This is a genomic window from Glycomyces niveus, from assembly GCF_017592475.1.
In the GTDB taxonomy this organism is placed as follows: Bacteria; Actinomycetota; Actinomycetes; order Mycobacteriales; family Micromonosporaceae; genus Glycomyces; species Glycomyces niveus.
The window spans coordinates 168,189-225,859 of record NZ_JAGFNP010000008.1; the positions used below are offsets into that span (position 1 = coordinate 168,189).

Annotated in this window: 38 protein-coding genes (2 of these 38 cut by a window edge); 22 read left to right on the forward strand and 16 right to left on the reverse strand. The window is 70.6% G+C overall.

What is annotated here, in order from left to right; genetic code table 11:
- The 7 genes from pulA to mqnB all read right to left on the reverse strand — a co-directional run.
- Window positions 1-2,213, reverse strand: partial view of a pullulanase-type alpha-1,6-glucosidase gene (gene pulA, locus J5V16_RS15615; RefSeq protein WP_208497363.1) — the 5' end (the start) only. The gene continues 3,448 nt to the left of window position 1, outside the view; only the first 2,213 of its 5,661 coding nucleotides appear in the window; the start codon lies at window positions 2,211-2,213; the stop codon falls past the left edge of the window.
- A 166-nt stretch (window positions 2,214-2,379) separates the two neighbouring features.
- Window positions 2,380-2,601, reverse strand: coding sequence for a hypothetical protein (locus J5V16_RS15620; RefSeq protein ID WP_208497364.1), 222 nt, complete (start codon window positions 2,599-2,601; stop codon window positions 2,380-2,382).
- Between the two features lie 10 nt (window positions 2,602-2,611).
- Window positions 2,612-2,785, reverse strand: coding sequence for a membrane protein insertion efficiency factor YidD (yidD, locus tag J5V16_RS25760; RefSeq protein WP_408612464.1), 174 nt, complete (start codon window positions 2,783-2,785; stop codon window positions 2,612-2,614).
- 785 nt (window positions 2,786-3,570) lie between these two features.
- Window positions 3,571-4,464 carry an ATP-dependent sacrificial sulfur transferase LarE gene (gene larE, locus J5V16_RS15630; RefSeq protein WP_307792985.1) on the reverse strand — a complete coding sequence of 298 codons (894 nt, stop codon included), beginning with the start codon at window positions 4,462-4,464 and terminating at the stop codon, window positions 3,571-3,573.
- A 264-nt stretch (window positions 4,465-4,728) separates the two neighbouring features.
- Window positions 4,729-5,127 (reverse strand): cold-shock protein, encoded by a 399-nt coding sequence (locus tag J5V16_RS25765; protein ID WP_208497366.1) that lies wholly within the window; start codon window positions 5,125-5,127, stop codon window positions 4,729-4,731.
- A 114-nt stretch (window positions 5,128-5,241) separates the two neighbouring features.
- The gene (locus J5V16_RS15640) at window positions 5,242-6,108 is read right to left on the reverse strand and encodes a 1,4-dihydroxy-6-naphthoate synthase (protein WP_243901285.1); all 867 of its coding nucleotides are present in this window, start codon (window positions 6,106-6,108) and stop codon (window positions 5,242-5,244) included.
- A 2-nt stretch (window positions 6,109-6,110) separates the two neighbouring features.
- Entirely contained in the window at window positions 6,111-6,725 is a 615-nt protein-coding gene (gene mqnB / locus J5V16_RS15645; protein WP_208497367.1) for a futalosine hydrolase, read from the reverse strand.
- A gap of 195 nt (window positions 6,726-6,920) precedes the next feature.
- Between mqnB and J5V16_RS15650 the strand changes: the two genes are divergently transcribed.
- A complete protein-coding gene (locus tag J5V16_RS15650; protein ID WP_208497368.1) occupies window positions 6,921-7,700 on the forward strand; it encodes a DUF3027 domain-containing protein in 780 nt (259 codons plus the stop codon).
- Window positions 7,701-7,755: 55 nt separating this feature from the next.
- On the opposite strand, the gene J5V16_RS24530 is transcribed toward J5V16_RS15650, so the two are convergent.
- A complete protein-coding gene (locus J5V16_RS24530; protein ID WP_208497369.1) occupies window positions 7,756-8,091 on the reverse strand; it encodes a DUF2530 domain-containing protein in 336 nt (111 codons plus the stop codon).
- A 222-nt stretch (window positions 8,092-8,313) separates the two neighbouring features.
- Between J5V16_RS24530 and sepH the strand changes: the two genes are divergently transcribed.
- The 7 genes from sepH to dacB (J5V16_RS15690) all read left to right on the forward strand — a co-directional run bounded on the left by sepH (window position 8,314) and on the right by dacB (J5V16_RS15690) (window position 19,568).
- Window positions 8,314-9,333, forward strand: a complete 1,020-nt coding sequence (sepH, locus tag J5V16_RS15660) for a septation protein SepH (protein ID WP_208497370.1) — start codon at window positions 8,314-8,316, stop codon at window positions 9,331-9,333.
- A 273-nt stretch (window positions 9,334-9,606) separates the two neighbouring features.
- Window positions 9,607-10,911 carry an MFS transporter gene (locus tag J5V16_RS15665; protein WP_243901287.1) on the forward strand — a complete coding sequence of 435 codons (1,305 nt, stop codon included), beginning with the start codon at window positions 9,607-9,609 and terminating at the stop codon, window positions 10,909-10,911.
- Window positions 10,912-11,242: 331 nt separating this feature from the next.
- The gene (gene thpR, locus J5V16_RS15670; RefSeq protein ID WP_208497371.1) at window positions 11,243-11,902 is read left to right on the forward strand and encodes an RNA 2',3'-cyclic phosphodiesterase; all 660 of its coding nucleotides are present in this window, start codon (window positions 11,243-11,245) and stop codon (window positions 11,900-11,902) included.
- Window positions 11,903-11,975: 73 nt separating this feature from the next.
- Complete coding sequence (locus J5V16_RS15675; protein ID WP_208497372.1) at window positions 11,976-13,901, forward strand: outer membrane protein assembly factor BamB family protein; 1,926 nt, start codon at window positions 11,976-11,978, stop codon at window positions 13,899-13,901.
- Between the two features lie 281 nt (window positions 13,902-14,182).
- A complete protein-coding gene (glmS, locus tag J5V16_RS15680; RefSeq protein WP_208497373.1) occupies window positions 14,183-16,051 on the forward strand; it encodes a glutamine--fructose-6-phosphate transaminase (isomerizing) in 1,869 nt (622 codons plus the stop codon).
- A 173-nt stretch (window positions 16,052-16,224) separates the two neighbouring features.
- On the forward strand, window positions 16,225-17,793 hold the full coding sequence (gene dacB / locus J5V16_RS15685) for a D-alanyl-D-alanine carboxypeptidase/D-alanyl-D-alanine endopeptidase (protein ID WP_208497374.1): 1,569 nt from the start codon (window positions 16,225-16,227) through the stop codon (window positions 17,791-17,793).
- A 167-nt stretch (window positions 17,794-17,960) separates the two neighbouring features.
- Window positions 17,961-19,568: a D-alanyl-D-alanine carboxypeptidase/D-alanyl-D-alanine endopeptidase gene (gene dacB / locus J5V16_RS15690; protein WP_208497375.1), complete on the forward strand. Its 1,608-nt coding sequence runs from the start codon at window positions 17,961-17,963 to the stop codon at window positions 19,566-19,568.
- Window positions 19,569-19,620: 52 nt separating this feature from the next.
- Here dacB (J5V16_RS15690) and J5V16_RS15695 read toward each other — a convergent pair whose 3' ends face one another.
- The gene (locus J5V16_RS15695) at window positions 19,621-20,790 is read right to left on the reverse strand and encodes a DUF418 domain-containing protein (RefSeq protein WP_208497376.1); all 1,170 of its coding nucleotides are present in this window, start codon (window positions 20,788-20,790) and stop codon (window positions 19,621-19,623) included.
- A gap of 79 nt (window positions 20,791-20,869) precedes the next feature.
- Between J5V16_RS15695 and J5V16_RS15700 the strand changes: the two genes are divergently transcribed.
- The 3 genes from J5V16_RS15700 to J5V16_RS15710 all read left to right on the forward strand — a co-directional run bounded on the left by J5V16_RS15700 (window position 20,870) and on the right by J5V16_RS15710 (window position 23,440).
- Window positions 20,870-21,466 carry a TetR/AcrR family transcriptional regulator gene (locus J5V16_RS15700; protein ID WP_208497377.1) on the forward strand — a complete coding sequence of 199 codons (597 nt, stop codon included), beginning with the start codon at window positions 20,870-20,872 and terminating at the stop codon, window positions 21,464-21,466.
- Window positions 21,467-21,567: 101 nt separating this feature from the next.
- Entirely contained in the window at window positions 21,568-21,939 is a 372-nt protein-coding gene (locus tag J5V16_RS15705; protein ID WP_208497378.1) for a holo-ACP synthase, read from the forward strand.
- A gap of 28 nt (window positions 21,940-21,967) precedes the next feature.
- A complete protein-coding gene (locus tag J5V16_RS15710) occupies window positions 21,968-23,440 on the forward strand; it encodes an NAD(P)H-hydrate dehydratase (protein WP_208497379.1) in 1,473 nt (490 codons plus the stop codon).
- Window positions 23,441-23,532: 92 nt separating this feature from the next.
- Here the strand turns inward: J5V16_RS15710 and J5V16_RS15715 are convergent, their stop codons facing one another.
- Entirely contained in the window at window positions 23,533-24,039 is a 507-nt protein-coding gene (locus J5V16_RS15715) for a cysteine dioxygenase (protein WP_208497380.1), read from the reverse strand.
- A gap of 329 nt (window positions 24,040-24,368) precedes the next feature.
- Between J5V16_RS15715 and J5V16_RS25540 the strand changes: the two genes are divergently transcribed.
- Window positions 24,369-25,325: a C40 family peptidase gene (locus J5V16_RS25540; RefSeq protein ID WP_208497381.1), complete on the forward strand. Its 957-nt coding sequence runs from the start codon at window positions 24,369-24,371 to the stop codon at window positions 25,323-25,325.
- 73 nt (window positions 25,326-25,398) lie between these two features.
- Here J5V16_RS25540 and J5V16_RS15725 read toward each other — a convergent pair whose 3' ends face one another.
- Window positions 25,399-27,459 (reverse strand): SpoIIE family protein phosphatase, encoded by a 2,061-nt coding sequence (locus tag J5V16_RS15725; protein WP_208497382.1) that lies wholly within the window; start codon window positions 27,457-27,459, stop codon window positions 25,399-25,401.
- A 464-nt stretch (window positions 27,460-27,923) separates the two neighbouring features.
- Here J5V16_RS15725 and J5V16_RS15730 point away from each other — a divergent pair, with 464 nt between their 5' ends.
- From J5V16_RS15730 to J5V16_RS15755, 6 genes are all read left to right on the forward strand, one after another.
- A complete protein-coding gene (locus tag J5V16_RS15730) occupies window positions 27,924-32,378 on the forward strand; it encodes a HAMP domain-containing protein (protein ID WP_208497383.1) in 4,455 nt (1,484 codons plus the stop codon).
- Window positions 32,375-32,929, forward strand: a complete 555-nt coding sequence (locus J5V16_RS15735; protein ID WP_208497384.1) for a response regulator — start codon at window positions 32,375-32,377, stop codon at window positions 32,927-32,929. Before J5V16_RS15730 ends, J5V16_RS15735 begins: the two co-directional genes overlap by 4 nt.
- 201 nt (window positions 32,930-33,130) lie before the next feature.
- The gene (locus J5V16_RS15740; protein WP_307792986.1) at window positions 33,131-33,574 is read left to right on the forward strand and encodes an STAS domain-containing protein; all 444 of its coding nucleotides are present in this window, start codon (window positions 33,131-33,133) and stop codon (window positions 33,572-33,574) included.
- Window positions 33,571-34,923, forward strand: a complete 1,353-nt coding sequence (locus tag J5V16_RS15745) for a PrsW family intramembrane metalloprotease (protein WP_208497385.1) — start codon at window positions 33,571-33,573, stop codon at window positions 34,921-34,923. Before J5V16_RS15740 ends, J5V16_RS15745 begins: the two co-directional genes overlap by 4 nt.
- 472 nt (window positions 34,924-35,395) lie before the next feature.
- Window positions 35,396-35,902 (forward strand): tRNA adenosine deaminase-associated protein, encoded by a 507-nt coding sequence (locus tag J5V16_RS15750; RefSeq protein ID WP_205328125.1) that lies wholly within the window; start codon window positions 35,396-35,398, stop codon window positions 35,900-35,902.
- A gap of 11 nt (window positions 35,903-35,913) precedes the next feature.
- A complete protein-coding gene (locus tag J5V16_RS15755) occupies window positions 35,914-36,456 on the forward strand; it encodes a nucleoside deaminase (RefSeq protein ID WP_243901289.1) in 543 nt (180 codons plus the stop codon).
- 265 nt (window positions 36,457-36,721) lie between these two features.
- On the opposite strand, the gene J5V16_RS15760 is transcribed toward J5V16_RS15755, so the two are convergent.
- Complete coding sequence (locus J5V16_RS15760; protein ID WP_208497386.1) at window positions 36,722-38,869, reverse strand: (Fe-S)-binding protein; 2,148 nt, start codon at window positions 38,867-38,869, stop codon at window positions 36,722-36,724.
- 226 nt (window positions 38,870-39,095) lie between these two features.
- Here J5V16_RS15760 and J5V16_RS15765 point away from each other — a divergent pair, with 226 nt between their 5' ends.
- The 4 genes from J5V16_RS15765 (at window position 39,096) to J5V16_RS15780 (ending at window position 53,502) form a co-directional block, all read left to right on the forward strand.
- Window positions 39,096-42,122, forward strand: a complete 3,027-nt coding sequence (locus tag J5V16_RS15765; protein WP_208497387.1) for an FG-GAP repeat domain-containing protein — start codon at window positions 39,096-39,098, stop codon at window positions 42,120-42,122.
- Window positions 42,123-42,286: 164 nt separating this feature from the next.
- Window positions 42,287-45,922: an FG-GAP repeat domain-containing protein gene (locus tag J5V16_RS15770; protein ID WP_208497388.1), complete on the forward strand. Its 3,636-nt coding sequence runs from the start codon at window positions 42,287-42,289 to the stop codon at window positions 45,920-45,922.
- A 206-nt stretch (window positions 45,923-46,128) separates the two neighbouring features.
- Window positions 46,129-49,743 (forward strand): FG-GAP repeat domain-containing protein, encoded by a 3,615-nt coding sequence (locus J5V16_RS15775; protein WP_208497389.1) that lies wholly within the window; start codon window positions 46,129-46,131, stop codon window positions 49,741-49,743.
- Window positions 49,744-49,923: 180 nt separating this feature from the next.
- Window positions 49,924-53,502 carry an FG-GAP repeat domain-containing protein gene (locus tag J5V16_RS15780; RefSeq protein ID WP_208497390.1) on the forward strand — a complete coding sequence of 1,193 codons (3,579 nt, stop codon included), beginning with the start codon at window positions 49,924-49,926 and terminating at the stop codon, window positions 53,500-53,502.
- A gap of 56 nt (window positions 53,503-53,558) precedes the next feature.
- On the opposite strand, the gene J5V16_RS15785 is transcribed toward J5V16_RS15780, so the two are convergent.
- The 4 genes in view from J5V16_RS15785 to J5V16_RS15800 are tightly spaced (at most 32 nt apart) and all read right to left on the reverse strand, a layout consistent with a single transcriptional unit that may run on beyond the window.
- Complete coding sequence (locus J5V16_RS15785) at window positions 53,559-54,632, reverse strand: LacI family DNA-binding transcriptional regulator (protein ID WP_208497391.1); 1,074 nt, start codon at window positions 54,630-54,632, stop codon at window positions 53,559-53,561.
- 32 nt (window positions 54,633-54,664) lie between these two features.
- Window positions 54,665-56,086 (reverse strand): GH1 family beta-glucosidase, encoded by a 1,422-nt coding sequence (locus J5V16_RS15790; RefSeq protein ID WP_208497392.1) that lies wholly within the window; start codon window positions 56,084-56,086, stop codon window positions 54,665-54,667.
- Complete coding sequence (locus tag J5V16_RS24540) at window positions 56,086-57,012, reverse strand: carbohydrate ABC transporter permease (protein WP_208497393.1); 927 nt, start codon at window positions 57,010-57,012, stop codon at window positions 56,086-56,088. The genes J5V16_RS15790 and J5V16_RS24540 overlap by 1 nt, the downstream gene beginning before the upstream one ends.
- Window positions 57,009-57,671 carry the 3' portion of a carbohydrate ABC transporter permease gene (locus tag J5V16_RS15800; RefSeq protein WP_208497394.1) on the reverse strand. It continues 273 nt past the right edge of the window, so only the last 663 of its 936 coding nucleotides appear in the window; its start codon lies beyond the right edge, outside the window; its stop codon occupies window positions 57,009-57,011. Before J5V16_RS15800 ends, J5V16_RS24540 begins: the two co-directional genes overlap by 4 nt.

Sequence of the window (57,671 nt, forward strand, 5' to 3'; positions counted from 1 at the left end):
GACTCGGGCCAGGTGGTCTGCGAGGACTCGGCGATGTCGCCCCACGCGTACAGGCCCCACTTGGCGGCGTCGCCGTCGTAGTGGACGTTGGCCCAGTCGAGGGACCCGCCGGCCTGGTCGGGCGTGGCGACCGTGGTGGTCGCGAGCGCGGAGGCGGTACGGCCCTGCCGGTCGGCGACGACGGCCTTGAACTCGACGCTCTTGCCGCCAGCGAGGCCGTCGAGGTCGTAGGCGATGCGGTGGTCCGGGCCGGGCGAGGTGCCGACGTAGGTCCAGTCGCCGCCGTCGACGGAGGCGGCGAACGCGACGCGGGCGAGCGGGTCGCCCGTGACCTCGGCGTCGACGTACGCGGTGGTCGCGGACTCGGCGTCCACGGCGAGGCTCACGCCGGGTGCGTCCCCGCCGTCGATCGCGTTGTCGGCCTTGAAGACCACAGCCGAAAGCGGCGGCACGGTGATCGAAGCGCCGCCACTCGAAGCCTCGATCGAGCCCTCCCCGTAGATCGGCGTGAACGAGTCGGAGTACGTCTCCATGCTCACCGTCTGCGCAGAAGTCGAGTTCGAGACCGCGACCAGGTACTCGACCCCCTCGGCGGACCCGATGCGCGAGAACGCGAACACGCCGTTCTCGGAGGCGCGGGTCACCTGGACGCCGTCGGCGAGCGCCGGGTGCTGTTCGCGCAGCTGCGAGAGCTCGGCGATGGCCTGGTAGACCGGGTGCGAGGTGTCGTAGTTGTCGACCGCGTGGGTGGCGTCGGTGCCGATCAGCTCGTCGTCGAGGTACTCGCCGACCTGGGACGCGAACATGGTCTGGCGCGAGTAGTCGTCCCCGCCGGAGCCGGTGAAGCCCTGCTCGTCGCCGTAGTAGACGACCGGCTGGCCGCGCGTGAGGAACATGAGCTGCTGCGCGAGGACGGCCCGGTCGGTCCAGGTGGACTCATCGGCCGTCTCGACGATGGTGCGGCCGACGCGGCCGATGTCGTGGTTCGACACGAACGTGGGCATCGCGAGCGCGTCGGTCCCGTCCGCGGTGAACAGCGGGTCGGAGGCGTACACGTTCGCAAGGCCGTCGGCCCCGGAGGTGCCGGACGCGAAGCCGGTGGCCGCGCCGTGGAACCCGAAGTCGAGCACCGCGTCGAGGCCGCCTTGGCGCACGTACGGGCTCGTCACGGTCGGGTCGCCGGAGTACACCTCGCCGAACGCGAAGAAGTCGACGCCCTTCGCGGCGGCGGCCTCCTCGATCCCTGCAAGAAATTGCGGCCAGAATTCCAGGTTCACGTGCTTCACGGTGTCGAGGCGGAACCCGTCGACGCCGGACTCGGCGATCCAGTCCGAGTAGACGTCGATCCAGCCGTCCACGACCTCGGGGCGCTCGGTCCACAGGTCGTCCAGGCCCGAGAAGTCGCCGTACGTGGAGGACTCGCCGGCGTAGGTCGAGTCGCCGCGGTTGTGGTACATGGTCGGGTCGTTCAGCCACTCGGGCGACTTCAGGTCGGCCTCGTGGTCCTCGAGCACCGGCGTGTAAGCCGACGAGTCGGCGTTGACCTCGGGGAACTCGTCGGATGCGGCGTAGTTCGCGTCCTCGAACGGACGACCCTCGGCGTCCGAGTACGGCGAGCCCTCTTTCTCCACGTACGTGTTCGCGCCCTCGGCGTACTCGACGGCGTCGGCGGTGTGGTTGACGACGACGTCGAGGTAGATCTCGATCCCGCGCTCGTGCGCGGCGTCGATGAGGCTCTGGAGCTGGGCGTCGTCGCCGAGGTGCGGGTCGACGGCGGTGAAGTCGGTGCCCCAGTAACCGTGGTAGCCGGCGCCGCTCCAGTTCGCGGTGACCTGCACGGGCTGGTTGACGACGACCGGGGTCAGCCAGATCGCGGTCGTGCCGAGCCCCTCGATGTAGTCGAGCCGCTGCTCGACGCCGGCGAGGTCGCCGCCCTGGTAGAACATGCGTTTCGTGGGGTCGTAGCCGGTGGCGAGCGCATCGCCTTGCAGCCCACCGGTGTTGTTGGAGGCGTCGCCGTCCGCGAAGCGGTCGGTCATGACGAAGTAGAACTGCTCGGCCTCGTCGGCGGAGGTCGTGGCGAGGGCGGCCAGCTGGGCATCGGTCGGCTCGTCGCTCCACGAGCCGTCGTCGCCCGGGGGCGGGTTGGTGCAGGCGGTCAGTGCCAGGGCGGAACCCAGCACTCCCGCCGCTATGCGGGCGGTACGCGGCATTGCGCTTCTTCCTCCGGGGTTGGACGGGGGACGGGGCGCGCGCCGCGGCGTGACGAGTGCACGACGAGACGCACACCCCGTGTGCGCAAGAACATACCACCTATGAAATTTTCTTACAACGTCTTGGTAATCCGTTGCGGACGTGCTTCGCGGTCGCGCGAAACGCCTAGTGGCGCTCGTCCTCCAGGACGCGCGTCGCCACCGGGCCGGTGTACTCGTAGTGGATGCCGCTCGCCGGCAGCGGGAACGACGACGTGCCGAACGGCGAGGACGCCCCGATGTGCCCGGAGGTGAACTCACCGACCTCCAGGTGACCGGGCTTCACGGCGCGGCTGCGGATCTTGACCGCGTTGTTGTCGGACGGGCTGGCGATGTTCGAGTCACTCATGCGCCGGATTCTAGCGGTCGCCCCTCGAACCGGGCACCGGATCACGCGTGCCTCGAGTCACCCCCGGACGGCACCGCAGCACCCGCCCGAGCGCCAGCCGGCCGCCCGTCCACAGCCCGTACCGCGACACCGCCCGGTACCCGAAACCCGAACAGCTCGGCACGAAACGGCACTGCACCCGCATCCGCGGCGACAACCACCGCCGGTATCCCGCGATCAGCCGCAACCCCAACCGCCGCGCCCCCGGCCGGTGCCGCTCTTCCGCCGCGGCCAGCCGCTCCGGCGTCAACCGCCCGAACCCCAACAGCGCCAGCGCGAACGAATGAAACGGTCCCGGATCGGTCGCCCCGCCGCACGCCGCAGCGCACGCGTTGCACGGCCCGCCCGGATCACAGGACGCGGCCAGCGGTGCGCCGCAACCGGCCGAACACCCCGGCTGGTAGGCGCTGGCGCAGCCCGAAACCTCCACAGGACCGTTCTACACGCCGAACCGCGCCCGCTCCCGGAGCTCGGGGGATCAACGCGGATCGGGCCGCTTCCAGATGTCGATTGGGGATGGTTAACGGCGCTCCGCCGCAAAAGGACGCACACCGCATGTTATGAGGGGAACACCCCTGTATCAGGGAATTGCCAGGGACGGTTCAGGGCGCGCTCAGACTCATGTCCCACGGTTGGGGCCTCGGGGAATGAGGGGTTCCCGAGGGGTTATGGAACCCGGTGAGACGGGTCTTCGGACTCATCCTCCACTGACGATCGCCGCTGGCCCGTCTCACCGGGCACTCTCCATCCCGAGCAATCCTCTTGTCTCGCTTGCTGTCGCACCTTGATGTCAGGGTTGTCGACGGGGGGCCATCGCGCGGAACATTTCCGGAATATCCTGATATTCCCTGCGTGCCATCGCCTTCATCAGCGCCGACGTCCGGCCGTTCCCCGCGCAGCGCCCGGGGCAATTCGTTCAGCGATCCGCTTTCAGCGGTACCGCTCGGGGTTCGGCAGCAGCTCGTTCATCGCCCCGGACCTGAAGCCCTGCTCGTCCAGGCGCACTTCGGCGAAGCCCTCGACGGCCGCGAGCACCTCGGGCCGTCCGGCCACGGCCGCCACCAGTTCGGCGTCGATCTCGACCTTGGCGGTGTCGCCGCCCATGTCCCGTACCCGCAGGTTCCGCACCGGGATCGACGCGCGCGCGAGCGCGCGCCGCAGCGCCTCCTCGGCGTCGGCGACGCGTTCGAGCCCGCCCGCGGTGACCTCCACGCCGTAGGCGATGCGGCTCGCGAGGCAGGCCGCGGCCGGCTTGTCCCAAGTGAGCAGGCCCCACGCCTGCGAGGCGGCGCGGATCTCGGACTTGCTGAGCCCGGCGTCGGCCAGCGGCGTGAGCGCCCCCGCGTTCGCGGCGGCGCGGATGCCGGGCCGGAAGCCGGCGCGGAGGTCGTCGGCGTTGGTGCCGGTCGCGATCGCGGCGATGCCGCGCTCGGCGGCGAGCGGCGCGACGACGCTCATCAGCTCGGTCTTGCAGAAGAAGCAGCGGTCCCCGGCGTTGGCGCGGTAGCCCTCGCGCGCGAGCTCGTCGGTGGCCGGGGCGTGGTGGGCGACCCCGAGCCGGGCCGCGAACCCGCGGGCGCGCTCGAGTTCGATGCGCGGCAAGGAGGGCGAGACGGCGGTCGCGGCCTCGACGCGCTCCGGCCCGAGCGCCCGCACGGCGGCCGCGAGGAGGAACGCGGAGTCGGCGCCGCCGGAGAACGCCACCATGAGCGACGGCAGCGCGGCGAGCCGCTCGAGCAGCGCCTCCACCGGCTCGCCGCCGGTGGGTGCGGGGGACGCGGCGGAGTCGGTCGTCTGGGGAGTCGCCTGGGCCTGGGAGGTCACCTCACAGAGCCTATCCCGCCGCGCGAGGGGGACCGTTTTCTGCGGGCATTCCGGATATGTCCCTCCCGATGGGCCCCCGTCAACAACCCTGACAGCAAGGTGCGACACCAAGCGGCTCAAGAGGAACGCTCGGATTCCGACGCGACGGTCGCCGCCGGGCGATGGTGCACCGGAGTGTGCGATCCGGCGGAGGACCGGCGTCTCGTGCCCGGTGCCCGTCGCGAACGTCGGGCGGCCGCGAGGGGCGCCCGGGAGCCGCTTCCGCTACTCGAGGTCGCCGGCGACGGCGCGGAGCATTTCGGCGATCTTCGCGCCGGTCTTGCGGTCCGGGCGGCGGCCGCGGGAGAGCGGCGGCATGATCTGCTGCTCGAGGACGCCGATCATGTCCTGCAGCAGGCTGTTCAGCTCCTCCGGCGAGCGCTTCGGCGTCTCGGCCGCGGGGGCCGCGCCGGCCTGCGGGGCGGCCACGACGTGCAGGCCCATCGCCTGGACACCGCGGCGCGTGTCGATGATGCTGTACTCGACCTTGGTGCCCTTGGCGAGTTCTTCGACGCCTTCGGGCAGCGCGTCGCGGTGCACGAACACGTCCTTGCCGCCGTCATCGCGGGAGACGAATCCGAATCCCTTCTCGGCGTCGAACCATTTCACTCGACCACTGGGCACCGCTGAACCTCGAACTTCTCGTCTGGAGGGAACTGATGAGTCCGTCAAGCCTAGCCTGACACGAACCGGACGGAATGGAACGCTCGGGTGACGGGGCGACTACCCCGGCCCGCTTTACGGGAGCGGGATCTCGAGCTTCGGGACCAGCCCGAGCTCGGCCGCGCCGCCCAGCAGCCGCTCGACCGCCGCGCGCCCTTCGACGCCGAGGTCCCGCGAGAACTTGTTCACGTACAGGTCGATGTGCATGCGGCACACCTCGTCCGACATCTCCTGCGCGTGCTCGGCCACATAGGCGCGGCTCGCCTCAGGGTCCGCCCACGCGTAATCGAGCGAGGCCCGGATCGCGGCGGTGATCGCGTCGGTGTCGAGATGGGACTTCGCGACGATCGCGCCGAGCGGGATCGGGCAGCCGGTGCTGCCCTCCCACCATTCGCCGAGGTCGACCAGGGACCGCAGCCCGTACTCGCGGTAGGTGAACCGGGCCTCGTGGATGACGAGCCCGGCGTCGAAGCGGCCGCCCTGCACTGCGGGCATGATCTGGTCGAACGGCACGACCTCCCATGCCACCTCGGGCGAGCCGAGGTCGCGCAGCCACAGGTTGAAGAGCATGAACGCGGTGCTGCGGTCCGACGGCACGGCGACGCGCTTCCCGGCCAGGTCGCCGACCGCGGCCCCGTCACCGGTGAGCACGAGCGGGCCGCAGCCGCGGCCGAGCGCGCCGCCCGCGGGCAGCAGCCGCCACTCGTCCCCGAGGTACGGCAGGGCCGCGTAGGAGACCTTCGCGACGTCGAACTCGCCTCGCGCGCAAGCGGTGTTGGTGACGTCGATGTCGGCGAAGGTCAGGCGCGTCGCCGGTCCGTCGACGAGGCCCGAGGTCCACGCGTGGTAGATGAAGGTGTCGTTGGGGCACGGCGAGTGCGCCAGGTGCAGCGCGCCGGCCGGATCCTGGTCGAGGTCGAACGGGGTCCCGAGTGCCGCCATGCCTACAGCTCCCGGATGCCGGTGGTGAGCGTCTTCAGGGCGGAGCTCCAGTCCCAGTTCTCGACGTCGCGGTCGCCGATGTAGTTGGAGACGGCGCGGATCTCGGCGAACGGCAGCCCGGCCTGCTGGGCGGCCGTGGCGACGCCGAAGCCCTCCATGGCCTCCCCGATCGCGTCGGGGTAGCGGTGGGCGAGGTTCGCGGCGAGGCCGTCGGAACCGGTGATCGAGGCGAGGGTGAGGATCTCGCCGCGCACGCCCTCGACGGCGACGGTGAGGACGGTGTTGCACCCGATCCGGTTGGTGCCGAAGCCGATCTCGTCGATCGGCTGGAACCGCCAGGGGAGGGCGACGCCGAGCTCGGCGGCGACGGAGTCGGTGGCGATGAGGAGGTCGCCGATGCGGGCCTTGCCGCGGAACGCGCCGCAGATGCCGGCGTTGACGACGACGTCGTAGGCGCGGCCCATGTGGCTGTTCTCGGCGATGGTCCGGGCGGTGGCGGCCGCGGCGGCGGCCGGGCCGACGCCGCAGACGAGGACGTCCAGCTCGTGGCGGAGTGAGCGCCCGGCCTCCACGGCCTGGGCTTCCTCGGGGACCGCGCACACGACGAGTATTCGCATGGCCTCAAAGCTACCGGGCGCGCGCAGGAGGCGGGCGGCGCCGGACCCGTGGCGAACGCCTCGCCCACCGCACCGCCGCGACCGAGGGGGGTACGGCAATTCCGTGCCGTCCAGCAGCGGAGTGTGGTGTATTCCGCTCCCCACCGGGTGCACCGTCCGCAGGGTGCGGGCCCGAGCTGACCTATGCTTGAAAGCGTGCCTGACACCTCTGCCGCCGCCGCCAAGACCCGCAGCCGCAAACCGCGCCTGGACCGGGTCCTCGCCGACGCCCTCGACCTGGCCCGCGAGGCCGCGGAGGAGGCCGGGGAGGGGATCGGCGAGCACCTGGGCGTGGAGGCCGAGACCGAGCGGGTCGTCACCCACTACTTCGAGTGCACCCTGCCCGGGTACCGCGGCTGGCGCTGGGCCGTCGTGCTCACCCGCGCGCCCCGCGCCCGCGTCGCCACCGTCTCCGAGTCCGCGCTCCTGCCCGGCCCGGACGCGCTGCGCTCTCCGACCTGGGTCCCGTGGGCCGACCGCCTCCAGGGCGGCGAGGTCGGCACCGGCGAAGTCCTCCCCACCGAGGACGACGACGACCGCCTCATGCCCGCCTACCAGCTCTCCGACGACGACGCCGTCGAGGACATCACCTTCGAGCTCGGCCTCGGCCGCGAGCGCGTGATGAACCGCGAGGGCCGCGCCGAGACCGCGCAGCGCTGGTATGAAGGCGACCGCGGCCCCCACGCGCCCATCGCCGAGGCCGCCCCGGCGCCCGCGCGCTGCGGCACCTGCGGGTTCTTCCTGCCGCTGGCCGGCTCGATGCGCCTGGCCTTCGGCGCCTGCGCGAACCTGTACTCCTCCGAGGACGCCCGCGTCGTCTCCGCCGACCACGGCTGCGGCGCCCACTCGCAGATCAGCGAGTTCGTCGACACGACCCCGCAGGGTGTCGAGAAGTCCGAGGTCATCTACGACGACGAGGGTTCCGAGCTCCTCTAACCGGCGGGGACGCGAAACGGCCCGGCCGCTCGGCGTCCGGGCGTCACTCCACTGCTTACTGCTGCTCCGGCTCCCGCTTGGAGCGGCGGAAGTGCCTGCGGTCGGCCACCGCCATCCCGGCGGTGCCGAGGAGGCCGATGACCACGCCGGTGAGGGCGCAGGCGCCCCACCATTCGCGGCCCGCGTCGGCGAGGTCCTCGCGGAAGATCTGCGTCAACACCAGCGCGACCGCCCACAGTAGAGTGCCGATCGCGGCGATCGGGGCCATCCGCATCTTCACCGCTTCGGGGGCGGGGAGGTCCGGGGTCCGCTTGACCCGCTGGTACGCCTCGCGAGGGGACGCCGACGAGCCGGACGACGCCGGAGGCTGGGAAGTTCCGTCGGTGGGCACGCTGCCAATGTACGCTGCGTCAGTGCCTGCGACAATCGGTCACGCTGACATGAAGCGCCGTCGCGTCGGCGCGGGCGGACCGAAGCCGCCGCCGGACGGCTTGCGGCGAAGGCGATCCGTTATCGGCACCCCGCCGGTTGTGGTCCGCCGGTAGGGTTGGGCGTACGCTCGGATGAGCTGGCGATGCGGCGCTGACAGACGACACGCGAGGGGTGGAAAGGCATGAGGCCGGTACGGTTCGTAGCCCTCTCAGAGGACGGTCATGCGCTGGTGCTCGCCGACGAACTCGGGAGGCTCCTCGCCCTGCCTATCGACGAGCGCGTCGCCGCCGTCGTCGACGTCCCCGAGAGCGGCGACGCCCTCCGGGCCAAAGTAGAGGGTGCGTCGAGCCGGCCCGAGGTGAACCGCCGCCCGGCGCCGCAGCGCCCCGCCGCCGTCAGCCTCTCCCCCCGTGACATCCAGACCCGCATCCGCGCCGGTGAGAGCGCCGAGGACATCGCCGCTTCGGCACAGGTCGCGGTCGACCGGGTCCTGCGCTACGCCGGGCCGGTGCTCCAGGAGCGCGCGATGCTCGCCCAGGCCGCCCGCCGTTCGCGGCTGGCGACGTCCGAGCGCGGCGAGCGCATGTCCAATGTGGTCGATGTGAAGCTCGGGACGCACGGGGTGGACCCCGAGGCGGTCTCGTGGGACGCGTGGCGCACCGAGGACGGCTCGTGGCTCGTGCAGGCGTCGTGGTCGTCGGGCAAGACGACCGCGCGGGCGCGGTGGAAGCTCGACCGGGCCCGCCAGACGGTGACGCCGGACGACGAGATGGCGCAGTTCCTCTCGACGCCGCTGCCGCAGCAGGTGGCCGGTCACCAGGAGGCGGTCTCGGAGCTCGGGGTGCGCCCGGGCGACCCGGTGCGGCCTTCGCGCGACCCGATGCACGGCCTGCGCGACGACGACGCCGCCTCGCACCCGGACCCGCTCCGGCGCGACCGCCTGCGCGAGGTGCTCGAGCGCCCGCTCGACGACATGTCCGGGCGCGGCAAGCGGACCTCGCAGCTGGGCCTGCCGGGCACGTCCGCCCCGGAGCAGCGCGAGACGCCGGAGGTGCCGTCGCTCGCGGTGCTGCGCCCCGGCAAGCGCTCGGCCGCCGAGGACGACATGAACACGCCGCCCCTCGCCGCGGCCGGCTCCAAGCCGCGCAACCAGCTCCCGGGCTGGGACGACGTCCTCTTCGGATCCGCTGACAACAAGTAGCCCGCGCGCCTGCGCGCGCGCAGAACATGAGCACGGCCCGCGTTCGGTTCGAACGCGGGCCGTTGTCGTACCCCTGTGGGACGCTGTCCTTTTTCGCTGGTAGTGGTGAGGGTGGGACTGGGCGGGTACCCGGGGCCACCCGTACGCCTCAGGGCGGGCCGTCGCGGCCCGCCCTTTTCGTGCCGCGGCCGCGCGCCTCCGCCGCGCCCGGGTTGCGAGAAGTCGGTCACGGTTACTGGCTTGCCGACCGGTAAGTAGTTATCGTTGCATGCAATGTCCCCGGTCATCATCAGCCAGCTGCACCGCACCTTCCGCGCGCTCGCCTACCCCGGCTTCCGCATCTACGCAGGAGGGCAGCTGCTCGGCACCCTCGCGTTCTGGCTCCAGACCACCGCCGTCAGCTGGCTCGTCCTCGAGCTCTCCGGCAACTCCGGCACCGCCCTCGGTTGGACCCTCGCCCTCCAGTTCGGCCCCTATCTCCTCTTCGGCCTCCAAGGCGGCAAGATCGCCGACGGCTTCGACAAGCGCCGCGTCCTGCTCCTGTGCTCCCTCGGCTCCGCCGCCGTCACCGCCGGGCTCGCCGCCGTCGTCCTCACCGGCCACATCGAACTGTGGATGGTCTACGTCGGCATGTTCGCCTTCGGCTCCGTGTCCGTCGTCGAAGGCCCCGCCCGCCAGGCCTTCTTCTCCGAGCTCGTCGACCGCGAAGCCCTCCCCAACGCCGTCGGCCTCGGCAGCGCCATCTTCAACATGAGCCGCATCGCCGGCCCCGCGCTCGCCGGGCTCCTCATCGCGGTCACCTCCACCGGCGCCGTCATCGCGGTATGCGCGGTGATCTTCCTCGGCCCCGCCCTCTCCTGCGCGGTCCTGCTGCGCCGCAGCCTCACCAACCCCGTCCGCCGCGACACCGCCGCCGGCGGCATCCGCGACGCCCTGCGCTACACCGCCGCCCGTCCCGACATCATCGCCGTCCTCCTCTGCTCGCTCCTCGTCTCCGGCTTCACCTTCAACTTCGCGCTCACCCTCTCGATGCTCGCCCGCACCGAGTTCGAGACCGGCGCCGACTCCTACGGCCTCCTGCTCACCTCGCTCGCCGTCGGCGCGCTCGCCGGGGCGCTCGCCTCCGGCCGCCGCTCCACCCGCCCCAGCCTGAACACGATGCTCGCGTCCTCCGCCCTCCTCGGAGTCGGCACGCTGCTCGTGGGCTTCGCGCCCTCCCTGTGGTCGGCCATGGTCCTCCTCGCCCCCACCGGATTCGCCATGGTCTTCTACGCCCAGGCCGCCAACCAGCGCGTGCAGATGGGCGTCCGCGCCGACTTCCGCGGCCGCGTCCTCAGCCTCTACATGCTGGTCTTCCTCGGCTCTACCGCCGTGTTCGCGCCGATCGTCGGCGTCTTCATGGAGGTCTACGGCGCCCGCGCCGGCCTGTGGCTCGGCGGCCTCGTCGGGATCGCGACGCCCGCCGCGCTCGCCCTCGCCAAGCGCGCCCAGCTCAAGCGCCGCGCCGCGCTGACGATCGCGGCCCTCGACGGCCCGCAGACCGAGGCGGCCATGACTGGCGCGCGTGCCCTACCCTGAAACGGACGAAGACGTACCGAGACGCCGCCGAGTATTCATTCACTGTTATCCGGCGATTCCCACTTCTTGAAAGACGTCGCCCGCGCCGCGCACGGCTTGTCCGAGAGATCCCGCGATACCCGTAACCTCCTGCGCCTCCACCGCATCAGGCGTGAACAGAAGTGTTACTCCGACGAAATTACTGTCCCGTCCCATGGGATTTCACTGAATGAGCCGTGTGGCATCCTGCGAGGATGGATCACATCGTGACAGCCCCGACCACGCCGCGACGACACACCTCTCGCCGCAGCGCGTGTCACTGACCCCGAGTAGAGCCCCTGGAGGGAATCCAGTGAGTGCCTCCGCCACCGCGGTCCCGCAGGCCGCGACCCACGTGCGCACCGAGCGCCTGTTCGCCGCGCTCCCGCTGCCGGACAATGCCGTCGCCGACCTCGCCGAAGTCGTCGCCGACCTCAACATCGCCCGCCGCGGCGCCCCCAGCCGCCCTGGCGCGACCGGCCGCCGCACCCCCTCAACGCGGCTCGTCCGCTCCGAGAACTGGCACCTGACCCTCTCCTTCCTCGGCGAGGTCCCCGCCGAACGCTGCGCCGAGACCGCCGAGGTCATCGCCGCCGCCGCGCGCGAGTCCGCGCCGATGCGGCTGTGCGTCTCCGGCGGCGGCCGGTTCGGCCGCGGCCGCTACTCGGTCGTCTACGCCGGGCTCGACGGCGACGTCGCCGCCCTCGTCGACCTCGTGCACCGCGTCCGCGCCGGGCTCATCGCCGGCGGCCTGCCGGTCGACCAGAAGCAGTACCGCCCGCACGTGACCCTCGCCCGCCCCGGCGACCGCGTCACCAACCAGCAGGCCGCCCAGGACCTGCTGACCCTGCGCCGCTACTACGGTCCGAGCTGGACGGCGAACGAGGTCGTCCTCTACCGCTCCGACTTCGGCAAGGGACCGGTCGGCGCGCAGCCGCTCTACACCCCGGTGGCCGTCGCGCCCCTCGGCTGAGGCCCAAGAGAAAACGCCTCGCGATCTGCGCGAAAGCACTGCTACACGCAGCGGTGACCGGTAGAAAGAGGGCATGTCCCACAGCGCCTCCGGCACCGGCCGTTCGACTCTCGCGTCCTCCGCGACCCAGGGCAGCACCAAGGGGTCCGGGCGCCCGCTCGCGCGGGTGTTCCTGCGCGCTTCCGGGATCAGCGCGCTGGTCTGCTGGGCGGTGCTGCTGGTGTGGGCCTCGTTCGGCACCGGCGCGAGCTCCGGGTCCTCCGGCGTCTACATGATCATCGGGACGGTCGGGTCGGTCCTGCTCGTCGCCGTCGTCATCGCCACCGCCGCCACCCACGCCGGGCTGCGCACGATCATCGTGGCGCTCCTCACGGCCGTGTTCGCGGCCGCGGCCGGCTGGATCGTCTACTCGTCGATGCCCGAGGCCGGGCCGGGGCAGTTCATCACGCACCGGGCGGGCGTCGCCGCGCTCGCGTACGTGTTCGGCGTGGTCGGCGGCGGGCTCCTGGCGCTCTCGGAGTTCGTCGTGGAAGGCTACGCGGGCGGGCGCGCTCCGGCCCCGAAGCAGCTGCGCCGCAAGGTGGCCGTGCTCGCCACCGCGATCATCGTCATCCTCGCCGCGGCGCTCGCGCCGGCGATGCAGCGCTGGGCCGAGCTCGCGAACCAGGACGTGCTCGTGGGCGACGCCGCCGCGACCGGCAGCGCCACCGACCCGGGCCTGGACGGCCTCGCCGACCTCGCCGGCGAAGGGCGGTTCACCGACACGCCGTACGGGCTCCTGCGCACCGACCACCCGGCCGACCCGACCCCGCAGGCGGTCACCATGCTCGACCCCGCCACGGGCGCCGCGACCTGGTACCACCGCCGCTGGAACTGGCTCGCCTCCCAGCCGCCGGTGCTGTCGCAGGCGCAGGACCTCGTGGCGCTCACCGGTCCGCGCGCGGACAACAACGGCGACTTCCAGACCCGCGTCCTCAGCGCCCGCGACGGGTCCGTGGTCGGCACGGCCGACTTCGACGGCTCCCCGGGCGTCCTGCTCGCGCTCGCCGACGACCGGCTGCTGTTCACGAAGGACCGGAGCGAGACGTTCAGCGTGTACGACTTCGGCGGCGGCCTGGCGTGGGAGGCCGCGCTGCCCGACGGGTGCGAGGGGACGGCCGCGCAGCTGGCCGCGGGGCGCGCGCTCGTGCTCGCCGACTGCATGCCCGCGCCCGACCGGTCCGTGGCCCGCGACCTCGTGCTCGCGTTCGACCTCGACGACGGCACGGCCGCATGGCACCAGGAGATCGACAGGAGCGCCGTGGTTCTCCCCGAATCGTTCCTGGTCACCGAGGACACGATTGTGATCGACAGCCGCATCGAGCACCGCGTGACGGACGGGCCGTTCTCGGCGCGCCGCTTCGAGCACCAGCTCATCGCGTACTCGATCGCCGACGGCGTCGAGCATTTCCGGGTGCCCGACCAGGTCTTCGGCTCGACGAACTCGTCGGCGTGCGGCGGGACCCTGTACCTGTCGCAGCCGACGGTCGCGGACGCGTCGGGCGTGGCCGCGGGCGGCGAGGCGAAGGCACAGGCCCCCGCCAGCGAGCGGCGCACGGTGCAGATCATCGAGTGCTACAGCGCGAAGGACCGCGAGGGCTCGTGGCTCGGCGCGATGGCGTACGACGCGGACACCGGCGAGCGGCTGTACCGCAAGGCGGTGCGGCTGGGCTTCACGCCGCTGGACCCGGAGGTCGCGCGCGGCTGGGCGACGGTGCTGCCGGACAACCGGGCGATGCTCGCGGCCGACCTCTCGCTCGACCAGAACCGGCCGGACTGCCGCCTGTACGAGGTCGCGGAGGGGCGGGCCAGCGAGGTCGAGTTCGCGACCGAGCGGGACGACGGCACGTCGATCCCGGCGAACTGGTGCCACGACGCGCAGCTCAGCCCCGTCGGTACGGGCGCGGCCGTCAGCTATGTGGACGAGGACGGGACCCGCGGCATCGTGGTCGTGGAATGAACGGCTCGGGCATGGGCGCCCTCCATGAGGACGGTCATGTGAGCGCGGTCATGCGAGGGCGGCTCGCGACGTCCGCACTGCGGCGGTCGCGAGAGCGGTTCGCGACCCGCGCCATGCGGGTTTCGCGAGCCGAGTTCACGATCCTTGCCGCCGCGAACTGGGCGAACGCCCGGTGTCGCAGCGGTGAACGGGTCGCGAACGCCGATAATGATCAAATAGCGTGATCAGTCCTCGGTCATCCGAGCATGAGTGATGCGCGAAACTGGGGTAGGGTGCTTCGCATGTGTGGAATCGTTGGATACGTCGGGGCGCGCAGCGTCGTCGACGTCGTGATCGACGGCCTGCGCCGTCTCGAGTACCGCGGCTACGACTCGGCGGGCGTCGCCCTCGTCTACAACCCGGAGGCGGCCGACTCGTACCTGGAGTTCGACAAGAAGGCCGGGAAGCTCGCCAATCTCGAGGCGGTCCTCGCCGAGCAGGACCGCGAGCTCGAGGCCTCGTGCGGCATCGGGCACACCCGCTGGGCGACGCACGGCGTCCCCTCCGACCGCAACGCCCACCCCCACCTCTCCGCGGACGGGCGCATCGCGCTCATCCACAACGGCATCATCGAGAACTTCGGGCAGCTGCGCGCCGAGCTCGAGGCCGCCGGAGTCGAGTTCCTCTCCGACACCGACACCGAGGTGGCCGCCCACCTCCTCGGCCGCGAGTACGCCGTCGACGGCGACCTCACCGAGGCCATGACCCGCGTCTGCACGCGCCTCGAAGGCGCCTTCACGCTCCTGGCCGTGGCCGCCGACGACCCCGACACCGTGGTCGGCGCCCGCCGCAACTCTCCGCTCGTGGTCGGCCTCGGCGACGGCGAGTACTTCCTGGCCTCCGACGTGGCGGCGTTCATCGCCTATACGACCGAGGCGATCGAGCTCGGCCAGGACCAGATCGTCACCATCAACCGCGAACGGGGCATCACCGTGCGCGGCTTCGACGGGCAGCCGTCCGAGGGCAAGCCGTACTCCGTGGACTGGGACATCGCCGCCGCCGAGAAGGGCGGCTTCGACACGTTCATGGCCAAGGAGATCCACGAGCAACCGCAGGCGGTCGCCGACACGCTGCGCGGGCGCATCGACGAGACCGGGCAGATCGTGCTCGACGAGGTCCGCATGTCCGACCAGGACTTCCGCGACATCGACAAGGTCTTCATCGTCGCGTGCGGCACCTCGTACCACGCCGGGCTCGTCACCAAGTACGCCATCGAGCACTGGACGCGCATCCCGTGCGAGGTCGAGCTCGCCAGCGAGTTCCGCTACCGCGACCCGGTGCTCGACCGCTCTACGCTCGTCGTCGTCATCTCCCAGTCGGGCGAGACCATGGACACGCTCATGGCGCTGCGCCACGCGAAGGACCAGAAGGCCCGCGTCCTCGCCATCTCCAACACCGTCGGGTCGACGATCCCGCGCGAGTCCGACGCGGTGCTGTACACGCGCGCCGGGATCGAGGTCGCGGTCGCGTCCACGAAGGCGTTCCTGACCCAGCTCGCCGCCTGCTACCTGGTGGGCCTGCACCTGGCGCAGGTGCGCGGCATCAAGTACGCCGACGAGGTCTCGGCGATCCTCGACGAGCTCGTGGCCTCGCCCGGGAAGATCGCGAAGGTCATCGAGAACCTCGAGCCGGTGCGCGAGATGGCCCGCGGCAGCGTCGGCAAGGACCGCGTCCTGTTCATCGGCCGCCACGTCGGCTACCCGGTCGCCCTCGAAGGCGCGCTGAAGCTCAAGGAGCTCGCGTACCTGCACGCCGAGGGCTTCGCCGCGGGCGAGCTCAAGCACGGCCCGATCTCGCTGATCGAGGACGGCACGCCGGTCGTCGCGATCGTGCCGAGCCCGCGCGGCCGCTCGCTCCTGCACGACAAGATCATCTCCAACATCCAGGAGGTGAAGGCGCGCGGCGCGAAGGTCATCGCGATCTGCGAGGAGGGCGACGCGATCACCGCCTCGCACGCGGACTTCGTGATCGAGACGCCCGCGACCCCGACCCTGCTGGCGCCGCTGCTGACCACGGTGCCGCTGCAGGAGTTCGCGATCGAGCTCGCGACCGCGATGGGCCGCGACATCGACCAGCCGCGGAACCTGGCCAAGTCCGTCACGGTGGAGTAGCGACCCGGCTGTGATCTGACCGAACGGCCGATACGGGCGGCCCCGCGCGCGGACATCAGCCGCGCGCGGACGCCCGTACCGGCCGTTTTCGTTGCCCTCGGAAACGGTCATTTTCCGCACATCGGCAGAAGGACTGCCAGGTGCGGTCGAAGGACGCGTCCTACGCTCCGCGAGTGAAGACACGCACCCTCATTTCGGGCGCCGTGGCGGTCACCGCCGCGGGCGCCATCACCATCGCCGCCACCGCCGTCGCGCAGGCGCAGGAGACCGGCGACGAAGCGCTCGCCGCCGCGATCGACGCGATCCTCGCCGACCCCGCCCTCACCGACTCCCAGGCCGGCGTCCTCGTCAGGGACGCGAACACCGGCGAAGTCCTCTACGACCGCAACGGGAACCAGCGCGGCCTGCCCGGCTCGAACCAGAAGCTCACCACCATGGCCGCCGCGCTCGCCACCCTCGGCGAGGACTTCAGGTTCACGACCGAGCTCCTGGGCGACCGGCCCGTGGACGGCGTCGTCGCCGGGGACCTTTACTTGCGCGGCTCGGGCGACCCGACCATGCTCGAAGCCGACTACGACGCGCTCGCCGCCGACCTCGCCGCCCTCGGCGTGTCCACTGTCGAGGGCGACCTGGTCCTCGACGACACCGCCTTCGACGACGTCCGCCACGCCGAAGAGGTCGCCTGGGGCGACCTGCAGTTCGCCCCGGGCGCGGAGGTCTCCGCGCTCACGATCGGCTCCGGCCCCGACCGCTGGTCGGGGACCGCGCGCCTGTACATGACGGGCGGCGCCGCCGAAGGCGACCCGGTCGATATCCGGATGGTCCCCGAGAACGGCTACGTGACCGTGGTCAACGAGGCGGTCACCGGCGCCGAGACCGACCTGACCGTCAAGCGCGACGAGCACGCCAACACGATCCGCGTCTCGGGCACCGTCGAAGCCGGCGTCACCCCCGACTACTACAGCCGCTCCGTGATCGACCCGACCGCGCTCGTCGCGGACGTCTTCGCGGACTCCTTGGCCGACAACGGCATCGATCTGAACGGGGAGGTGCGCCTCCACGAGGCGACCCCGCAGGGCGCGGGCGACCGGCTCGCCGACCACGAGTCGGCGACGCTCCTGGAGCTCACGCCCGAGCTGCTGAAGCCCTCGAACAACGCCTGGGCCGATGCGCTCATGAAGACCATCGCCCTGCACGACACCGGCCTGGGAACCTTCGCGGACGGCGAGGACGGCATCCACGCCGCGATCGCCGAGTACGGGGTGGACACCGCCACGCTGCGCCAGGCGGACGGCTCGGGCATGTCCCGCTTCGACCAGGCCACGCCCGAGGCCATCACCGACCTGCTCATCGGCGTCAAGCAGGAGCCCTGGTACGACACCTGGTACGACGGGCTCCCCATCGCCTGCACCGACGGGACCCTCGTCAGCCGCATGTGCGGGACCCCCGCCGCGGGGAACGTGCACGCCAAGACCGGGACCCAGACCTCGATCTCGGCCCTGTCCGGGTACGTCACCGACGCCGACGGCCGCGAACTGGTCTTCAGCATCATCATCAACGACCATCTCGTCGACTCGGTGAAGTACATCGAGAACCAGATCGCCGTCGCGATCGCGAGCCACAGCGCAGACGCCACCGAGGCCGAGATCTCGCGGTCCGCGCAGGCCGAAGCGGCGGCCGAGGACGATGCGGCGCTCCCGGGCGACTTCGAGTGCACCTACTACGAGCCGGCCGTCTGCTAGATCGGCCACGGCGGCCTGACGCATTGCGATCCCATGCGGCGCGCGCGGATTCCGCGCGCGCCGCATGCGTTCCTGTGACCATTCGGTTGCCTTGCGACCGTGCGATTTACGGAACTTCACCCACATACGTCGGGGAGCCCGACATTCCTCGTGCATAGACTCGCGTCGTGAGAAAACGCACCCTTATCTCGAGCGCCGTGGCGGTCACCGCCGTCGGCGCCATCACCATCGCGGGCACCGTGGTCGCCCAGGCGCAGGAGACCGGCGACGAGGCGCTCGCCGCCGCGATCGACGCGATCCTGACCGACAAGCGGCTCACCGACTCCCAGATCGGCGTCACGGTCGCCGACGCGAACACCGGCGAGGTCCTATACGAGCGGGGCGGCGCCAAACGCGGCATCCCCGGCTCCAACGACAAGCTCACCACCACCGCTGCGGCACTGGAGCAACTCGGCGGGGACTTCAGGTACACCACCGACGTCCTGGGCGACCGGCCCGTGGACGGGGTCGTCGCCGGCGACCTCTACCTGCGCGGCTCGGGCGACCCGACCATGCTCGAAGCGGACTACGACCGGCTCGCGGCCGACCTGGCCGCCCGCGGGGTGTCCACGATCGACGGCGACCTCGTCGCGGACGACACCGCGTTCGACACCGTCCGATCCGGCACCGAATGGGGCTGGTCCGACCTCCAGTTCACCTACGCCGCCGAGGTCTCGGCGCTCACGGTCGCCTCCGGCGACGACTACAACGCCGGCTCGGTGCGCGTGTTCGTCAAACCCGGTGCGGCCGAAGGCGACCCGGCGCAGATCACCACCTCCCCGGCGACGGACTACGTGGAGATCGTGAACACCGCGACGACCGGCGCCAGCACGAGCGTCAGCGTGAACCGCGACCCGCACGACAACGTCATCCGCGTCAGCGGCACCGTGAAGGCCGGCGGCAGCGGCACCTTCGCGACCCGCTCGGTCATCGAGCCGACGCGCCTCGTCGCCGACGTCTTCGCCGACTCGCTCGAGGAGGCGGGCATCACGCTCACCGGCGACCTGCGCTTCGGCGAGGCCACCCCGCAGGGACCGGAGACGCTCGCGACCCACGAGTCGATGACCCTTGCCGAACTCGAGCCCGTGGTCCTCAAGCCCTCCAACGCGTCCGTCGCCGAGGCCCTGTTCAAGACCCTCGGCTACGAGGCGACCGGCCTGGGCACGTTCAGCAGCGGCAAGGCCGCCACGTACGCGGGGATCGAGCCGTACGGGGTCGACACCGGCCCCATCCGCCAGGTCGACGGCTCGGGCATCTCGCGCCACAACATGATGACCTCCAACATGCTCGCGGACCTCCTCGTCGGCGCCAAGAAGGCCGACTGGTTCTCCACCTGGTACGACGCCCTGCCGATCGCGTGCCAGGACGGCACCCTCGCCGGCCGCATGTGCGGCACCGCCGCGGCCGGGAACGTGCGCGCCAAGACCGGCTCGATGACCGGCGTCTCGGCCCTGTCCGGGTACGTGACCGACGCGGACGGGCGCGAACTCGTCTTCAGCGTCATCGTGAACGACTTCCTGTGGTCCACGGTCAAGGACATCGAGGACAAGATCGCCGTGGCCGTCGCCTCGCACAGCACCGAGGCGACCGAGGCCGAGATCAGCACGTTCTCCTCCGAGATCGACACGCCCGACTTCACCGAACTCGAAGCCGAGGCCGAGGCCGAGGCGATCCCCGCCGAGGGCGAGATGCCCGCGAGCCTCGAGTGCACCTGGTACGAACCGGCGGTCTGCTAGTTCGACGACATGAGGAGGCCCGGACGCGAAGGCGTCCGGGCCTCCCGTCGTTTCAGCTGCGGCCGTAGGTGAGCCGCCGCAGCAGCACCTCGAACGGGCCGCGGAGCCCGGCCCGCGCCATCCAGGCCGCGAGCGCCACGGTGGCGGCCCAGACGAGGACGGCGATGCCGGAGGCGGCCGCGTCCCCAAGGCGCGCACCGAGGTTCCCCGCGTAGGGCACGAACAGCGCGGTGAACGCCACCGACTGGAGCAGGTAGCAGGTGAGCGACCGCTGCCCGCACGCCGCGAGCGCCCGCGTCAGCGGCCCCGACGAGCCGGCGGTGGCACGGGCCGCGGCGAGGCCGACCAGTGCGGCCAGCCCGAGCCCGGCGGCGAGGCCGGTGAGCGAGTGGAGGGCGTAGACCGCGACCGCGACGGGCGTCCCGGGGTGCCACAGCTGCGTTTCGGCGAGCATGAGCGGGAGGCCGCCGGCGACGCCGATCGCGATGCCGCCGAAGGCGGTGCGGCGCAGGAGCGGCAGGTGGAGGGCGGGGTCGTCGAGGACCCGGCGGCGGGCGGCCCAGATGCCGATCGCGAAGGCGGGCACCACGTCGACGACGTAGAACGTGGGGGTGAGGGCCGACCACACGGCGAGGCGCATGGCGGCGGCTTCGAGCGGGTCGGCGACGAGCGTCGGGGTGGCGTTCTCGTGCCCCGCGGCGACGGCGGAGTACCCGGCGGCGATCACGACGAGCACGTGGCAGGCGAGGACGATCCCGGTGGTGCGGAAGAGGGTCCGGTCCTTGGCGGCGAGGAGCCCGGTGAAGACGAGGCCGATGAACCCGTACGCGGCGAGGATGTCGCCGAAGAACAGCAGGAGCGCGTGCGCGAAGCCGAACGCGAGGAGCCACCAGGAGCGGCGGCGGACGAGGCGCTTGGCCTGCGGCCAGTCGGCGCCGGAGCGCATGCGGCGGTCGACGAGCCGGGCGAGGCCGTACCCGAAGAGGCCGGCGAACATCGGCAGTGCGCGCCCGTCCACGAACAGGACCTGGAGTCCGGCGACGAGGCGGTCGAGGGCGGTGCCGTCGACGGCGTAGCCGCGGAAGCCGGTGGTCTCGTGCGCGAGGAACATGTGCGCGTGGGCGAGGGCGATGAACAGGAGCATCGCACCCCTGGCCAGGTCGGGTGCGAGCGAGCGCTCGGCGACGGGGGTGCTCATAATGGCGGGCGGGGAGAGGGCCATCTCGCCTCCAAGTTTTAGGTACACGGTTGTATCTAAAACGATAAGATACATGACTGTAGCTAACTTGAGGGGGCCGCCCGTGGCCGAAGGACCGACGCGCCGCCGCGGCAAGGCACTGCTCGACGCCATCTACACCGCCGCCGTCGACGAAGCCGCCGCCTCCGGACCCGGCCGACTCACCATGGACGCCATAGCCAAACGCGCCGCCACCCCCCGCTCCACCCTCTACCGCCGCTGGTCCGACCCCCTCGACCTCCTCCTCGACGCCCTCGCCGACCGCCACCCCGTCGAACAGCCCGCCCCCGGCGCCGACGACCTCCGCGGCGACCTCGTCGCCGCCCTCCGCCTCATGGTCGAATGGGGATTCAGCCCCGCCGGACGCGCCGTCATGGCCATCCTCGGCGACCCCGCCCGCGACCCCCGCGTCGTCGAAGCCCTCTGGGAGCGCGTCTTCGACCGCCGCGGCGGCACCTTCACCCAGACCGTCCTGCGCCACTACGCCTCCCGCGGCGCCCTCGACCCCGCCCGCCTCACCCCCGTCGTCCTCGACATCGGCGAAGCCATGGTCACCAAGCGCATGCTCGACACCGGCGCCGCACCCGACGACGACTACCTCGCCGCCATCGTCGACCAGGCGATCCTCCCCGCCGTCGGCCTCGGCCCCGCCCCCGCCTGACCCGCCGAGACCCCAAGCGGGAACCCGCGAACCGTCACCCGGGACGGTGGGAACCGTCCGATGCGGGGACGGTACGCCCGATCCCGTGGCACTCTTGGGGGGTGATCGTCGCCGTGGGCATAGACGTAGTGGCAGTGGACCGGTTCGAGCGCGTGCTCGAACGGACCCCGCACGTCGCCGACAAACTCTTCACCGAGGCCGAACGCCGCACCCCCGACGGGCGCGACCGCCGCACCGAATCCCTCGCCGCCCGCTTCGCCGCCAAAGAAGCCGTGGCCAAAGCACTCGGCGCCCCCGGCGGCATGCACTGGGCCGACTGCCAAGTGCTCTCCCTCCCCGACGGCCGCCCCACATTGACCATCACCGGAACGGTGGCGGCAGCGGCAGAGCAGCGTGGCGTCTCACGCTGGCACGTGTCGCTGTCGCATGATGGCGGTATCGCTACAGCGGTGGTGATCGCCGAAACGGCATGACGGCCGAACAGGCCTGAGAGGGAACACCATGGACGGTGCCTGGTCAGCAGCGGCAGTCCGCCGCGCCGAAGCCCAGCTGATGGCCCAGCTCCCGCCGGGCACCCTCATGCAGCGCGCCGCAGCCGGACTCGCCACCGAATGCGCCCGCCTGCTCCGCGAACGCAGCCCCGGCCGCCGCCGACGCGGCGTCTACGGCGCCACCGTCACCGTCCTCGCCGGACCCGGCGACAACGGCGGCGACGCCCTCTTCGCCGCGGCCCGCCTCGCCAAGCGCGGCGCCCGCGTCTTCGCCGTCCCCGTCATGGGCGAACGCGTCCACCCCGTCGCCGCCGCCGCACTCACCAGGGCCGGAGGGCGACTCGTCGCCAACCCGCCCCGCCGATGCGACCTCCTCCTCGACGGCGTCCTCGGCATCGGCGGCCGCCCGGGCCTCCCCGGCCGCGCCATCGACCAGCTCGCCGCCATCGACGCCGGCACCGTCGTCGCCGTCGACGTGCCCTCCGGAGTCGACGTCGACACCGGCGCCGTCCCCGCCAGCGCCGTCACCGCCGACGTGACCGTCGCCTTCGGCTCCTACAAGCCCTGCCACGTCCTCGGCCGCGCCGCGCTCCACACCGGACGCCTCGTCCTCGTCGACATCGGACTCGGCCCCCACCTCGACCCGCACCCGGCCGTGCGCGTCGCCCGCGACGGCGACCTCGCCGCCTGGTGGCACGAGCCCGGCCCCGACGACGACAAGTACACGCGCGGCGTCGTCGGCGTCGCCGCCGGCTCCGAGCAGTACCCCGGCGCGGCCGTCCTCGCCACCTCCGGCGCCCTCGCCGGACCTGCCGGATACGTGCGGTACGCCGGAACCGCCGCCGAATACGTGCGCCGCCGCCACCCGGAAGTGGTGTGCACGCAAGAGGTCAAAGAGGCCGGGCGCGTCCAGGCCTGGCTCGCCGGGCCCGGCTTCGGCACCGACGAGGCCTCCCTCACCGAACTGCGCCACGTCCTCGAATCACCCGCGCCGGTCGTCCTCGACGCCGACGCCTTGACGCTCATCGGCGAGTACCCGTCGGTGCTGACCCAACGCGAGGCGCCGGTCGTGCTCACGCCGCACGACCGCGAGTACGAGCGGCTCTACGGCTCCGCGCCTGCGGAGGACCGCGGCGCGGCCGCGGCTGCGCTGGCGAAGCGGTTGAACTGCACGGTGCTGCTCAAGGGCCACCACACGGTGGTCGCCTCGAGCGACGGCGAAGTGTGGGCGAACCCGACCGGTCGGCCCCAGTTGGCAACGGCCGGTTCAGGAGACGTGCTCGCGGGCTTCATGGCCTCGCTCCTCGCCTCGGGCATGAGCGGCACCCGCGCCGCGGTCGCCGCCGCCTACCTCCACGGCCGCGCCGGCGGCATCGCCGCCACCGGCCACCGCACGATCACCGCCACCGACGTCGCCAAGGCCCTCCCGCAAGCGGTAGGCGAAACCCTCTCGGCGACCGACACGCCCGGACGCCGCCGCTGACCCGCAACGGTGTCGTACCAATGCGTCAGGGTTGAGACCGGGGGCCCATCGGTTTCCGATTTGCCCAGGACGCTCCGTTCACGTTCGGGGCGTTACCAGTCCTCGCCGGCGCGCATGATCTTCGCCGGGGCCAGGCCGGTCTCGTCGAGGAGGTAGGTGCGCATCGCATCGAGGCCGGGCGAGTAGACGTGGAGGCTCACGGCCGGGGCGTCGGAGAGGTTCCGCATGCCGTGCACCGTGCGGTCGTCGACCACCGAGACCTGGCCCGTCTCAAGGCGCTGTCGTCGCAGGCCGGGGAAGTCGCCGGGCTGGACGGTGAACTCGGTGAGTTCGCCGGAGACCACCGCGACCGCGGCCGCGGCGGGGCGGTCGACGCCGCCGTGGTCGTGGAGGTCGGTGCCCTGCCCGGGCAGCCAGGCGAGGAGCCAGGCCTCATGTCCCGGGCCGGAGAGCACGCGGCGCGCCCAGCGGCTGCCCTTCGTGAAGCGCGGTCGCAGTGTGAGGTTCGCGGCGTAGAAGGCGGCGAGCGACTCGAGGCGTTCGACGGCGAGGGCGGCGGGCGGCAGCAGCGGGCTGGGGCTCAGTTGCGTGGAGCTCATTCGAGAGCATCGACTTTCGATGTGTCGGAACGGTTGTCAGCGGAGGAGCACTGAGCGGCCGACGGGCGGCTCAGTGCTGGTGACAGCGACACATCGAGAAGGTCATGCGGCCATGGTACACATTCCCAGGCAACTCACAGGAGCGACACACCATCGGTGGAACGCTCGCTACGCTGCGAATTTGTCACGGCCGGGGGCTACCCGCCCGTCAAGGCGCGCGCTAGGCTCATGTTCGGCCTCCCCGGCGGCGCCCGCAGTGCATCCCGCGGACGGCCGCGCGCGTGTCTTGAGTGCACCCCGTCTTCCCATCCCGAAGGAGCACCCTCCTCGTGAAGCAGCCGTCTCTTCGACGCAAATGGATGTCCGCCGCCGTGGTCGGCGGCCTCCTGGTCACCGTCGGTTCCGGCCCCGCCTGGGCGCAGGACTCGCCGGAGGACATCAACGACGAGATCGACGCGCTCGACGACGACCTCGCAGCGGCCGTCGAGGAGTACAACCAGCTGGCCTCCGAGGTCGACGAGAACCGCGAGCTCATCGACGAGACCGAGGCGAATCTGCAGACGGCCGAGACCGAGCTCGACGGCCTGCGCGCCCAGCTCGCCGACTTCATCGCCGAGACCTATGTGGACCAGGGCATCGGGGACGCGGCGCTGCTGCTCGAGTCGGGCACGCCCGACGCGTTCGTGGAGCGCCTCGACCGGCTCAACTCCGCGAACCTCTACAACTTCAACCTCATGGACGAGCTGCGCACCGCGTCCGAGGAGTACGCCACCCAGCGCGACCTCCTCACCGACCTCCAGGCCGACCTCGAGACCGAGCAGGCCGAGCTGCAGAAGGCCGCCGACGAGCTCACCGACCGGATGACCGACCTCGAAGAGGAGTGGAAGACGGCCGCGGGCGAGGAGGTCGTCGAGTACGACCTGCCGCACATGACGAACGAGCAGTGGACCATCGTCGACTTCGCGCTCGACCAGATCGGCGAGCCGTACGTGTGGGGCTCCGCCGGGCCGGACTCGTGGGACTGCTCGGGCCTCATGCTCGGCGCCTACGCCCAGGCCGGGATCAGTCTGCCGCACAACGCGGCCGCGCAGTGGGACATGGTCGCGCACATCAGCGAGGACGAGCTCCAACCGGGCGACTTCGTGTTCTACAACGGCCTCGCGCACGTGGGCATGTACATCGGCAACGGCCTCATCGTCCACGCCCCGAACTCGACCACCGTCGTGAAGGTCGTCGAGGTCCACCACGGCAACAGCTACTACGGCGCGGGCACGCTCCTGCACTAGTGCGACACGCCGAAAGGCCCCGCGAGCGATGCTCGCGGGGCCTTTTCGGTTGTGTTGCTTGCGAGCTCGCCCGCTACATCGGCTCCACGGCGATGCGTGCGAGCCGTAACCTGGGATCGCAGCGCACGACGAGGATCGCGATGTCGTCGCGCGGGGACTCGGGGGAGAACGCCTCGACGGCCTCGAGCAGCGCGGTGGCGATCTGCCTGGCGCCCTTGCCCGCCGCGTCACGCACCGCGCGCTCGATGCGCTCGTGGCCGAACATGGCGGCGCCGTCGCGGCGCTCGGTGACGCCGTCGGTGAAGAAGACGAGGGCGTCCCCGGCGTCGAGGCGCACCTCCTCGGGGTTGACCTTCACGTCGGGGAAGAGCCCCACGGCGGTGCCTTCGCGGCCGACCCAGGAGGTCTCGCCGTCGGCGCGCAGCAGCAGCGGCTTCTCGTGGCCCGAGAGGCACAGGGTCGCGTTCAGGGTGCCGTCCCGGCGCGGGTCGAGCAGCGCCGAGGCGATGGTCGCGTAGCGCATGTCGCCGGGCTGCTCGAGGAGCGTGGCGTTGAGCAGTTCGAGGGCGCGCGGGAGCGGGCGGCCGTCGCGGGCCATGACCCGCAGGACGTCGCGCACGACGCCGGTGACGGCCGCGGCCTGCGCGCCCTTGCCGCACACGTCGCCGATCGCCACCCACAGGCGGTGGTCGGCGAGCTCGGTCGCGTCGTAGAAGTCGCCGCCGACCTCGGTGCCGGACACCGGACCGGGCCCGGACCCGGGCAGGCGGCGGGCCGTGGCGGGCAGGTACTCGGCGGCGAAGGAGACGCCGGCGACGTCGGGCAGCGAGCCCGGCATGAGCGCGGCCTGCAGCTCGTTGGCGACGGCCTGGCGCTCGGCGTGGATGCGGGCGTTGTCGAGGGCGAGCGCGCTGCGCTTGGCGAGGTCGGCGACCACCGCGCGCTCCTCTGAGGAGTGCTGGCGTTCGACGTGCTTGCCGACGGTGAGTACCCCGATGGTGGCGCCGCGCGCCGAGAGCGGCACGGCGATGCCGTCGAGGCCGCGCGGGACCGGCAGCTCCATGCCCGTCCAGCCGTCGGTGGCGAGCGCCGCGGCCAGGGCCGGGGCGGCGGTGTCGAGCTTGCTGCGCAGGTGCTCGAGCTCGCTCTCCTCGGCGTGCGTGAGCGAGGCGAGGCGCAGGTCGCCGCCGTCGCCCGTCAGGTGGACGGCGGCCCAGCGGCCGAGCTGCGGGACGACGAGCTGCGGGATGAGCGCCACGGTCAGGTGCTCTTCGAGCGAGTGCGCGAGCAGCTCGCCGGCTTCGGCGAGGTAGGTGAGCCAGCCGGAGCGGCGCTGCTCGTCGGTGCGCATACGGTCGATCTGGATCGCGAGCGCGATGCGCTCGGCGACGAGTTCGGCGAGGGGCCGCCAGGTCGGCTCGGGCTCCCCGGCGAGCATGAGCTTGCCGCAGGCGGGGGCGGTGAGCGGGAGCGGGACGGCGACCGCGACGGTGCCGACGTCGCCGAACTTGGCGAGGATCTGCGCGCCGGCCCCGTCGCCCGCGTCGTACTCGATCGCGCCGCCCGCGGCGGCGGTCGCGTCGTGGCAGCGGGCCAGGAGCTCGGTGACGAGCTGGTCGACCGGCAGCCGCGACTGGATCGCGGGCGCGACGGTGAGGAGCGCGGCGAGCTGGCCGAGGTCGGGCAGGTGCGGGTCGGCGGCGGCGTCCGGGTCGGGCCGGGTGGCGGGCCGGGCGTCGGGGTCGCGGTCGATGCGAAACCAGATGGACTTGCCGGTCGCGTCGTGCGTGGTGCCCCACGAGGACGCGAACCGGTCGACGAGGAGCAGGCCGCGCCCGCCCTCGGCGGTGACCTCGGGCATCGCGGTGTCGAGGGGGTCGATGCCGCCGGAGCGGTAGTCGGTGACGGTGACGCGCACGCCGATGGGGTCGGCCGCGACCGTGAGGTTGATGTCGGTGCCGGCGTGGACGACGCCGTTGGTCGCCAGCTCGGTCGTGAGCAGCAGGGTCTCGTCCAGCAGCTCGGTGAGCCCGGCCTCGGTCAGCACCGCGCGCACGGCGGCGCGGGCGGCGGCGGGGGAGCGGTCGTCGGCCGGGAGCCGGAGGCGCCGGGCGAACCTCTCGGGGTACGTCACGGGCCCCAGTCTATGCCCGTCGGGCCCCTGCCTGCGGGACCGCGTCGCCGCGCCGGGTCCCGGTGCGGGGCGGCTCGCGGTCGTCGCACGATGCCGTTGTGCGCCAAAGGGAAACGTGGGAACGGCGGCCGCCCGGTGGGGCGGCCGCCGTTCAGGAGTCGATCCGTGCGCTCTCGTACGCCGTTGATCAGCGCGCGCCTGCCCCCTACCGGGCGGGGGGCGGGCATGCGTCTCCAAGGGGTGCGGCGCTCTCGCGGTCTCCACTGATCGTTCGAACTCGCCCGCGGGAGCGCTGCGAATATGCACACGCACCACACGAGGCACCGGTTGCGAGCTTCTGTCAGTTTTCTTTCGCTAACGTGCGGTGACCGAGCACAATGCCCTGAGTAACCTGCCTTCACGTTTGCCGCACTTATGTGACAACCTGGTACCGAAGCCTGTCTACGCAGCTGAGGAACCACGACATGACGGACACCGTTTCCCGTGTAGCCAACCCGATCGACGAGTCCGACCTGCTCAGGAGCCTGGCCGACGCGCTCGGGGCCGTCGAGCGGGGCGACTTCTCAGTTCGGCTCCCCCGCGGGGAGGGCCTGGCCGGGGAGGTCATCGACCGATTCAACGCCGTGGTCGAGCAGGCCGACCGGCAGACCCGCGACCTCGCGCTCATCGCCCGCGCGGTCGGCGAGGAGGGCTCCTGGCACCACCGGCTCATCGTCGAGCACCTCGACGGCGGCTGGTCGGAGGGCGCGGCGAGCGTCAACCGGCTCGTGGAGGACCTGGTCCGCCCCACCACCGAGCTCGGGCGCGTCCTCGAGGCGGTCGCCGCCGGCGACCTCTCGCAGGAGGCGGCGCTCGACATCGAGGGCAAGCAGCTGCGCGGCGAGTTCCGCCGCCTCGGCGAGACCGTCAACCGCATGGTCGGGCTGCTGCGCGACTTCGCGGGCGAGGTCACGCGCGTGGCGCGCGAGGTGGGCACCGAAGGCCAGCTCGGCGGGCAGGCCGACGTCCAGGACGTCTCCGGCACCTGGCGGTCGCTGACCGACGCGGTGAACACCATGGCCTCCAACCTGACCGAGCAGGTCCGCTCGATCTCCACCGTGACCCAGGCCATCGCCGCCGGCGACCTGACGCAGAAGATCACGGTCAAGGCCTCCGGCGAGGTCGCCGAACTCGCCGACACCATCAATTCCCTCACCGCGACCCTCCAGGTCTTCGCGGGCGAGGTCACCCGTGTGGCCCGCGAGGTCGGCACCGACGGCCGCCTCGGCGGCCAGGCCGCGGTGCCCGGCGTCTCCGGCACCTGGAAGGACCTCACCGACAACGTCAACTCGATGGCGTCGTCCCTGACCGACCAGGTGCGCGACATCGCGAAGGTCACCGGCGCGGTCGCGCGCGGCGACCTCAACCAGAAGATCGCCGTGCCCGCGCAGGGCGAGATCCTCGAGCTCAAGACCACCGTCAACACGATGGTCGACCAGCTGTCGAACTTCGCCGACGAGGTCACGCGCGTGGCCCGCGAAGTGGGCACCGAGGGACGCCTCGGCGGCCAGGCGCAGGTGTTCGGCGTCTCCGGCACCTGGCGCGACCTCACCCAGAACGTGAACCAGCTGGCCTCGAACCTCACCGAGCAGGTGCGGTCGATCTCCACGGTGACCGCGGCCGTGGCCCGCGGCGACCTGACGCAGAAGATCGCCGTCGACGCCCAAGGCGAGATCCTCGAGGTGAAGACCACCGTGAACACGATGGTCGACCAGCTCTCGAGCTTCGCCGACGAGGTCACGCGCGTGGCCCGCGAGGTCGGCAGCGAGGGCCGCCTCGGCGGGCAGGCCAACGTGCAGGGCGTCTCGGGCACCTGGAAGGACCTCACCGAGAACGTGAACCTGATGGCGTCCAACCTGACCGCCCAGGTCCGCAACATCTCCTCGGTCGCCACCGCCGTCGCCACCGGCGACCTCTCCCGCCAGATCACCGTCGACGCGCGCGGCGAGATGCTCGAACTCAAGACGACGATGAACTCGATGGTGGCGCAGCTGTCGCAGTTCGCCGACGAAGTGACGCGTGTGGCCCGCGAGGTGGGCACCGACGGCCGCCTCGGCGGCCAGGCGAACGTCCAGGGCGTCTCCGGCATCTGGGAGGCCCTCACCGACAACGTGAACTCCATGGCCTCCAACCTGACCGCGCAGGTGCGGAACATCTCGTCCGTCGCCACCGCCGTCGCCCGAGGCGACCTCAACCGGCAGATCACCGTGGACGCCCAGGGTGAGATGCTCGAACTCAAGACGACGATGAACTCGATGGTGGCGCAGCTGTCGCAGTTCGCCGACGAAGTGACGCGTGTGGCCCGCGAGGTGGGCACCGACGGCCGCCTCGGCGGCCAGGCGAACGTGCCCGGCGTCTCGGGCACCTGGAAGGACCTCACCGAGAACGTCAACTCGATGGCCTCCAGCCTCACCAGCCAGGTCCGCGACATCGCCTCGGTCACCACGGCCGTCGCCCGCGGCGACCTGACCCAGAAGATCACCGTCGACGTCCAAGGCGAGATGCTCGAACTCAAGACCACCGTCAACACCATGGTCGAGCAGCTCTCCAGCTTCGCCACCGAGGTCACGCGCGTCGCCCGCGAGGTCGGCGTCGAAGGCAACCTCGGCGGCCAGGCCGAGGTCGCCGGCGTCTCCGGCACCTGGCTCGCCCTCACCCGCAACGTGAACTCGCTCGCCGCGACACTGACACTCCAGCTGCGCGCCATCGCGAACGTCGCCCACGCCGTGGCCCGAGGCGACCTCACCCAGTCCGTCGACTTCGAGGCCGCCGGCGAGATCGCCGACCTCACCGAGTCGATCAACCAGATGATCACCGCCCTGCGCGACAAGACCCGCCAGAACACCGACGCGGACTGGCTCAACTCGAACCTCGCCCGCATCTCCTCGCTCCTGCAGGGCCGCCGCGGCGTCGAAGAGGTCACCCGCATGGTCCTCGACGAGGTCACGCCCCTCATCGACGCGCAGACCTCCACGTTCTACGTCCGCCACGAGGACGTCTCCGGTCACGTCACCTACCGGCTCAACGCCGTCTACGGCCACCCCAACCCCGGCGAGAAGAAGCTCATCGAGGACAACGAGGGCATGGTCGGCCAGGCCGCCGCGTCCAAGCGCACCATCCACCTGCACGACATCCCCGAGGGCTACCTCGAGATCTCCTCCGGGCTCGGCCAGGCCACCCCGACCGACCTCATCATCCTGCCCGTCCAGTTCGGCGACAAGGTGCGCGGCGTCATCGAGTTCGCCTCGTTCAACACCTACTCCGGGCTCCACAAGCGGTTCCTCGACGCCCTCGCCCCCAACGTCGGCGTCACCCTCGCCACCATCGAGGGCAACGCCCGCACCGAGGTCCTCCTGCGCGAGTCCCAGCGCATGGCCCAGGAGCTGCGGGCCCAGTCGAACCGCCTGCAGGAGACCAACGTCGAGCTCGAGGAGAAGGCGCAGCTGCTCTCCGCCCAGAACAAGGCCATCGAGCTCAAGAACGAAGAGGTCGAGACCGCCCGCAAGGACATCGAGGAGAAGGCCGAGCAGCTCGCCCAGGCATCCAAGTACAAGTCCGAGTTCCTCGCGAACGTCTCGCACGAGCTGCGCACGCCCCTCAACTCGCTCCTGCTGCTCGCCCGGCTCCTCTCCGAGAACTCCGACGGCAACCTCTCCGAACGCCAGATCGAGTTCGCCCGCACCATCTACAACGCCGGCACCGACCTGCTCACCCTCATCGACGACATCCTCGACCTCTCCAAGATCGAGGCCGGGCGCATGGACGTCTCGGTCCACCCCGTCGACCTCGCCGAGATCCTCGGCGACATCGAGTCCGCGTTCCGGCCCCAGGCCGAGGACAAGGGCCTCGAGTTCAACGTCGACGTCGGCTCCGGGGTGCCGCAGCTGATGCAGACCGACGGCCAGAAGTTCCAGCAGGTGCTGCGCAACCTCCTGTCCAACGCGGTCAAGTTCACCCGCAAGGGCTCCGTCACCCTCGCCGTGCGGCGCGTCCCCGCCGACCTGCGCTTCGACGCCCCGCACCTGAACGCGGCCGGCGAGCGCCTCGCCTTCAGCGTCATCGACACCGGCATCGGCGTCGCCGAAGGCAAGAAGGGCATCATCTTCGAGCCCTTCCACCAGGGCGACGGCACCACGCGGCGCCTCTACGGCGGCACCGGCCTCGGGCTCTCCATCTCGAAGTCCCTGTCGCTCATGCTCGGCGGCGACGTCTACATCGAGCACACCGGCGACGCCGGCTCGAAGTTCACCTTCGTCGTGCCCGTCGAGATCGACGCCGACGGCGACTTCACGCCCATCCACGCCGAGATCCCGGCCGAGCGCGAGCCCTCCCCCGGGATCCTCACCGGCGCGCCCGAGACGCCCTCCTCGTCGGCCGCGGCCCAGCACCTCGAAGGCGCGACCGTGCTCATCGTCGACGACGACATCCGCAACGTCTTCGCCCTCACCGCCGCCCTCGAACTGCACGGCATCGACGTGCACTACGCGGAGAACGGCGCCGACGGCATCGACGCCCTGCAGCACCACCCCGGCATCGACATCGTGCTCATGGACTCGATGATGCCCGGCATGGACGGCAACGAGACCACCCGCGTCATCCGCCGCATGCCGCAGTTCGCGGACCTGCCGATCGTGTTCCTCACCGCGCAGGCCCTCGCCGAGCAGCGCGAGAAGTCCGTCGAAGCGGGCGCGAGCGCGTACCTGACCAAGCCCGTGGACCTCGACCTGCTGCTCGACACCATGTCCCAGTGGATCGTCACCGACGACGGCGGGAACGGCAGCCACGCTGCGCGAGGCGGCGCACACGAAGCCGCCCCCGCGGTCGGCCTCCCCGCGTCCGAACGCGACAATGGCGGACCGACCGTTGGAGGCCCCGCATGAGCACCGCCCGCGTCCTGCTCGTTGACGACCGTTCCGAGAACCTCCTCGCCCTGGAAGCCATCCTCCAAGGGCTGCCGGTGAACACGATCGCCGTCACCTCCGGGGAGGAGGCGCTGAAGCGGCTCCTCTCGGAGGACTACGCGGCGATCCTGCTGGACGCGCAGATGCCCGGCATGGACGGATTCGAGACCGCGCGGCACATCAAGCAGCGCGAGAAGACCCGCCACACCCCGATCATCTTCCTCACCGCCGCCGACCGCGACGCGCATCTGGCGATGCGCGGGTACTCGGTGGGCGCGGTCGACTACATCACCAAGCCGTTCGACCCGTGGATGCTGCGCACCAAGGTGAAGGTCTTCATCGACCTGTGGGCGCAGGGCCAGGCCCTCCGCCAGACCTCCGAGCGCACCCGCGACCTCCGCGAACGTGAAGGCCACCTCACCCGCCGCCTCGACCAGGTCCGCGACGCGCTCGCCGCCTGGCAGGACGGCCGCGAGGCCGACCCCGAGATCGACCGCATCCTAGGGATGCTGGAGCCGGGGCAGGCGTAAGGGCACGCTGCGGAGGTTCGACCGCCGATGGGGCCCCCGCGCCGGGCGAGCCTGCGAGCCGGCTTTGCGCACGGCAACCCTGACAGGCGGGTGTGACAGCGCGGCCTCGCTGCGTGTTCGAACGGCAAGGGCGACAAGGTTTCGCGTTCTATCCGTCGCGGGGCCTCCTGCTTTCGGTCGAAACCGGTTAGGGTTGTCCTCGTGGTGCACCAAAAGCTCGACATCTCGGTATACCGCGAGGCGAACGAGACGATCGTGGTGCTGACCGGCGAAATCGACCTGCACACCGCGCCTCGGCTCTCCGCGGCCGTGGACGCCGCCCTCGTGGACGACCCTGTGCGCGTCGTCCTCGACATGCAGGGCGTGACCTTCTGCGACTCGCGCGGACTGGGCACGCTCGTCGTCCTCGCGCGCGCGGCGGCCCGCTCCCGGGCCGTGCTCGTCCTCGCCAACCTCGGCGACTTCCTCAAGCGGCTCCTCGCCGTCTCCGGCATCGGCGAGCACTTCGTCATCCGCGAGCCCGCCCCCGAAGCCGAGACCCCCACGCTGGGCCTCAGCGACGTCGAGGAGACCGGCACCGACAGCGGTCAGACCCTCGGCCGTCCCGACTCAGCCTCAGACTCCGGCCAGGAGCCCCCGCGATGAACCTCTCCACCACGGCCCAGGCGATCCTCGCCGCGGCCGCCCTCTTCGCGCTGGGCGGCATCCTGCTCACCTGGATCGGCCTGGCCCGCAAGGCCAAGGGCCTCCTCGTCTCCGGCGTCGCGCTGCTCTTCGCGGGCGGCGCGACCGTCCTCGCGTGGGCGATCGTCGAAGGAACAGGCGCGCAGGCGTTCGCGGTCGGCCTCGCCGCGGCGCTCGTGCCCGCGCCGGTCCTCGTCGGCACGTTCCTGTGGCTCGGCCGCTACCGTCGCCGTCCGTGGCTCGTGCTCGCGTTCTGCTTCGGCTGGGGCGCGTGCGTCGCGACGGCGATCTCCCTGATCGTCAACACCAGCGCGTCGGTCATCCTCGAGAAGAACGACCTCGACCCGAACCTCGCGGCAGTGGTCTCCGCGCCCGTCATCGAGGAGATCACGAAGCTCCTCGGCCCCCTCCTCGTGTACTGGACCGCCCGCCGCCACCTCACCGGCACCCTCGACGCGATCGTCTACTGCGGCCTCGCCGGGGCCGGGTTCGCGATCGCCGAGAACGTCCTCTACGCCTCCGGCGCGTACCTGAACGGCGCCGAGTCCCTCGACGTCGCCGCCGGGATCGCGCAGGTGACGATCCTCGTCGCGGTGCGCGGCCTCGCGACGATGTTCGCGCACCCGCTCATGACGGGCCTGTCGGCGATCGGCCTGGGCAAGGCCGCCCGCCGTCCCGGCCGCAAGGGCCTGCAGACCGTCTGGATCATCGGGATGATGCTGTGCGGCATGGGACTGCACGCCCTGTGGAACGGGTCCTCCGTGCTCGGCGTCAACCTCGACATGCCCGCGCTGTGGTTCGCGCTCTACCCGGCGTTCCTCGCGCCCCTGTTCTTCACGATGGTCGGCGCGGCCCTGTGGCTGCGCGCCGCCGACGCCCGCCGCACGCAGGTCGCGCTCGCCCCGATGGTCGCCGCGGGGCAGGTCTCGCCGCCCGAGCTGGCGTCGCTCGCGACGTTCTCGCGCCGCGCCGCCGCGCGCGCCTGGGCGTACCGCTACGCCGGGGCGCCCGGCGAGGCGGCCATGAAGGACTTCCAAAGGGCCGCCTCCGATCTCGCCGAGCAGTACGACCTCGCCTCGATCGGCCGGCCTTGGGACCGGGCCCTTATCGAGCACGCCGCGCACACCATGAACGCGGCCCGCGCGGTCTACGCGGGCCGCGACCCGCACACGCCCGCCGCCCTCTGGGACGGCCGCCAGTACCACGTGACCTTCCCCGACGGGCAGATGCGCGCCGTGGACGCGCCCCCGCAGCCGGTGATGCCGCTTCCGGTGGCGCCCCCGCCTGCGTACCCTGGCACGTATGCATGAGGGACCCATCGGGCCCACCTCCTGGACCGCTCCCGAAGCGCACCTGCCGCGCTCGGGGAGGCCCCGCTGGAGGGAGCCCCATCCAGTCCGCGTCGGCCCCGTGGCGGCCGGCTCGGTCCTGTCCGGGCTGTGGGTGCTCCTATGGCTCTTGGCGTACGCCAGGAGCTCGGGGGAGGCCCTGCCTACGGGGGCGGGCTTCGCCTGGGTGACTTTGGCCGCGAGTACGATCGGAGCGGTCGCCGCCGCGCTGCTGGCGCGCTACGGTGACCGCGGTGCAGCGGTCGGCGTAGCGGCGGTCGCAGGGACGGCCGCTGGCGTCACGGGGCTCTCATGCGAGCTGTATCTTTTGCTGACCGGCGACTGGATCCTGTGGTTACATCGACCGCAGGTCGCCACATCCTTCAGTAGGTCGTATCGAACGGCTGCCCAATCGGGCCGCAGGTTCCAATGAGTGAGAAGACGGGGACGGATCGTGTCGTATTTCGCTGTGGCTGTGGGCCGCGAGGGCGACGAGTGGGAGGCCGCGGAGGTCGACCTCGACGCTGTTGCCGACGTCGAGGACGCGGCCGAGGTCATGCGTGAGGCTTTCCCTGACGCCGACCTGACACTGCTGTTCGTCGACGCCGACGACGAGTACCTGACGGTGATGCGCCTCGACAACGGCGACGACCTGCGCACCTTCGGGTCCGACGCCGAGTACGCGTCGCAGTCGCGCCTGGGCGAGGCCCTGCTGGGCGACCTCGAGCCCGAGGACACCGAGGAGATCGACACCGAGGACGAGGAGTCGATCTCGGCCCGCCCGACCGAGCTCGACGCCGAGCCCGTCGGCGAGGCGGACGTGCTGGGCGACCTGGGCGTGCCCGGTTCGACCCTGCTGGCACTGTGCGCCAAGGAGGGCATGATGCCCTCTGACGTCGTCTCCGAGGTCGCCAAGGCCATCGGGTTCACCGAGGCCCTGGAAGACGCCACCGGCTCCTAGGCCGCAGCCCCATGCAGTCCCGCCGCGAGGTCCACGAGCAGTGGATGCGCCGCGCCCTCGCGGTCGCGCGCACCGGAGGCCTTCCGGCGGACCCCGAGCCCCGCTCGAGGCCGGGCGCCCCGGCACACCCGGCCGACACCCCAGCCGCACCCCGACTGGATCTGCCCGTCGGCGCCCTCGTCATAGGGCCCGACGGGAACGAACTCGCCGCGGCCGCCAATGCCCGTGAGGCCCTAGGCGACCCGACCGCGCACGCCGAAGTCCTGGCGCTGCGCGCGGCGGCGGCCGCGCACGGCGACGGGTGGCGGCTGGAGAGCTGCACCCTCGTGGTCACGTTGGAGCCGTGCACGATGTGCGCGGGCGCGGCGGTACTCGCCCGGGTGGGTGAAATCGTGTTCGGCGCTTGGGAACCGAAGACGGGCGCGGTCGGCTCCCTCTGGGACGTCGTCCGCGACCCGCGCCTCAACCACAACCCCGACGTCTACGGCGGCGTCCTAGAAGCCGAGTCCGCGGCGATGCTCCGGGAGCATTTCGGGCGGAGCCCGGATAGCTGACACAGCGGGCACCAGCCTTCAGATCGGACCCCTGGGGACCCCCGATTGCAATGGTGCCGCATGGGTCCGACAAGGCTCTCCGGCTTGGGCGTTTCCCGGCGCGAGCCTTCAAATCGGACACACGCAGGACCCCCGAATCCAAGAGTGACATCGGCGTCCGACACCTCGCGGTGCTTCGGGCGTTTCGCGGCTCTCGCCTTCAAAACGGACAAACGAAGGACCCCCGATGCCAAGGGTGGCACGGGGGTCCGACAGCGTCGCGAGCCTATTCGGCGACGGCGGCCTTCTCGGCGCGCTTCTCCTGCGTCCTGGCGAGCAGCTGCGCGATGTCGATGACCTCGACGTCCTCGTGGCCGGCGTCGGCGACGCCGTCACGCAGCATCGTGGAGCAGAACGGACAGCCGACGGCGACGGTCTTCGCGCCGGTCGCCACGGCCTCGTCGGCGCGTTCGCGGTTGACGCGCTTGCCGAGCGGCTCCTCGAGCCACATGCGGGCGCCGCCGGCGCCGCAGCAGAACGAGCGCTCCTCGGTGCGCGGCATCTCGGTGACCTCCGCGAAGGAACCGAGCAGTTCCCTTGGCGGCGTGAAGATCCGGTTGTGCCGACCCAGGTAGCACGGGTCGTGGTAGGTCAGCTTGCCCTCGTGTTCCTCGACCGGCGTGATCTTGCCGGCGTTCACCAGGTCGTTGAGCAGCTCGGTGTGGTGCACGACCTCGTAGTGGCCGCCGAGGTCCTTGTACTCGTTGCCGACCGTGTTGAGGCAGTGCGGGCAGGTCGCGACGATCTTCACCGCGCCGACCTCGTTCAGCGTCTCGACGTTCTGCTCGGCGAGCATCTGGTACATGAACTCGTGCCCGATGCGCCGGGCCGAGTCGCCCGTGCACGTCTCGGCCTCGCCGAGGACCGCGAACTTGACGCCCGCGTCGTGCAGCAGCGTCGCGACCGCGCGGGAGGTCTTCTGCGCCTTGGGGTCGTACGCTCCGGCGCAGCCGACCCAGTACAGGTACTCGAAGTCCCCGCCGGCCTCGGCGATCGGCACCTCGAAGTCGAGCGGCTCGGCCCACTTGAGGCGGTGGGCCGGGTTCTCGCCCCACGGGTTGCCCTTGTTCTCGAGGTTGCGGAGCATCGTCTGGGCCTCGTCGGGGAAGTCCGACTCGATCATGACCATGTTGCGGCGCAGGTCGAGGATGTGGTCGACGTGCTCGATGTCGACGGGGCACTGCTCGACGCACGCGCCGCAGGTGGTGCACGACCACAGCACGTCGGGGTCGATCACGTTGCCGATGATGTTGATCTTCTGGTGCGGGTCCTCGCCGCCGCGCTCGGCCGCGATCGCCGCGGCCTTGAGGTACGGCGCCTGCTCGTACAGGTGGTCGCGCAGGTCGGTGATGAGTTTCTTGGGCGAGAGCGGCTTCCCGGTGTTCCAGGCGGGGCACTGCGACTGGCAGCGGCCGCACTCGGTGCACGTGGAGAAGTCGAGCAGGCCCTTCCAGGAGAAGTCCCCGATGGTGGCGACGCCGAACGGCTGCGTCTCGGGGTCGGCGGTCTCGAAGTCGGCGGGCTCGCCGTCGATGAGCATGGGCTTGGCCGGGCCGAGCGAGGCCGCGCCGTCCGCGTTGCGCTTGAAGTAGATGTTGAAGAACGCCGTGACCCGGTGCCAGCCGATGCCCATCGAGGGGATGAGAGCGAGCATGAGGAAGAACGTCCAGGAGACGAGGATGTCGAGCCCGGCGATGACGGTGACGGCGGTGTGCAGGGCGTCGGCGGAGGCGCCGCTCCACAGGTCCGCGATGAGCGTCGAGACCGGCGAGGTCCACTCGTGCTCGATCTCGCCGAGCGCGACCTTGAACGAGCGGATCAGCATGTGCGAGGCCACGATCGTGAAGATCGTCGCCTCGATGTAGAAGGCCATCCACTGCCGGGAGTTCTCGAACCGCGACGAGGAGCGCCGCTGCCCGGCGTCCGAGGCGGTGCCCTGCGGCGGCACGGGGTTCACGCGGGGCTGGCGGGCCATGCGGATGGCGAACAGGGTGACGATGCCGAGGCCGGTGAGCACGGTGAGGATCTCCGAGCCGAGCAGCCAGACGCTCCAGTGGCCGACGATCGGCAGGCTCGACTCGGGGTCGATGACCTCGAAGTACGACTGCGCGAGGGCCGGGAACAGCAGGAAGAACCCGAAGAACACCGCCCAGTGCGCCAGGCCCACCCAGTGCCACTTGAGCATCCTGGTGTGCCCCAGGGTCTCCCGCAGCATGGTCTTGACCCGTTCGCCGCGTTCGCCCTTCCTGGTCTTGTCGGGCGCGCCGAGCCGGATGAGCTCGAGCATCCCGAGCCCGGCGCGGACGAACAGCCCGATGGCGACCGCGGTGTACGCGAACGCGACCGTGGCCGTGACGATTTGGACGACTCCCATGGCGACCCCTCGACGTGCGGTGTTCCCGATCACGATACATGTTACTGATCAGTAGCCGCCCGTCGCCAGCAGCCCGGCCGACAGGCCGTCCGACACTTCCCGGGAACTCGCTCCCACGGACCCCCGATTCGCATGCAACCGGTATCCGCCAGCGCGCGTGTAGTCAGCACCGGATCTTCCGGTCCCCATAACCCCCAGCTCAACGGCTAACTGAACAAGGAGCCCCATGTCCCCTGACTCCCCCAGGGCCCGCCGGGCAGGCCTCCGCCTGCTCGCCGCAACCGCGGCGGGATGCACCGCCGCGGCCGCATTCGCGGCCCCCGCGGCGGCCGAAATCCCCGGCATCACCGGCGACCCCGTCGCCGCGTTGCAGCTCGTCCCCGATCTCGACAACACCGAGATGACCCCGAGCTCGATGACCGTGGACTACACCCGGGCCGACCCGGACGACACCGCGACGCACGCGGTCGTCACGGAACTCGTGTTCGAGGACCCTTACGGCGTCCTCGACATCACCACCTCTGACCCGGCCTGCGACGTCTCCACCCCCGCGACGATCGTCTGCTCCGCCGACGCCGCGCCGCACACCGAATTCCTGTTCGATGTCATCCCCGCCTCGAGCGCGGAGGACGGCAGCTTTGACTACACGTTCAAGGCGAGCATCGACGGCGTCGACATCGCGGGCAGCACCGGCGCCTTCGGCGTCGTGTCCGACTACGACGTCCACAACCCGTACGCCCACGGCGACTTCGTGCAGACCGGCGTCGTCGAGGACGACAACATCCTGGTGAAGCCGGTCTTCTACCAGGCCTTCGACCTGGCCCCCACCACCGAGGCCGTGGTCGTCACCTTCTCCAACCCGGTCGCCGGCGAGGGCCTCGACACCACCGGGCTCGCCACGGCGAGGGACCTGTACGACAACTGCAGGGCCACGAGCGACGCCGCCGGAGCCACAGGGCTCGAGTGCGTCATCACCGACTTCTCCGATGCCAAGGGCCAGTTCCTGACGCTCTCCGCGGGAGTCGCCTTCAAGATCGGCTCCGACGTGGTCGGGCCGCTCGACGTGTGCGGCTGCCAGTACAGCGTCGAGACGATCAACGCCGCCACGCTCGCCGAGGAGTACGACGACCTCTCCTGGGCCACCAGCAACGGCACCTCGGTCGGCCTCACCACCGCCCCTGAGGGCTGGGACGGCGCTGCGGAGTCCAAGGCGTTCTACTGGGGCGGCATCACGCTCACCACCAGCGAGAACAAGTACGACCTCGCCGTCCAGGAGATCACCCTCAAGGGCAACCTGAACACCAACGCCACGGTCACCACCAAGGTCTCGAACGGCGGCTCGGCCGCGGCCGACGACCTCAACCCCGCCAGCGACTCCTACCTGGTCCGCGCGCAGCTGCCGCAGGGCACCGAGCTGGTGCGGGTCGACAGCGACGGCAACGGCACCTGGGAGTGCTACGGCACCGACGAGCTCGACGCCGTCTACAGCGCGACGCCGAACACCGGCCTTGAGCGGTTCGACCTGGCCTGCACCATCGACGGCCTCGAGCCCGGCCAGTCGGCCGACTTCACGTTCACCGCGAAGCTCACCGACACCACCGCCTTCCAGGGCGCGATCGAGGTCGGCGCGGTCTACAACGAGGACGAGTACGAAGGCGACTTCTACAACGACTTCGCGCTCATCTACAACAACGCCGTCGAGGCCCGGTACGACTACAACCGCGACGGCTACGAAGACCTGTTCGTCGTCCGCAAGTCCGACAACGCGCTCCGCTTCTACGCGGGCACCAGTGCCGGCACCTACAAGTCCGGCGTCACCGTCGGCACCGGCTGGGGCGCTTACGACATCATCATGGCCGGCGACCTCACCGGCGACGACATCCCCGACTTCCTCGCCCGCGACACCCGCAACGGCACCCTCTACACCTACCCGGGCAACGGCAAGGGCGGCCACGGCACACGCATCTCGAACGGCACCGGCTGGGGCAAGATGGGCCAGATCGCCGTCGGCCAGTACGACGGCGACGGCGACCCGGACCTCATCGCTACCGCTTTCTCCGACGGGAAGATGTACTTCTACGAGGGGCTGGGCAACGGCAAGTTCGGCACCCGCGAGGCCGGCGGCGAGGGCTGGGACGGCTACGACGTCATCACCTCGCTCGGCGACCTCGACCTCGACGGTTTCGACGAGTTCCTGACCCGCTGGAACACCACCGGCGTTTACCAGATCTACACCTCCCAGGGCGAGGTGTACGACTTCGCGCAGGACCTCGACACCTACCCGTACAGCAACCGCCGCTACGAGCAGGTCATCGGCGTCGGCGACTTGAAGCGCGACGGCAGGGGCGACATCGCCGCGGTCGACGTCAAGACCGGGCAGCTGGTCGTGCGCTACTTCGACCCGGCGCAGGGCTACATCTCCAACGCCTCGGTCATCGGCAGCAGCGGCTGGAGCACCGTCCGCCTCCCGGTCATCAACCTCGACCGGACCTACGACTACGACGGCGACGGCTTCAGCGACTTCGTCGCACAGCGCAAGTCGAACGGCGACATCCTCCTGTACTTCGGCACCGGCAAGGGCCATGCCACCCCGTGGCGGTTCTGCGAGGGCTGCGACGGCGTCACCGCGCTGGCCGCAGGCGGCGACTACACCGCCGACGGGCGCCTCGACGTGCTCTACCGCTTCAACGGGGGGCTGTACACGGTCCACGGCATCGACGACGGCGTGCACTACGGCTTCGACGGCGAGGACGTCTACGCCGGCTCCGGCTGGAACGGCATGAGCGACATCAGCGGCGGGCACGACTACACGAGCGACGGCAAGGACGACCTGGTCGCCCGCCACTCGTCGACCGGTGTCCTGTACGTGTACCCGGGCAAGGGCGACGGGACCTTCGGATCGCGCATTACGGTCGGCAGCGGCTGGAACGGCATGCGCGAGACCAACGCGGTCGGCGACCTGAACCACGACGGCCACGCCGACCTGCTCTCGATCGCGAAGTCGGACAGCTGCCTGTACCTCTACAAGGGCAACGGCAACGGCACCTTCAAGTCCCGCGTCCAGGTCAGCTGCGGCTGGAAGTCGTACGAGGCCATCACCGGCGTCGGCGACTTCAACCGCGACGGCCACGCGGACTTCCTCTCGCGCCGCGTCACCGACGGCATCCTGTTCCTCTACCCGGGCAACGGCGCCGGCGGACATGGCTCCCGCGTCCAGATCGGCACCGGCTGGAACGCGATGAACATCGGCTAACGACGGTGCCGTTCCACGGTCATGAATGAAGGGAGCCTCGCGGCCGCGAGGCTCCCTTTCCCTATTGCGGTCACAAGGGGTGCAACCGTTTCCAAAAGCAAGGCGTGTATTCGAAGCGGGTAACCGGCCCATAACCCACCTCCTCGGACACCCTGGACATCTGCATGAATGACACTCCCCCCACGAAGCCCCCTCGCCGGGCCTTCAACCGTGCCGCGGCGGCCGCGGCGACGTTCGTCGGCGCCGCCCTGCTGACGGCGCCCGGCACCGCCACGGCCCAAAGCGACATCGACTGCACCGCACTCGGGGACAACCCGAAGGCGGGCGGAATCGCGGGCGCGTTCGACGCCGCGGTCAAATGCGGCGTCGAAGTCCGCATCTCGCAGCGCTCCTGGCCCCATGCCACCGTGTACGCCACCCCGGAGGGGCAGCTGCACCTGGTCGCCACCGCCGACGCCACGCACGAGTACGTGAACCAGGGGCATCTCGACCCGACCCTGTCGGTGTGGGACGGCTACCTCAGCCAGGAATTCTCGTACTGGCGCTTCACCATGCCGTACGACCAGGACGCCGCGCTGTTCTCCACGCCGAAGGTCGCCGTCGACTGGGCGGGGGAGATTCCGGTGCCCACCTACTCTGGCACCACCGCGGTCTACGACGAGCTCGCTCCCGGCCTCGATTTCACCGCCGACGTCGACGAGGCGTCGGCAGGCCTCAGATTCACCGCCGCCGACGCCGGCGCGTGGGACGCGCTTGCCGGGAACCTCACCGCCAACCTGCACAGCGAGTCGTCCATGACGTTCCTCGTCGCCTCGGACGGGCTGCTGTTCATCTCCGACCACAGCAGCCAGCAGCTGCGCTTCCCTGAATGGACGACCGCGTTCACCGTCCGCGACGGGGCAGGACAGGTCGCCTCTGTCGGCCTGACCCGCGACGAGGAGAGCGGCGCCCTCACGTTCTCGCTCCCCGAAGGATTCCTCGAGACGGCCGAGTACCCGCTCACGCTCTCGACCCAGTGGGCCAACCGCGACTACGCCATCAGCGAATGGGGCGCGACCACCTCCGCCGCGCCGGGCCTCTCGGCGTACCGCGGCGAAGCCGGCCTCGACGAACCGTACTTCCAGGCGGCCGGGGAGACCGGCACCGCCGTCGTCGGCGCGTACTGCGACGACCTGGCCGACCCCACTTGCGCTGAGCCGCACCAGGGCGGCGCGTACTGGAGCTTCGGCTGGCCGCAGCTCGAAGCCGCGGGCCTGAAGCCCATCGAGCCACTGCAGTACAGCTACCCGGTGGCCTCGGCGACCTTCCGTGTGGATGCGGCCGACGCGTCCTCCTGTGTCGCACCCGACGTGCAGCTCGTGACCGGCTACAGCCCGAGCGCGACCTGGGCGGACCCGCCCGCCGCGGTGGACCGGCCCGCCGACGCGGGCGCCTGCCAGGACGGCGCCGCCGTCTACGACGTCACCGAGTCGGTCCGCTACGCCGACGACGCGTACGCCTCGAGCGTGCCCCTCTCCTTCGGCATGACCGACAGCCCCGAGACCGCCAGGTTCGACGGCGACTCCGGTCGGCTCGACGTCTACTTCGACATCAGAGGCTTCCGCTACACCGGGGCGGCGCAGGACATCTGCAGCAGCTCTCTCGGCTCCGCTCCCTACCAGCGCACCGCGACCCCGTACTACGGCGACTTCCTCGTCGAGACCTGGCGGCCGGAGACACTGGACCTCGGCCTCGTCTGGACCGCCGCCTTCCGCGACACCGACACCGGCGAGACGGTCCTGACCATCCCCAGCCGCGGGGTCGCGGTCGGTTCCACCCCGGAGTACCAGGTGGATGAAGCCGATGCGCTTCCCGACGGCCGCTACGAGCTGGTCAACTCCATCGAATCGACCACCTCCGACTTCACCTACACGGCCGCTCCCTGCTATCTCGTCGTGGACGCCCACGCGCCCGAGATCGTCGACGTGACCATGCCTGCGACGCCGCAGCAGGTCGGTGAGACGGTCGCCATCGAGGTCACGGCCGCCGACGCGGGCTTCCCCGGCGGTTGGAACGCCGTGACGCTCGAATGCGAGCACGGGTGCACGATCCCGGCGGGCGAGCCGCTCGTGCTGAACGGTGACGACAAGGCCACCGTCGAGGTCGAGCTGACCGACACGGCCACGAGCTTCAGCCTCACCGTCCGCGACAAAGCCGGGAACGTCGACTACCCGGGCTTCACGGTTCCGGCGATCCACTCCCACTTCGACTACGACCAGGACGGCGATCAGGACCTGTTCACCGTCCGCGACTCCGACGGACTCCTGCTCTTCCACCCCGGCAACGGCACCGGCGGGTACGGGACGGCCAAGACCGTCGGAACCGGTTGGGGCCGCATGGACGTCGTCATGTCAGGGGACGTGACCGGCGACGGCCGCTCCGACCTCATCGGGCGCGACACCAAGACCGGGAAGCTCTACACCTATCCCGGCAACGGCCTGGGCGGACTCGGCACCCGCATCGACACCACCGGCGGCCTGGACTGGAACGGCTTCGGCCCCATCGCGGTCCTCGACAAGGACGACGACGGCGACCTCGACCTGATCGCAGTCCTCAAGGGCAACGGCAACCTCTGGGACTTCGAAGGCAACGGCACCGGCGTCTTCACTTCGAAGTACACGCACGGTCCCGGCTGGAACGTGATGGACACGCTCACCGGCATCGGCGACTACAACTACGACGGCCGTGACGACGCCCTCGCCCGCGACAGCCGCACCGGCGTGTACTACCTCTACCCCGGTGGCGGCGGCACCCTGTTCGGCGCCCGGATCGCTCTCGGCACCACCCTGGGCGGCGAGCCCGCAGGCACCCGCTACCTGCAGGTGACCGGGGCCGGTGACGCGGACGGCGACGGCCACGGCGACTTCGTCGCCGTCAACGCCCGCACCGGGGCGCTCGAACGCCACTCCGTCGACGCCGACGCGACCTCCATCCACACGGGCGAAGTCGTCAGCGGCGACTGGGGCGGACTCCGCCTCCCGTCCACCACTATGGACCTCACCTACGACTACAACGGCGACGGCGCCACCGACTTCGTCGCCCGGGTCGGCCTGGACGGCACCTCCTACCTCTACCCGGGCATCGGCTCCGCAGGCCACGGCACCCGCGTCTCCTGGGGGACGTCCCTGGCCGGCATGACCCTCATCGCGACCGCCGGCGACATGAACGCCGACGGCTTCGCGGACGTCCTGGCCCGCACCTCGGGCGGCACCCTGTACCTCTACCCGGGCACCGGAACCGGCGGGATCAACACCGCGGGCCGGATCTCCATCGGCACGGGCTGGAACGCGATGACCACCCTCACCGGCGGGCACGACTACGACTCCGACGGCAAGCCCGACGTCATCGCTGTCGCCTCCGGCGGGACGCTGTACCTCTACCCGGGCACCGGAGACGGCAAAGTCGGTGCGCGCAAGACGGTCGGCTCAGGCTGGACCTCCATGAGCGAGGTCACCGCCACCGGCGACCTCGACCACGACGGCAACGCCGACATGGTCGCGGTCCGCAACGCCGACGGCTGCCTGTACTTCTACGGCGGCAAGGGCGACGGGACCTTCAAGCCGCTCGTGAAGATCGGCTGCGGCTGGGCCGCCATGGACGCCGTCACCGGCGTCGGCGACTTCAACCGCGACGGCCACGTCGACTGGCTGGCCCGCCGCAAGTCCGACGGCTCCCTGTTCCTCTACCCCGGCAATGGGGCAGGGAACCACGGTGCGGCCAAGCTGGTCGGCACCGGCTGGAACGCCATGACCATCGCCTGACGGCGAATCGCCGAACCAAGGCCGCGACCGGAGTACCGGTCGCGGCCTTGGCCGTTCCGAATCGGGCCCCGTCCCGGACGAGTCGAAGTCCATTCCAGAACTGCTGCCGTCAGGTCGCAACCAGTAGCGGATGGTGAGCGTGTCACTCATGCCGTCCCATCGGCCTCGAAACCCGAACCCCTCATCATCACCCGCAGGACATCTGAATGAACCGAATCCCCTCCCGGGGCCGCCTCCTCAGGCGTGTCGCCGCGGCCACCGCCACCGCTGTCGGCGCAGCTCTCCTAGCCGCCCCGGCTGCGCAGGCCCAGAACACGACCTCAGTCGATTGCGCCGCCCTCGGCGACAACCCGATCGCCGCCGGGCTCGAAGCCGCCCTCGAGGCGGCCGTCTCGTGCGGCGTAGAAGTGCGCCTCGAGAGCGAGGCGACGCCCTACTCAACCGTGTACGTCACGCCCCAGGGCCAGACTCGCTTCATCGGGACCATGGATCCCACCCAAGACCACGGCGACCATGGCACAGCGGACACGACGCTCGTCGACACCGGCGGCGTACTCAGCCAGGCCGCCACTCCCTGGCCGGTCGAACTGAGCCACACGGACACCGGCCTGCCGCTCCTCACTGCCGAGGCCGCACGGGTCGACTGGTCAGGGGATCAGCCGGTGCCCTCCTTCTCCGGCTCCACGGCCGAATACGGAGAACTCGCACCCGGTTTGAGCCTCTCTGTCGAGGCGGGTGTCGCGGCCTCCGCACTGCGGTTCACTGTCGCCGACGCCGAGGCATGGTCTTCACTCGTGTCGGGGCTCACCGTCACGAGTGACCTTGGAACCTACGGATACCTGCCGGGCGTCGCCGCCGTCGCAACCTCCTTCAAAGCCCCCGAGACCAAGGTCGCGGGGCTGACGCCCTTCAAGGTGGTCGACGCCGACGGGACGGTCGCCGCCGCCCGGCTCAAGGTTCCCAACGCCGCCTATGAGGGAGGAGGCTACGGCGGGGCGCTCACCGTGTTCCAGCCGAGTACCCCGCTCGAAGAGCTGTCGTTCCCTCTCTCGGTGACGACCGAGTGGATCTTCATGAACCGCCAGGTGAGCGAATGGGGCGGTGTCACCTCTGCGACCCCCAAGGTGCCGCTCTACCGGGGCGACGCAGGCCTCGACGAGCCCTATTTCGAAGCCGCAGGCGCGAATGCGAACCAGGTCGTCGGCGCTTATTGCGACCAGCTGGTCGACCCGGACTGCGCCACGACCTTCGAAGCGGCTGCCTACTGGACGTTCGAAGCGCCGCAGGCGTTCTTGATGAACCCGTCGGACACGACTTGGCTGACCCACCGCGTCGTCTCCGCCACCTTCAGCGTCGACGCCGCTGAGGGAAGCCCCTGCATCGCCCCGGACCTGTACCGCATGGCTGAATCCGAGACCTACCACGCCGGGAACTCCTGGAGCTACCGAGAAACCGCGGGCACGCTCGCGGACACCGGGGAATGCCACGGGAACACCGCGGTTTACGACGTGACCGACGACCTGCCCCATGCCTACAACATCGACTTCGCGATGCTCGGCAGCGCCGAGACCGCGAGGTTCGACGGCGGCTCCGCGCGGATCGAGATCGTACGGGACATCCAGAACTTCGCCCTCGCGATGAATGTCTGCGACTCCAATGGCACCCCCCACAGCGGGACGGATACGACCTCCGCGTGGCAGTCCTCGTCGACGATCCGCAACGGGGATTTCAAGGCATGGCTCTGGCGTCCCGACCTCATCGACACCGACCTGACTTGGACGGCGACGCTGCGGAACCAGTCGACCGGAACGGTGATCGCGACGAGCGAACCGGCGCTCGCGGTGAACGGCTCCAACCGCGGCACCGCCCACGAGGGCTCGAATGATGGCCGGTACTCGATCGACTACTCCTTCGCATCGGAGCGACTCGGTTATACGCGAAACGCGACCTGCCATGTGGGCGTGGACCAGTCGCCGCCCGAGATCGTGGCCTACACCGTCACCGGTGCGCGCACCGTGGGGAACGAGGTCTCGGTAGAGGTCGAAGTCGCCGACGAGAGTTATCCGGGCGACGGGAGGAGCCTTACGGTCTTCTGCAGCGGAACCAAGGCATGCGACAGCCGCTACAAGGGGTTGCACGACACTACGGTGGCCGTTTTCGAAGTGGAACTGGCATATTCGTCGAACTGGATTACCCTGCGGGTACAGGACCAGGCCGGGAACACCTCGGTCAGCGAGTCGATATACGTGCAGGCAGTGGATACCGGCACCGACTACAACGGCGATGACCGCCCTGACCTCATGGCCGTCAAGGAGTCCGACGGCACACTCCGGTACTACGCGGGGAAAGGTGACGGCACCTTCGCAACGCCGGTCTCCCTCGGCTCGGGTTGGGGCAGGATGGACGTCGTCATGGCAGGCGACCTCACCGGCGACGACAAGGTCGACCTCCTCGCCCGCGACACGAAGACCGGGACGCTCTACACCTACCCGGGCAACGGCAGCGGCGGCCTCGGCGCCCGCATCACCGTCGGCACCGGCTGGAACGCCATGGGCGTGTTCACCTCCGGCGGCGACTACAACGCCGACGGCGACATCGACCTGCTCACTGTGAACAAGTCCGACGGCAAGCTCTACTTCTACGACGGGCAGGGCGACGGCAATTTCAACCCGCGCATCGCGATCGGCACCGGCTGGGGCGTCATGGACACCCTCGCCTCCGTCGATGACTTGAACCAGGACGACAAAGCCGACCTCCTCGCCCACGACTCCCGAACCGGCCAGTACTACCTGTACAACGGCACCGGCACGGGCGGCCTCGGCAGCCGCACCCCCGTCCCCGCTTCGCTGGACGGCTCCGGCTCCGACCGCTACAGCCAGATCATCGCCGCCGGCGACCAAGACGGCGACGGCAAAGAAGACCTCTTCGCCGTCGACTCCCGCACCGGCGAACTGGAACTCCACTCGCTCAACGGCACCGGCACCCCCGTGCACGAGGGCACGGTTGTCGCCACGGGCTGGGGCGGCAACCGCCTCGCGGCCGTCAACGAGCAGCGCACCTACGACTACAACGGCGACAACGCCACCGACTTCGTCGCCCGCCGCAACTCCGACGGCACCGCCTACCTCTACCCCGGCAACGGCAGCGGCGCCCACGGCACCCGCGTCTCTTGGGGCACGGCCCTGAAGGGCATGACGCTCATCGCGACCGCCGGCGACATGAACGGCGACGGCTTCGACGACGTCCTCGCACGGACCTCCGGCGGCACCCTGTACCTCTACCCGGGGACCGGGTCGGGCGCGCTCAACACCGCGGGCCGGATCACCATCGGCACCGGCTGGAACGCGATGAGCACCATCGCCGGAGGGCAGGACTACAACTCCGACGGCAAGGCCGACGCCCTCGCCGTCCAGTCCTCCAACGGAACGCTGTACCTCTACCCGGGCAAAGGCGACGGGACCTTCGGCTCCCGCGTCTCGCTCGGCGCGGGCTGGAACGCGATGAAGGAAGTGACCGCGGTCGGCGACCTCGACCACGACGGCCACGCCGACGCGCTGGCGGTGCGGTCTTCGGACGGCTGCCTGTACTTCTACGGCGGCACCGGCTCCGGGACGTTCAAGACCAAGGTCAAGGTCGGCTGCGGCTGGGCCGCCATGGACGCCATCACGGGCGTCGGCGACTTCAACCGCGACGGCCACGTCGACTGGGCCGCCCGCCGCAAGTCCGACGGCTCGCTGTTCCTCTACCCCGGCAACGGGGCAGGGAACCACACCGCGAGCAAGCTCGTCGGCACCGGCTGGAACTCGATGACGATCGCCTGATCCGAGCGGTCGAAGGTAGGCCCGGCCGACCGGCCGGGCCTCCCCTCGACCGCGGGTGACTCCGACTCCAAACGGGACACCGTATGCAACGCCCGACCTTTAAGATTCGTGTAAGCGATACCCCTGGCCCTCTGGGCCGCCACGATCCCCCGAACCCCTCGGAACCCACAGGAAACCTGAATGAACCGAATCCCCATGATGCGGCGGCGGGCCGCGGCACGCATCGCCTCGGCGACGGCCGTAGCGGTCGGCGCCGCCCTGCTCGCCGCACCGGGTGCCGCCGAAGCCCAGACCGAAGGCATCGACTGCGCGGCGCTCGGCGACCACCCCTCCGCGCCCGGCACCGAAGCGGCGCTTGAGATCGCGGTGGCCTGCGGCGTCGAAGTCGCCGTCGAGAAGGCGACCACCGTCTACGACGCCTACTACGCGACCCCTGAAGGCCAGCTGCACCAGGTCTCCACCGCCGCCTCGGCCGGAATGCTCCAGGCCCAGGGATCGGCCGACCCGACCCTTGCCGAGACCGACGGCGGTCTGGTGCAGACCGACTCGCAATGGCCGTTCACATTGAGCGCCGGCGGCGACCAGCCGCTGCTTCGCACCGACGCCGCGAGCCTGCTCTGGGAAGGCGGCACTCCGACGCCCGTCCGCACCGGCGCGCAGGCCTCCTACGACGAACTCGCCCCCGGCCTCGATCTCACCATGGAAACCCGGGTCTCCTCGCTCGGCATGCGCTTCACCGTGCAGGACGCGGAAGCGTGGGAGTCGCTCGCCACCGGCTTGACACTCGATGCCGTGGTGGGGGCGGGGAACGAACTCCGGGAGACGCTTTACCTGGCACATCCGTCGGACTACTACGAGTCCGGCACTTGGGAGCAGACGACCCGCTTCCACCTCCGTGACGACGCCGGTGCCGGACAGTCGCTCGGACTCACCATCGAGGCCGACGGGACGCTTGCACTGGCCCCGGCAGAAGGGACGATTGGAACCGCTGCGTTCCCCTTGACCGTCACCGCGCAATGGGCCTACCACCAACTCGGCATCAACGAGTGGGGCTCGGTCACCTCCGCCGCCTCCGACCTCGTGGTGTTCCGGGGCGACGGCGGCCTCGAAGAACCGTACTTCGCCGCCGCCGGGCAGGAAGCGGACGCGGTGGTCGGGCCGTACTGCGACCTCCGAACCGACCCTGAGTGCACGGCACCGGCCGAAGCCGCCACCTACTGGAACTTCTGGGGCCCGATCGAAGGGGACGTCATGCCCTCCGCGCCGGGAATACCGATCAACCTCCCCGTCGCGAAAGCCTCCTTCCAGGTCGACGCCGCCGAAGGCGCCGAATGCGTCGCACCCGAGCTGCGGACGACCACCTTGTACCGGCTCAACCAGAACTGGGACACCCGCTCGATGCCTGCCGGGACCCGTCCCGCTGCGACGGGTGCCTGCCAGGACGGCACTGCGGTCTACGACCTCAGCGGCTGGATCTCGTCGACCGGTGGATTCCCCGGCCCCGCGTTCGGGATGGTCTCGAGCACCGAGACCGCCCGCTTCGACGGCAGTTCGGCCCGCCTCGACGTCTACTGGACCTTCTCGGCCTACGACGTCAACTGGGCCGACTGCCGCGACTCGGCGTCGGATCCCGCCAAGTGGGTCAACTCGAAGGTGCCCTACGGCGGCTTCACGGCCGAGATCTGGCGGCCCGACCTTGTGGACCAGGGCCTGACTTGGACCGCGTCGATCACCGACGTGGCGACCGGTGAGGTCGTCGCCTCCTCCGCCGCCGCCGAGCTCCTGCCGGGGACCGCGCCCAAACCGTCCTTCACCGTCGATGACGGGCTCTACTCGGTCCAGCACGCGGTCAACGGCCGCGTCCAGAGCGATGCGACCTGCTACTACCTCGTGAACACCGAGCGCCCCGAATTCGTGGACATCACCGTGCCGCCCGGCCCGCACTTCGTCGGCGACGTCGTCCCGGTCGAGGTCACGGTCGCCGACGCCGGCTTCCCCAACGGGAGCGGCAAGCTGACGATCTGGTGCCTCGGCGACGACGACTGCCAGCCCGAGGAGGTGGTCCTCACCGATTCGGCCACGGCGACCTTCGAAATGGAGATCTACACCGAGGGCACCAACTCCTGGATGCTCCAGATGTACGACGGCCTCTACTCGGTCTACAGCGAGGAGATACAGATCTCCGCGAGCCGCAACGGCTGGGACTACAACCGCGACCGCCACCAGGACCTGTTCGCGGTCCGCCAGTCCGACGGCGCGCTGATGTACTACGCGGGGAAGGGCGACGGCACGTTCGCCACCGGGGTCTCGAAGGGCACCGGCTGGGGCGGCATGGACATCGTCATGCCGGGCGACCTCACCGGTGACGGCAAGCCGGACCTGCTCGCCCGCGACACCAAGTCCGGTTACCTGTACACCTACCCGGGCAACGGGTCCGGAGGCTTCGGCACCCGCATCTCGGTCGGTCCCGGCTGGAACCGGATGGGGGTCCTCACCTCTGGCGGCGACTTCGACCGCGACGGCAAGAACGACCTCTACGCCACCGGCAAGGTCGACGGGAAGCTCTACTTCTACCCCGGACTGGGCGACGGCAGGTTCGGTGCCCGGACCGCGATCGGGCCCGGCTGGGGCGACATCGACACGCTCACCGCGATCACCCTCGACGACGGCGACGCCGATCTGCTGGCGAGGAGCCAGGCGGAAGGCGAGTACTTCGTCTACCCGGGGCTGGGGGACGGGACGTTCGGCGCCCGCGAGCGGGTCACGGACGTGTTCGAGACGGGCAGCATGAGCACGTTCCAGTACCACGAGATCGTCGCCGCCGGCGACTACGACGAGAACGGCACCAAGGAGGTCATGGCGATCGACGCGCTGACCGGCAGCCTGGTCGCGCACTCGTTCGACGCCCTCGGCAACCCGGTCCTCCCGCGCCGCGTCCTCGCGACCGGATGGGGCGGGAACCGCCTCCCGGGCGTCGCCGTCGACCGGACGTACGACTACAACGGGAACGCCACCCCGGACCTCGTCGCCCGGCGGACGAGCACCGGAGTGATATACGCCTACACCGGCAACGGGACCGGCGGGTTCGGCCCCCGTATCGAGTGGGGGACCGCCATGGCGGGCATGGACCTCGTCGAGACCGCGGGCGACCTCAACGGCGACGGCATCCCGGACCTGCTCACCAGGGTCGCCTCGACCGGGACGCTCTACGTCATGCCCGGTACCGGACAGGGGGAGTTCGACTACGGCCGCCGCATCAAGGTCGGCACGGGCTGGAACGCCATGAGCGCCGTCGCCGCCGGTCACGACTTCAACGGCGACGGGAAGACCGACCTCTTCGCGCGCGAGAAGTCGACCGGCGGACTGTGGTTCTACCCGGGCAAGGGCAACGGCTCCTTCGGCTCCCGAGTGAACGCCGGCACCGGCTGGAACGGGATGCGCGACATCACGGCGGCCGGAGACCTCGACCACGACGGCCACGCCGACCTCATCGCGATCCGCGCCTTCGACAACTGCATGTACTTCTATGCGGGACGAGGCGACGGCACCTTGAGGACCGGCGTCAAGAAGACCTGCGGCTGGACCGGCTACGACCAGGTCGCGTCCGTCGGCGACTTCGACAGCGACGGGCGCATCGACTGGGTCGCGCGCCGCAAGTCCGACGGCAAGCTGTTCCTGTACCGGGGCGACGGCGCCGGCGGCTACGGTTCCCGCCTCGAGATCGGCGCCTCCGGCTGGAACGCCATGCACATCGCGTGACAGGCAAGGCGAAAGGGCCCGGCTTCAATCGAAGCCGGGCCCTTTTCGTATGGGGTCTAGGCGGATTCGCGGACCACGATCCTGGTGCCGAGGATGGTGACGAGGGGGCCGGCCTCTTCGCCGCGGATGCGGCCGCAGAGGAGGCGGGCCATTTCCCGGCCCATGGTCTCGGTGGGCTGGTGGACGGTGGTGAGGGGCGGTTCGGCGACTTCGGAGAGGGGGGAGTCGTCGAAGCCGACGAGGGCGAGGTCTTCGGGGACGCGGATGCCGCGCTCGCGGGCGACGCGGAGCGTCGCGATCGCGAGGGGGTCGGAGTGGGCGAAGACCGCGTCGAGGTCGCCGGCGGTGTCGAAGAGGTGGCGGGCGGCTTTGATGCCGCTGGCCTCGTCGAAGCCTTCGGCGACGGAGACGAGGGACTCCTCCACGGGGAGGCGGTGGCCGCGGAGGCCGTCGCGGTAGCCGGAGAGGCGGTCGACGCCGACGGCCATGTCCTGCGGGCCGGCGACGAGGCCGATCCGCTTGTGGCCCTTCTCGGCCAGGTACTCGACGGCCTGCCGGGCGCCCGAGCGGTTGTCGCAGTCGACGTACGCGATGGGGCGGAATCCGGCGGGCGTGCCGCAGAGGACGATGGGGATGCCGGCGTCCTCGAGCCGCTCGGGCAGCGGGTCGCCCGAGTGGCTCGAGACCATCATGACGCCGTCGACGTGCTGCCCGAGCAGGTACGACTCGAGGTCGGCCCGGGAGCCGTCGCGCGGGGCGAAGGTGAGCATGAGCCGCATGTTCTCCTCGGCCAGCTGCTCCGTGATGCCCCGGAGGACGCCCGCGAAGAACGGCTCGGACCACAGCCACTCCTGCGACTCCGTCACCACCAGCGCCACGGTGTCCGTGCGCTGGGTGACGAGGGTCCTGGCCGCCTGGTTGGGGACGTACCCCAGCTCCTTGATCGCGGCCAGGACCGCCGCCCTGGTGTCTTCGGCGACTTTCGGGGAGCCGTTGATGACGCGCGAGACCGTGCCCCGGCCGACGCCCGCGTGGCGGGCGACGGTGTCGAGGGTCGGCCGGCCGCCGGAGCGGCGGCGGCGTTCGCTCTTCAAGGGCTCGCCGGGCGCCTCAAGCTGGGTCTCGGTCATCGTGCATCACCTCGGGCAACGTTAGTGTGGATCTATTCTGCCTCACGGTTCGAACGGGCCCGCCGCACCAGGTCGCCGTACCAGCGCCCGGAGTCCTTGACCGTCCGCTCGCCGGTCTCGAAATCGACGTACACCAGTCCGAACCGCTTCGTGTAGCCCCAGGCCCATTCGAAGTTGTCCGCCAGTGACCAGGCGAAATACCCGACGAGTGGGACGCCGGCCGCGACGGCGTCGGCGCACGCGGCGAGGTGGTCGCGCGCGTAGTCGAGCCGCTCGGGGTCGTGGATCTCGCCGTCCTCGATCTTGTCGGGGAAGGCCGAGCCGTTCTCGGTGACGGCGAGTTTGACGTCCGGGTAGCCCGCGTGCAGGCGCGTCAACGTCTCGGTGAGCCCGGCGGGGTCGATCTCCCAGCCCATGTCGGTGACGGGCAGGCCGGAGGAGACGAACCCGATGTGCTCGTTCGCCGGCCAGGCCGATCCGGCGCCGGTGGGCGCGGCGGAAGCCGAGGTCGCGCCCCCGTTACCGGTAACTGTGAAGCGGCTGTAGTAGTTCACCGAGAGCACGTCGATGGGGGCGTTGATGGTCTCCATGTCGCCGTCTTCGACGAACGCGAAGTCGCTGATCGCCTTGAAGTCCTCGACGATGTCCTCGGGGTAGGCCCCGCGCAGGGCCGCCTCGGTGAACCAGCGGTTCTGGACGCCGTCGACGCGGCGGGCCGCGTCGATGTCGACGGGGGTCTCGGTGGCGGCGTGGATCGGGTAGAAGTTCAGGCCGACGCTGACGGTCGCCTCGGGGTCCGCGGCCTTGATGGCTCGGGCGGCGAGGCCGTGGCCGAGCATGAGGTGGTGGGCGGCGGCGATGGATGCGGCCGGTTCGCGCCGTCCGGGGGCGTGCTCGCCGGAGGCGTAGCCGAGGAACGCCGCGCACCAGGGCTCGTTGACGGTGATCCAGTGCTTGACGCGGTCGCCGAGCGCGGCGTGCGCGATCCGCGCGAACTCGCCGAAGCGCTCGGCGGTGGCCCGGACGGGCCACCCGCCGGCGTCTTCGAGGGTCTGGGGGAGGTCCCAGTGGTAGAGGGTGATCCAGGGGGTGATGCCCTCGGCGAGGAGGGCGTCGACGAGGTTGGAGTAGTAGGCGAGTCCCGCCTCGTTGACGCGGTCGTCGCCGTCGGGGCAGATCCGGGGCCACGACAGCGAGAACCGATAGGCGTTGAGGCCGAGCGCCTTGATGGTGGCGACGTCCTCGGGGATGCTGCGGTAGGAGTCGATCGCGGTGTCGCCGTTGGAGCCGTCGACCACCCGGCCGGGCTCGTTGACGAACGCGTCCCAGATGGACGGCCCGCGCCCGTCGGCGCCGGTCGACCCCTCGACCTGGTACGAGGAGGTCGCGGCGCCCCAGGTGAACGCTGTTGGGAACCTCGCCGCGAGCGCGGCCGCTGTTGTTTCGTTGCTCATCACTTACCGGAACCTTCCATGATGCCTTGCACGATCTGCCGCCCGAACACGACGAACAGGATCGCGATGGGAATGATCGAGATCAGCGTCCCGGTGAAGACCATTGACAGGTCGGTCGCCCAGGTCGCGGTGGAGATCTGCCGGATGGCCAGCTGGATGGTGGGGTTCTCCTCGCTCAGGACCATGAAGGGCCACAGGAACTCGTTCCAGTTGAGCATGAAGGTCAGCAGCCCGAGGACGACCATGGCGGGGCGCAGCGCGGGGAGGACGATCCGCCACCAGATGCCGAACGTGGAGGCGCCGTCGATGCGGGCGGCCTCGATGATCTCGTCGGGCACGGACTGCTCGACGTACTGGCGCATGAGGAAGATCCCGAAGCCGTTGATGAGGAACGGCAGGATCGCGGCCTGGAGGGTGTCGATCCATTCGAGCTCGACCATGATCATGTACATCGGGACGATGCCGAGCTGCTGGAGCGGCACCATCATCGAGAACAGCACCGTGCCCATGAGGATCTTCGATCCGCGGAACCTGAGCTTGGCGAACGCGAAGCCGCCGAGCGTGGAGAGCAGCACCACCGAGACGGTGACGGTGCCGGTGATGATGAGCGAGTTCTGCAGGCCCAGCAGGAGGTTCGCGTCGGGGCTGGTGAGCGCCTCCCGGATGTGCTCGCCGAGGTTGCCGCCGGGCAGGAGGGGCGGGGGGAATCCCGAGGCGTCCGAGGAGGTGCGCGAGGCGATGATGATCATCCAGTACAGCGGGAAGATCGAGAGCAGCGCGACGAGGACGAGGCCGATGCGGGTCATCGCGGTCGGGGCGAAGACGCCGGCGGGTTCGATGCGGTCGCCGGTCTTCTTGCGGGGCCGCTTGGGCGGCGCGGGCTCGGCGGCCGGGACGGTCGGGCGGGGGGCGGTTGCGGTGCTCATTTGTTCCCCTGGATGCGGTTGACGACGAGGAAGTTGACGGCCGCGACGATGCCGATGACGATGAACAGGAGCCAGCCCGCCGCGGCGGAGATCCCGTAGTTGCCGTGGTTGCGCAGGATGTCGACCAGGACCATGGCGGTGGTCTGGAACTGGCCGTCGGCGCCGCCGTTCAGGTTGCCGTTGCTGAACATCATCGGCTCGACGAACAGGGTCATGCCGCCGACGGAGGAGACGAAGACGGTGAAGATCAGGATCGGCTTGAGCTGCGGGATGGTGATCTTCCAGAACTGCTGCCGGGGCGTGGCGCCGTCGACGGTGGCGGCCTCGTACAGGTTCCTGGGGATGGTCTGCATGGCGGCGAGGAAGATGAGCGCGTTGTAGCCCATCCAGCGCCAGTCCACCATGGACGAGATGGCGAGCCAGGAGGAGAGCCGTCCGGCCTGCCAGTTCACGGGGTCGAGGCCGATGAGCTCGAGCGCGCCGTTGATCATGCCGTACTCCTGGCCCCAGATGCGGGCGAAGATGACGCCGACGGCGACCACGGAGGTGACGATGGGGGCGAGGATGAGCATCCGCCACAGCATCGGGCGCCGGAGGCGCTTGTTGAGGGCGTTGGCGACCATGAGGGCGCACACCACCTGGGGGACGGTGGCCATGAC

Excerpts from the sequence above, each read along its gene's own strand:
- mqnB (WP_208497367.1), bottom strand. The coding sequence starts at position 6,725 with ATGCGAATACTCGTCGTGTGCGCGGTCCCCGAGGAAGCCCAGGCCGTG.
- J5V16_RS15775 (WP_208497389.1), top strand. The coding sequence starts at position 46,129 with ATGAACCGAATCCCCTCCCGGGGCCGCCTCCTCAGGCGTGTCGCCGCG.
- J5V16_RS15745 (WP_208497385.1), top strand. The coding sequence starts at position 33,571 with ATGAACCTCTCCACCACGGCCCAGGCGATCCTCGCCGCGGCCGCCCTC.
- J5V16_RS15675 (WP_208497372.1), top strand. The coding sequence starts at position 11,976 with ATGTCCCACAGCGCCTCCGGCACCGGCCGTTCGACTCTCGCGTCCTCC.
- J5V16_RS15790 (WP_208497392.1), bottom strand. The coding sequence starts at position 56,086 with ATGAGCAACGAAACAACAGCGGCCGCGCTCGCGGCGAGGTTCCCAACA.
- J5V16_RS15765 (WP_208497387.1), top strand. The coding sequence starts at position 39,096 with ATGTCCCCTGACTCCCCCAGGGCCCGCCGGGCAGGCCTCCGCCTGCTC.
- J5V16_RS15755 (WP_243901289.1), top strand. The coding sequence starts at position 35,914 with ATGCAGTCCCGCCGCGAGGTCCACGAGCAGTGGATGCGCCGCGCCCTC.
- J5V16_RS15780 (WP_208497390.1), top strand. The coding sequence starts at position 49,924 with ATGAACCGAATCCCCATGATGCGGCGGCGGGCCGCGGCACGCATCGCC.
- J5V16_RS15665 (WP_243901287.1), top strand. The coding sequence starts at position 9,607 with ATGTCCCCGGTCATCATCAGCCAGCTGCACCGCACCTTCCGCGCGCTC.
- J5V16_RS15770 (WP_208497388.1), top strand. The coding sequence starts at position 42,287 with ATGAATGACACTCCCCCCACGAAGCCCCCTCGCCGGGCCTTCAACCGT.
- sepH (WP_208497370.1), top strand. The coding sequence starts at position 8,314 with ATGAGGCCGGTACGGTTCGTAGCCCTCTCAGAGGACGGTCATGCGCTG.
- J5V16_RS15785 (WP_208497391.1), bottom strand. The coding sequence starts at position 54,632 with ATGACCGAGACCCAGCTTGAGGCGCCCGGCGAGCCCTTGAAGAGCGAA.
- J5V16_RS15735 (WP_208497384.1), top strand. The coding sequence starts at position 32,375 with ATGAGCACCGCCCGCGTCCTGCTCGTTGACGACCGTTCCGAGAACCTC.
- J5V16_RS15620 (WP_208497364.1), bottom strand. The coding sequence starts at position 2,601 with ATGAGTGACTCGAACATCGCCAGCCCGTCCGACAACAACGCGGTCAAG.
- J5V16_RS15730 (WP_208497383.1), top strand. The coding sequence starts at position 27,924 with ATGACGGACACCGTTTCCCGTGTAGCCAACCCGATCGACGAGTCCGAC.
- J5V16_RS15710 (WP_208497379.1), top strand. The coding sequence starts at position 21,968 with ATGGACGGTGCCTGGTCAGCAGCGGCAGTCCGCCGCGCCGAAGCCCAG.
- J5V16_RS15760 (WP_208497386.1), bottom strand. The coding sequence starts at position 38,869 with ATGGGAGTCGTCCAAATCGTCACGGCCACGGTCGCGTTCGCGTACACC.
- yidD (WP_408612464.1), bottom strand. The coding sequence starts at position 2,785 with ATGCGGGTGCAGTGCCGTTTCGTGCCGAGCTGTTCGGGTTTCGGGTAC.
- J5V16_RS15640 (WP_243901285.1), bottom strand. The coding sequence starts at position 6,108 with ATGGCGGCACTCGGGACCCCGTTCGACCTCGACCAGGATCCGGCCGGC.
- J5V16_RS15695 (WP_208497376.1), bottom strand. The coding sequence starts at position 20,790 with ATGGCCCTCTCCCCGCCCGCCATTATGAGCACCCCCGTCGCCGAGCGC.
- J5V16_RS15715 (WP_208497380.1), bottom strand. The coding sequence starts at position 24,039 with ATGAGCTCCACGCAACTGAGCCCCAGCCCGCTGCTGCCGCCCGCCGCC.
- J5V16_RS24540 (WP_208497393.1), bottom strand. The coding sequence starts at position 57,012 with ATGAGCACCGCAACCGCCCCCCGCCCGACCGTCCCGGCCGCCGAGCCC.
- glmS (WP_208497373.1), top strand. The coding sequence starts at position 14,183 with ATGTGTGGAATCGTTGGATACGTCGGGGCGCGCAGCGTCGTCGACGTC.